Raw genomic sequence first — 57,671 nt, 5'->3', positions numbered from 1 at the left:
GTTTTCCACACGCCAATGCCCACCAGCAATAAACCCATCCTCTGGGGTAATTGAAAATGCCGCTTGTGAGAATAACTTACCTTGCTTAAGTTCGAGTCCAAGATCGGCAGGTATTAATGTTTGAAATGCTGTGACAGACTGTTCTGGCCAGCGTGCTTCCCCTCTTAAACGCTCACCATCCCAACGCCCAAAAATAACAATGGGCCCCACATCTTGCGTGCTTAAATCACCTTTTAATTGAAATTCAGCAGGTGACTTTCCTTTAATATCCGCGTTCACTGTTATTTTTGGTAAATAACTTTCGACACCGAACTGCATTCGATTACTGGTTAATTGTAAGGCTCCATTAAAGCTAGCTTTTGTCCCATCTCTTTGCCACTGCAATGGCTTTGTGAGTTTTAAGCGCGGAGCACTCATCGATAACAAACCATATTTAATTTGATCGAAGCCTGTTGTCAGGTTATTTAAGGTAATTAATGAATCTTGCCAACTACCATTGCCCTTAATATCCCAACGTGCTGCTAATGAAGGTAATTTGGCATTTCCCCAGTAATTCCAAAACCATTTACCATTATCAAGGGTAAATTTATTGGCTTTACCATCAAGGTGAATATCAAAGTCCCCCCAATATTGCTCTTGTACTTTTAATATTGCCTGCAGCCTTCCCGATATTCCTTCTTCGCTTAAAGATGTTCCAGCTAAAGGTAAACGGATCTCTTTTAACATGATCGTTGGCGAGGCTCGCCCATAGGCTCTTAATAATGAACCTGATAGTAAAGAGATTTTAGGCGAGGTTAATTGCCCTGAAATTTTCGCAGGCAGATTAATATCAAGAACCATATCATCATATTTAACTTGCCCATTTAGCTTAAAATCAACATCCGTATTTAATAAGTCGAGATGCGTTTCTGGTAGCGTTAATACAATATTCCCCTTACCTTTCTTCGCCTGCGTCAACATATTCAAGCGGCCAGAAAAAATCATATCGCCTAATGGTTTTTCCCAATTTTCAATTTGAAAGCTGACACCACCTTCTATGGGTATCCCTGCCTCTTCCCATTGCCATTTTCCTTGTGAAACGGTAACTATTGATGGCGATAACGCCCATGGAAGATTCAGTACCGTTTTTTGCATATCCGTGTCAGTGACAATTAACACTCCATTTTCATCTAGCCATGCTAATTTTGCTTGTAAATGTTTTTCAGGACTTAATAATTTAAAATTAGCCTCCAACATTCCTTTTTGTGGAAGTTGGCTTGCAATGAGTGGTAATTGAACATCACCTGTTAATGTTATTGTTTGCTGTTGTTCTGGTAAAAATGCCGAGAACTCACTGATCACCAACTGTTTGTCTTTAGTAATCAGCGAAGATAATCTTAAATTATCTCCTCTAAAATCAAACTGCAAAGGGATGTTTTTATCTGAACGGCGTAACCAAATACTTCCCTGGTAGTCACCCCATGGTTGGATATTGATATTATTTATGACTATAGAAAAAAGAGGAATTTCGTCAATCAGCTCAGCAATATTTAACGGTTCTCCAGATGCCACTTCATCCGATTCAAGTGCGCTAATACACTCCGTAGAAACGTTAACATTATCTATATTTAAATGAAGTGGAAAAAGAGAAAGACGAGCATTTTGCAAATCAACAAGTTGGCAATTCTTTGCTGTTAAACTGAGCTCAGCGATCTGTAATTGCCCCTGAGATATTCTAGGATCTGAAAATGATAATTGAAGTGGCTTTGGTAAGTAATAAGAAGCAACAACAGGAAGCCAGCGTGCGACTGTTATCCATAATATAGCTAAGAGAACAGCACTTCCTCCGAAAAACCAGAGTAAAATTTTGCCAGCTCTTTTAAATACCTGCATCAACTTCGTCCTTGTGAGATTAGCTCAGTACCATGATTGTTGAATTTTAATTCAATCTTTACATTAACTCGTTGTCTAAAAAGCATAAACCATATTCATATGTAAACAGATACCTATTTTCTTAATTTCTAGGTGATTTACAAACTTAATTGTCTTATTCTGAGTTTATCTTTTGTAGGTACACTATTTTATCTACTATTTTTATTGGTTCCTAAAAATTGGAGTCTCTTCGATGAAAATTGTTTCTTATAGTACCAAACAGTATGATCGCAAGCACATGGAGCAAGTTAATCAAGGCTCAGAATTTAATTTTAGTATTGAATACTTTGATTTTCCATTAACTGTTCAAACCGCCAAAAATGCCGTGGGGGCTGATGCAGTATGTATTTTTGTTAATGATGAAGCCAATCGTGCTGTTTTAGAAGAGCTTGCAGCGTTAAATATTCACATTTTAGCTTTACGCTGCGCTGGGTTTAATAATGTTGATCTTGAAGCTGCAAAAGAGCTTGGAATTCACGTTGTTCGTGTTCCAGCTTATTCGCCAGAAGCGGTTGCTGAACATGCGGTTGGAATGATGTTGTGCCTAAACCGACGAATCCACCGTGCTTACCAACGAACCCGTGATGCAAACTTTTCGCTCGAGGGTTTAACTGGCTTTAACATGCATAATCGTACCGCAGGGATCATCGGAACAGGCAAAATTGGGCAAGCAACTTTACGTATTTTAAAAGGTTTTGGCATGCGCTTACTTGCACACGACCCCTACCCTAACCAAGCAGTGTTAGACTTAGGTGCAGAGTATGTCGATTTAGATACTTTATATAAACAATCAGACGTTATCTCTCTTCATTGCCCCTTAACACCTGAAAATCATCATTTACTCGATGAAAGTGCTTTCAATAAGATGAAAAAAGGGGTCATGATCATCAACACAAGTCGAGGAGCCTTGGTTGACTCTGTCGCCGCAATTAACGCATTGAAATCACAAAAAATCGGTTCACTTGGCATGGATGTCTATGAAAATGAACGTGATTTATTTTTTGAAGATAAATCTAATGATGTGATTCAAGATGACGTTTTCCGCCGCCTTTCATCTTGTCACAACGTATTATTTACAGGCCATCAAGCATTTTTAACTGAAGAGGCTTTAACCAGTATTAGTCAAACAACGCTTAGCAATATTGATCAGGTTAGCCATGGCAAAGCCTGCCCGAATATTGTTAATGCTTAATTGGACGTTGGATTGATGAAACGTTTAATTCCACTGACCCTATTGGGTTTATTATTAGCGGCTTGCCAAACTCATCAAGTCGATGCGAAAAACGATGATAAATCGATTCGAGATGCTTTAATTCACCATCGTTATGTTTTAACTGAAGTTGACGGCAAACCCATTAAAGCAAAACAAACTGTTCCTTACATCGCTTTTGGTGAAAAGATGTTTGTTTCTGCCTCAATGTGTAATGACTTTAATGGATTAGGTTATATTAATAACGCCAATATCACCGTTAAAAACTTGACCAAGACGGAACTTGAATGTGTTGATGAAGATTTGTCTAAATGGGATACCATGTTAAAACGCATGCTTATAGAAGGTGCGACTATTAATTTAAAAAATAATCAACTCGTCTTAATTCAAGGACATTACAAATTAGTGTATTCCTTGCGTGATTACGTCAATTAGCCTCATATTCTAAATACAAAACCGTACTCATTAATGTGATTTCAAATGGGTACGGCTTTTATAGGCCTGTATCCATTCAAAACTACTTAGCCTTATCGAACAACAAGTCCACTTTCGTGATATGTGACATTTTATCCATATAATTACGGATATTGCTACTGAAAGCTAAGCCAGCAACAATACTTAAGCTACGTAACGTAGGAAAGATATAAAAATCATTTATATCAATAGTCTCACCGCGGTTTTCTAGCCAGACATCTAATAATGACATTTGAGGTGCGAGTTCGACGAGTAAAGTGTGTGTTTCTTTTCGAAATTCAGCCAAGTCACCATAGGATTTTGACGTTCTCTCTTTATATGCAGCTCTAGCTTCATTTGTGCTTATTTCAGGAAAATCCGTTTCGACAAAACGGGGAGTCACTAATTTAGAGACGACACCAGATACGGCTTTAGACCAAGTTTCTATTTGTGGTGATAAAACCCCCGTAGCGTATTTTTTTTCACCTATCTGGTCAATGTAATGCACGATGTCTAGGCTTTCTGGTAAATAGCTCCCGTCATCTTTTTCTAAGATCGGTAGCATTTTTTTACCGATCATTCGGATGGGGGTCTCATGGTCGTTATCCAACAGAACGATTTGCTCTACTGCAATATTTTTTAAGCCTAAAATCATTCTTGCTCTAACGCAAAATGGGCAGTGGTCATAGATATACAGTTTCATTTTTCACCTCACGGATAGTGATAAACGCCAGTAAAACCTTAATAATAGTATATGTTAATGCGCATATTTTGGGATTAATTTTTGTTTTTAGACACTTTAGTGTTTAGTGCACAAAATCCCAATCTAAAAAATAGCATTATGGCAGAATATCTGTTTTGAAAATAAGAAATCAATCCCCTATGCCTATAAACAATATTGCTATTATCCTGTTTGATCGATTTGAAACCCTTGATGTGATGGGGCCTGTGGAAGTATTTGGTCGGCTCGACCATTGCCAAATCGATTTTATTTCACCAACAGGAATGCCAATGACAAGCTCTCAAGGTGTAACTGTTAATACGCACATGATTTCAACTCCATCCTATCGGCATATATTGATCCCTGGAGGTCAAGGCTCTCGCCCTCTTTCTATGGATGAAGATTATATCCAGTGGGTAAAAACACAGTTTGAATTTGCAGACACCGCCATTTCGGTTTGTACAGGTTCTGCCATACTGGCAAAAACCTCACTGTTAAATGGAGTAAAAGCAACAACGAACAAACTTGCTTATGATTGGGTAACCAGTCTGAATCATCTTGTTAAATGGCAACCACTTGCACGTTGGGTCCATGACGGAAAGTTTTATACATCCTCTGGCATTAGTGCTGGTATTGATATGTCTCTACAAATCGTCAGTGATTTTTATGGTGTTGAAATAGCTAAAAGCATTGCATTAAGAATGGAATATATATGGAATCAAGATCCGAGTAACGACCCTTTTGCAAAAAACATCATATAAGATGTTTTTTAGTTTTTATCCTCTACCTTATCAAATATTTATTGTGTTATGTTATTTACCAATGAGTATAATCAATATTTAATTATCTAAATTAGATATTAATGATCAGAATATTAACAATGAATTATCCATGTATTAACTCATTTAAAAATTTGAATACTTACGTTTAATAAAGCCTTAATATATTGATTTTAATCAATGATTTAAAATTCACGCTGAATTAGATTGTTGAAATCATATTATAATGACAACTTGATAACACCAGTACTATTAATTTTATCGGTTATATTAACAATTAAAAATGAATTTTTTCTTTTAATATCGTCAATATCCCACACTAAAAACAATGACTTTAATTATTTTATTATAAACAGAGATTTTTATCATAATTATGAGCATTAAAACTTTTAAACCGCTTTAATTTTTAATATACTATTCCTGTAATAGTTGACTATAAATATCAAATAATAACCCTTCACAAAAATCGAGGATGTCATATGGACATTCATAGTATTATCGGTATAAAAATAAAAAACCGGAGAAAAGAGCTTGGTCTTTCTGGCGCTGATTTAGCTAATAAATTAAATTTAAGTCAGCAACAAATATCTCGATATGAGAATGGTATAAATAAAATACCTATTAACCATTTAGTTGATATCGCAGAAGTTTTGGATTGCCCAATCGAATGGTTTTTTCATGGTTATACAACTAGTTCAAAATCAAATAAAAACAAGCTATCTAATGAAACTAGCCAAGAATTAAAATATACAGCTGAAAGTGTCATTGCACCAACCAAAAACCGTCCCTAAAAAATTCCATTAAGATGGCCATTAATTATAAAAATAACATGAATGCATTAGCACCATGTTATTTTTATAGCTTGATCTAAATAAAATGCCAGTCGTTATAATAACAACTGGCATTTTATAATAATTTAAACTCAACAGATATTAATTAGTTTCTTGAATACTCCTCAAAAAACCTATTCAATTAATCATAAGTGATATTAAATACCATTTTTGAATTTACTTCACCCGCTGAAGTTGAACTGTCATATTGGTAATATCGGGCCTTATAATTTAAATCAAGATACTTAGTTTGTCGATCTGCCAAGACTCCAACTTTATACTTGTCATTAAATATAAGTGGTTTATTTGTATTACGTTCTAAAACCTGTACTCCGACGCCAGCAGCTCCATTTGATGACTTAATTTGATTAATCAAAACACCTTGTCGGTTATTCATCTTGTCTGGTACATCACCATTAAAAGTCATATTAACATTTGCAAAGCCAGAATAGCTAACACCACCACTACAGATCAATCTAATATCAAAGTTTTTCTCACCTGCTGTTGATCCTACACCACTTAATTGAGAACGTTTAATCGGGTCTAGGTAAACATTTTTTTCAGTGCCACCTTCAACTTGGCAAGAAGGAGAAACTATTGTAATTGCTTCAGCATCTAACTTCGTTACTAAAAATGGATTGTTATTTGGGATATATCCATAAGATGTATAGTAGCCACTGGCAATAACACCAGATCCTGTAACAGGAGCTGTTTTCACTAAGGTTAAAATAAACTTTGACCCAGCTAAGTAATAGTTACTTGATGTTGGTGCATAAAATGTATCTGGGTATGTCATCCTTATCGCACCTTCACGGTGAAATTTCATACCAATTCCAGGCACATTTGTCTGATAAATTTTATTCCCTACAGGAACAAGGCTCGACATAGTAACTAATGCTGAGATCGGTGTATTTCGAGTACAGTATGCATAAATAGCACTTGAGTTTTCTCTCATATCCCACGTTTGTTCAGCGATTGTATCCCCAACATTTAAATTAGGATCTACGACGACCCGCCCCATCTGCATATTAAGTTCATATGTACGGGTCGAAGTACGATTACAATATGCAGAAGCATAAGTTGCAGTAAGAAGCAATCCAATTCCGATATACAAACGATATTGTTTCGTTATTGACATAAACTTTCCTTGCTGTTTCCAGCTTCTAAAGAGAATGAACACTGGCCGTTGTCCCATTTAATGAATGCTTCTTTCGCGGTTTCACTGCTAATAAACACAGTTCCACCTTGCCCAACAATACCGATTGACTCGCCATTTTTATCAGTCACATTAGCGCCGAACGGTAATGATTTATTGCCAGGTCTTACGACATTAAATGCAATATTTTTTTCTACTTTAGTACCAAACTTAACTTTAACTACGCTACCTTCATAAGGTACAACTTGGCTTGATGTATTTTCGAAAACAATATCTTCTGGGCTGCCCTTAGGGTCTATTTCTACATTGTTAATACGATAAGCTCTTACATAAGGTGCGATAGCATAACCATTACTATCTACACGCGTTCCTGGCGCCCCCATAATGGACGCACCTTCAGCACCTTTTGCTTCAATTAACGCTAATGTTGTTGAACTATTAGGCGTCAATGTCACTCCCCCCGAGTGCACTATCATAGAACCATTAGCACCCAATCCAAATTGGCGGTATCCCTGGCCTTGGCTATAGTTAGCGTTGGTATTTACGAGTGAAGTACGGTATCCCGTATTCAAACCAATATTTTTCTCACCACCATTTGCAACCGAAGTGTTTACACCATAAGTCCAGTTATTCTCTTTATCAAATGCACCACTCGCACCAATTTGAGTTGAACCAAATTTTTCGTTATTGAATACTGTATTTGACGTCAATGTTGCACTTTGGCTTTCGCCAAAATACAGGGGATAACTCAGATTTAAACTTATACGGTCGTCTTTTTTATTATTATTAGTATTATCTGCATATACTCTCATCAGCGCTATACCATATGAGAGACGGTTATAATTATTGTTATAACTCAGTTGATATTGCTCTTCAGTTCCTGATTTATCCCAATAATTAGAGATACGGCCAGTAAAATAAACCCCACCGAACCCTTCTGGTAAGTTTTGATTTATTGTATAGCTAAAGCCATTCTTTTCGCGACCTAGTGTATTTTCTACACCACGCTTATCGTTATCTATTGCATACAATGCATTATTAATATTGTAATAATCTTTTGTTGAATATCGATAAGCAGCTAATACTAGATTAGTATCTGTCTGTGTGAATAAACGGCTAAATGTTAAACGATAACTTTGCCCATTCTCGGTCCTATATTTAAATGCCGTTCTTGATTGTGTTAAGTCAACTGCAACTGCACCAAATCCAGTATTGATACCTGTACCAACTAAATAAGCCTGGTAGTCATCAAATGCTGTCACACCGCCATAAAGTGTAAATGTATTATTCAAACCATGCTGAATAGTTCCCTGCATAATAAAGGGACGATTTCTTAATCCATCAGCATCTGCTTTACCGCTAGCAACTTGATATCGAGTGAAACCTGGGCGTAATAATTGCGCTAACGATGAATATGGCACACTGAAAGTTGTTTCATTACCATCAGCTTCTTTTACTGTTACAACCAAATCATTCCCATAACCTGATGGATAAACATCCGTTAAGCTAAAAGGACCTGGAGAGACGGTTGTTTGATAAATAATAGAGCCATTTTGCCTGACAGTTACCAAAGCATTACTTTGTGCTATACCTCTAATTTCAGGCGCATATGTTGACATCCCATCAGGGTACATGTTGTCATCTGTCGCCAACTTTGCACCACGTAAGCTGATACTATCGAACAGATCGCCATCTGTATAAAATTGCCCAGCAGTCGCTTTTGATTTTAATCCGGCAATAGGTTTTTGTAAGTAAGTTTGATTGCTATTCCAATTCGTACCATCATGGCGCTGCCAGTTAAGGTTGCCAATATGTTTGAACAACCAGCCATCAAAGCTCAATCCTGCATTTAATCCAAGGTAAGCGCTGGCGTTATCAGTTCCTTGAGAACCACTAGTATGATTATCATAATAGTTAGCCATATAGCTTACATTCAATGCAGGGATCCCTGTTTCCCAAAACTGAGGAGAAACATATCCACGGGAAATTCGCTGCTCATAGATTTGTGGAACAGAAATATCTAAACGTAATGTCGATGCGTGGAAAATATCCACGACATCTTTTTCATTATTCCAATCTTTTAATGGTAAGCAACTGTCACTATCTTCGTTAAGTGTTGGGTTCAATTTTTCAGTATTAATACCAAAATCAGAAAGCATTGCTGGCGTATAGCACACCGCTAATCGACCATCTTTCTGCTCTTCAAAATTGAGGTCATAACGCCCCTTCCAGTTGTTATTTGTGTAAACATCAACTGAATATTTTCCAGGGCTAATTCCTGAAGAATTGAAGCGTGCCAGATCAACTTCTTCTTTACTACCTATAATAAAACCACTATTAAACTCATAGGTTGTATCTTCTTCACTCCATGCATAAAATGTAGGTACCATGCATGCAGTGACAAAGCAGGTCACAGAGAGCGTATTGCTATATTTATTTATTAACTCTCGCTGTTTCATCATATATTCCTATTTAACGGTAGTTTTCACCGCAATATCTGATCCATAATCATTAATATTATTAATTACGATGTTACTTCCTGAACTTACGACTTTTTTTAATCCTACCGTTGTTTGACTTTTGGGCTCTAATAAAACAGTTTTTTCATTTAAGCCAGACTTACCATCTGTTGAGATCTTTGTAACCGTAATATAATAAGGCGTTGGATTATCGATAATAATATTCTTACCACTTGATTTGATAACCAGTTGCTCTGGCGCTAATTCACGACTACCTAGTCCTGTAGGGCGATAAAAAAATTTAAATCGAGAGCGGATCGCTAATTGCAATACATTCTGATTATCAGTTTCCTTACCTTTAGCCATCGGTGGAATGTCTAAAATATTTAACCACCATAAACTTTCTCTATCCTGAGGAATACTTCCTTTATCCATTAATTTGATTCGTAATGTTTGGCCACCTTTAGCCTCTACACGTGAAATTGGCGGTGTAATTTGAAAAGGTGTTTTTATCGTGTCTGGCGTCTCTGATGCGTCACCGGTATCAAGCCAAGCTTGTGCAATCGCAGGACGATCCGCTGTATTGTTTAATTGCACGGTAATTTCTTTTTCATTTCCAGGGTAAATAAACCGTGTGCCATTGACGATAATATTATTAGCAAATGAATGCATACTGAAAATGAAGCAGAATATAAATACTATTGCTTTCATTTAAACCTCAAAATAAAAGCGGCAGTATACCTACCGCTTATTAAAGTAATATTTACTTAATATTCAAATAATGTCATAGGAATAACACTAATAAATAATTAACTTACGAATCTCTTATTGATAAGTGATCTCATAAGTAGCATAGCTTTTAACTTCACCTGTAGTTACCGTTTTAGGTGTAGAAGTTGCATAACCAACGTAATATTGGAAACGAGCACCATTCTCAACTTTTGTCACATCACCAGTAACTTTTTTCTGTGTTGGGTTACCAGGGATAATTTTACCTGTTAAGTCAGCGCTATCATCAACAGATAATGCTAATTGGATATTAGAAGCGCCTGTGCTTTCAGTATTTGCTAAGTAACCTTCTGATTTACCAGATGCACCTTGCAGTAAGTTACCACCAGTCCAGTTGACATTTAATAATGTTTTATCAATTGCTGCATCATTCGCTTTATCTTGTACATCTGCAGCAACGCAATTAGTTACATCAATAACAAATGGTTTAGCTTTCAGTAAAACGTCTGCACCACCGTCACGAACTTCTGCTAATGAAACTGGCGCTAAATAAACGCTAGCATCGCTACCTTGGCCGTCAACAGAAACAGTACAAGAAACATCAGTCACTTTACCGTGAAAGTTAACTTGGCCGCCGCCAACGTTTGTACCAGCAGCGTTAGCTGTTGATAAACCGATAATTGTTGTTGCAACTGCAGTCAGTAGTACTTTCTTCATTTTCATTTCCTAATATGAGATTTTTATTCTTACGCTTACAAGAACTCATTAAGTTTTTGTTTTATTTAGTGGTAAAAATGAAAACAAAAATCCTATCGTACAATGAATATACGAATATTAAGGCTTATGTTTCATTTTGAAACCTTCTGCATTAATACAAATAAATATGTTTCTTAATTAGTCCTATTTTCAATTAATAATCATATGCTCTATATGATTTCGAAAAGAGGATACATAATAACTTAAATTTTATTAAATCGTTTTTATCATTACATATCAAATTATTTGATAGATGATACCTATTGAAAATGATCTATTGATTGAGTTATCTGATGTGTTGTTTTCGCTGATTTACACGTAAAAAGTTCAATTTTTAGATAAAAAAGTGATTTATAATAATTTTATGGAATTTAAGTGATTAAATTTAAATTTATATAGTTTTTTGTAAAACGTATTTTTTTGACTTATAGTGAAAAAAGTGACATTTGACTTACATTTAGATACTTTTCATCGCAAAATATCATTCAGATACATCATATTTAGAATAGTAAACAGAACATTAAATATAAATTATTTTAATGTATTTTTGTGGGGTTAAGGATTAAATTCTCAAAGATTAAAGAAATGATAATAGCGAATTGTTATGCTTAACCCCGAGAAAACACACAAAACGAGTATTTAGAGTTAATCATAGTAGTAATTAGCTTTATACAAAATAATAGTTAATATATATGTACTAAGGAATTATTTGAACCTGATTTAATCCAAATAGAAATATATAAATGGAAGGCTAAAAAAAAATAGATGGGAAAATAATAATAAAATCGCAATAAAATGCTTTATTCATTCAACAGCACAAACAAGTAATACATCTTAATGAGAGTATCAACAATAGAGACAATGTAAAAAAAAATTATCATTGTTTTTGATATAGAATAAAAAAAGCCATCAGTTAGTATAAAAAACAAACTGTTCCATATCAATTTTTGGATTTCATAACCATATGAAAACCATAATGATTTCTTAAAACGAACACCTCCTCAAAAAAAGATATTAACCTTCATTTTTAGCATTAAGAATATTCCTAATTTACGCATATGGTGTGTAAGAGTGTGATCAACCACCTTAAACACATCAAAAAAAGACCAGTAAATAAACAATATCCTAGCTTAAATTGCATCATATCGTTTTTATACATATTCGATTCGTGCAATAAGGCCTATTTTTACCTCTATTACATAACATAAAATAGCTAACTCTATTTTAGTATTGTTTTTTGAACATAATGAGACAATGCCCCATAAAAATATTTTACATCAACAATTTACGATAGTTCGATCATGTTCAACATTAAAAGCCATATGAAACGATAAAAATGTTGCCATCGGAGCACTTAAGGTGCTCTACAAAATTTATACTAGACTCATGATAACTATTGCATAGATAACGACACTACTGTTATCGGCCAATAACAGTAAAAGGTGAGTGAAAAATGATTTATTTTTGATTAAGGAAAAGCAAAAACCAAAACAGATTTTTGCTTTAGGAGAAAGGCTAGATAATTTATTGTTGATCTCTGCGGTATAAGGCCCACTCTTCTATCTTCTCACCTGAAGGTAATGTACAAACCCCCACTTGCCCTTCCCCAGTATCAGTAATTTCAGATGTTCCACCAATTTTTCCACAATAAACTGAAGCTGGATTAGCCATTCCAATAGGCTTTGTCATATTTGTTTCTTTTGCGGTACACCCCACAACTAAAACTAAGGCTGAAAAGACCAGATATTTTTTCATACACATCCCTATTTAGGTTAAGTTAATTCGTCTCGTGACGGAAAACAGTATCCCAATACTCCTGCAATGAGTCTTCTTAACATGCTCCATAAGAACATTACCAGGCTATATATTTACGGCTCTAGCCCAAGCGCTATAAACAACTTATGTTATGAATAAACTCCTAAACTAAATCATTTCTTCTTACGATTATCAAAAAGAACAATTACAATCCCTAAGCAAGCAACAACAAGACTTCCAATAATGTAATTTTGCCTATCAAAGGCGAGGCCTGCATCTTTTATATTCTCACCATAGACGATAGGTATACTTACATCCATATTATATGACAGAAAAGCAGTAATGAGCCCAATAATCGTTAAAACGACACCAAACGTTTTCATTCTGTTCCCCTTGGATTGCATTAATTTAGGATATGTTAACTAACTACCTAAATAAAAGCAAAGCTTATACTTATCATTACACCTTGTATTTTAACAAATAATGCGCAGCGTATTAGCAACACCACAAACTATTTTCAGCGCGATTTGATCATTAAAATTATATTCAAAAATTAGTCTAATTATTTAAAGGTAATCATGAGTGATTAGTTAAAAAGCATAATTAATCATTAATGCATAATGACTAAACTTTTCTAATAAAGGAGATGGTGATGTTGAAAAAAGGATATCCAATAATGTAATTAAATCAAGCTCAGGTAAGGATGCTTCCATTTTAATACCTATAATTAAAGAATAAAAAACTACGTCATGATATTAATATTATGGTGCCATTACTGGAATTTCATTCACACAACGTTGTTGCCAAATTTTTTGAAAATCAGCTTCAGGGATCATCTCACCTTCAAAATCAAATAAAGGAAAAGATAAAATATTCTTTCCATTTTTATCTTTTGCGACTTGAATAATAAATTTCTCATACTGGTAAGGTACTTCATCTTTAAAGGTGAATACTTCACCACACACATTCCCTATTATATTATGAGGGGAGCCTACAGCTGCTGCATACAGTTTCACATTTCTAAACTCTGTCGCTTGCGGTTGATACATAAAGTTTGCCACCATCAATTTAGCCTGAGCCGTTACATCCAATTGTGGATTAAGGTTAAATGAGACACCAAGCACAAACGCAAATAGTATCAATATTAAAAAACAGAGTATGCGAAAGAAGGTTGTAATCATAATGAAAAACCATTTGCGGTGAACATAATTAAAATTCACCTCCTATCAGAAACAATAAGAGCAATATAAGTTAGCTAGTTATAAGAAATCGCGGGTATCTAACAAAAAACCCACTAGTAACGTTCAAAAACACCGTAATCTGGTCTTTCTCCTCTCATAACGGCGCGTTGTTGTTCGTGAACTGCTTCTCTATCTATGCGCTTTTGCTCCGATGTACGCAAATCTTTATGCGGCTTTGGCCATGTCGACTTATTAGGTTCAAAAGTTGGATTTGAAGAACATCCAGAGATAATGCATAAACAAAGCAGTGCATATATAGATTTCATGTTATTACATCATTTCATTGAAAATAAGCAATAAATTTAGCAAATTCGGCGAATAATAACAATTAATTAAGTACTTTTGACTATATAAATTTTAATTTAAATGTAAATTGATACAACATTGTAATAGATGTAAAAATTTGTTAGCTTATTCACCTGTGCATTTAACTTTAAAAAAATTAAGTAGATACACTAATATAAAACAACAGGAGTAAACTCCATGATAACGAAATACACTTTATTTATCGGGTTTTGGTCAATTCTAGCACTGAGTGTTGGGATCCTTTATTCTCATATTTAATACACCAGCAAAAATAGGTTTATTTACCTAAACTTTCTAACAAACTGCGTGCTTGTTATACGATAGGAAAAGGCACGCAGCTCGCTTTCCGTCCCTATTTGTACAACAACTATAAAACCAACAGTGATAATTTAAAAACTAAGAAAAGTTCTATCGTCCCAACTGTAATAATAGTCCCCCAAAATAGTAACCACATTAGGCCTTCCATCTAGCCCAACTATCATCAAGTATATTTAAGAAAACCATAAAAAGATATTCATCAAAGATAATCCTATCTATAACTCTCTACATATTTAAATCCCTATCATTAAATTATAAAGCAAGAAACAGAGATTGCTATCATCTCGCCTAGGTTATGGTTTATACACATAAACTAAGGAGCATCATGATGTTATTAAAAAACAAAGTTGCAATTATTACGGGAGCATCTTCTGGCATAGGTAAATCGATAGCCCTTCTATTTGCTAAACATGGGGCATCTGTCTGTTTAACTGCAAGACGCGAAGAAAATCTCCGCAAGATTGTAAGTGAAATACAAGGGTATAGCGGTAAGGTCATTTATCACGTAGGGGATATCTGTGCAGAAGAAACGCATAGTGCCATCATCGATAAAACACTTAATGAATTTGGTAAGCTTGATATTGCAATAAATAATGCAGGCGCTGTTGGTACTTTAAAACCTTTAGCAGACTTTACGTTAGAAGAATGGTTTCAAGTACAAAATACAAATATTACCGCTGCATTTATGGGGGCGAAAAGTCAAATTCCTGCCATGATTAAAACAGGTGGTGGATCACTTGTCTTTACATCTAGCTTTGTTGGAACCAGCTCAGCTTTACCTTATATGACAGCCTATGGTGTAGCGAAAACGGCTTTAATTGCCTTGGCTAAAGGGATCACTGCGGATTATGCTACACAAAATATTCGAGCGAATGCTCTATTACCAGGAGGTGTAAATACAGATATGGCTGGCGATCAACAGCAAAGAGATTGGGCTGCTAATCTACATGCGATGAAAAGATTGGCTGAGCCTGAAGAAATCGCTTCAGCCACACTATTTTTAGCCAGTTCAATGTCAAGCTTTGTGACAGGAACTGCGCTGTTTGTAGATGGCGGAAATTCTGCCATCAAGTAAAAAGCAATACTAACTTTCAACGAAAAATCGGAGTCGTTAACCCCGGCCTTTTGGCCTATTCATGATGTGGTCTTCCCAATCAACCACATCAATTTCCCTAACGGCAATGTGCCGCACAGACACACCTTCATTATGCATTGCAGCTTTGGAACCTGTTTTTAACGGGTGCCAAGCAGGTAAGCTTTTTCCTTCAAGCAATAAACGATAAGCACAAGTCGTTGGTAGCCACTCAAAAGTTTCTAAATTATAACGGTTGAGCTTGATGCAATCCGCCTCGTACTCAAAGCGATTTTCATAATGTTTGCACTGGCAGGTTTTCAAATTTAATTGGTTGCAAGCCACATTGGTGAAATAGATTTCATCAGTATCTTCATCCATTAATTTATGTAAGCAACATTGCCCACATCCATCACACAAAGATTCCCATTCATCATCTGTCATTTCATCTAGTGTCTTAACCTGCCAGAACTGCGACATAATACTTATCAATCCTATACTTAAATAACTCGAGTTGTCAGCGAGTGGTCATTAATCGATAGCTTTAACATATCACCAGAGGCCAATGGACCGACACCTTCTGGGGTCCCCGTCAAAATGACATCCCCTGCACGTAATGTGAAGAAGCGGGACATATAGCTAATAAGAGGTAAAATCGGAGTGATCATATCACGCGTTGAGCCTTCTTGGCGAATTTCCCCATTAATTTCCAGTGATAACTGAACATTCTGCAATTCACTTGGATTATTGACTGGAATAAACCCTGAAATTGGGCAAGAACCATCGAACGCTTTACTTTTTTCCCATGGCTGACCCGCTTTCTTAAATTTTGCCTGTAAATCACGCAATGTTAAGTCCAGTGCAACGGCATAGCCTGCAATTGCACGAGAAACACGGTCTTCGTCCGCATTTTTTAATGGCATACCAATCAAGATTGCCATTTCGACTTCATGGTGAACTGCCCCCAAATCCTTTGGAATAACAATCGATTGAGTGATATCACAAAGTGCAGTTTCAGGTTTGATAAAGATAACAGGCTCCTCAGGTACAGCTGAGCCCATCTCTTTGATATGTTTGGCATAGTTACTACCTACACAAACAACTTTGTTTGCTGGAAAATCAAGTAAAGCACCTTGCCAGTCACGATGTTGATACATAAGGGTAACTCCTATTATCGTTATTGTATTTTTTGAGCGATGCCATCGGCCATCAAGCTAACACTCAATGCAAAATAGTATGAGCGATTCCAATGCATGATGGTGCGAAAGTTCTCTGTCACTAAAAATGTTCTACCTTCAGGATCATCCGGAACAACAACCCATGTTTTTACATCCGGCGATAGTTGTGCAAATGCAGGTAACTTAACCCCTAATTGCTGCCAGTCACTGACGGTTTTGCCTTGCTCTGCTTTAACACCTTCTAAAGCTCGGTCAAAGTCCGCTGGTAAACTGACTTGGTAACCCCATGGTAATTGGGATTGCCAACCTTCTGTTGATAAATAATTGGCGATTGAGGCGAAAACATCCGCTTTATTATTCCAAATATCCATCTTTCCATCGCCATCACCATCTGCCGCATAAGACAAATAGGATGTTGGCATAAACTGGCTCTGACCCATCGCACCGGCCCATGAGCCTTTTAATTGCTGGTCTTCAGGGATATACCCCTTATCCATTATCTCTAGTGCTGCCAGCAATTGCTTGCTAAAAAGCGCTTCACGGCGCCCCTCGAACGATAACGTTGCGAGTGCTGAAATGACGTCTTCTTTTCCTTGTGAGCGGCCAAAGCCACTTTCAAGTCCCCAAAGAGAAACAATAAATTGCGGTGGAACGCCATATTTCTGGCTAGTTGAATCAAGCAGCGCCTTGTTTTCAATGTACTTATCATATCCCGCATTGATACGTGATTGCGGAAGGACATTTTTCAGGTAGCTTGCTAATGTGACCGTTGCTCTTTTTTCTGGCTGCCCTTTATCCGCTTTTACCACGCGTTCGATAAAATGAATATTCGCAAAACCACGTTCAATCGTGGCGGGCTCGATCCCTTGTGCAATAGCATGTTCTTTCAATAATTCCACATAAGCAGGAAATTGCGAAGGTTCACGCTGCTCAATAGGAAACGCTTTATCTAGCGCAACAACTTCTTGGGTAATTGCGGCATTTTGTTCCGCAGTAATCGGTTGAGTTGTAACCGTTTCATGTTGTTTCGCTGAGCAACTTGCTAAAAGCAAACCAGCGACTAATGTATATAATAACGTTGGTTTCATTTGTATCCTCCAGAACACACAAAGCTTTTCAGGTTTTTCTTAAATTACTTTAAATATTAAGCTCTTTATGTTCTGAAAGCAGATCCTCCACTGGAGGCGGGAATTGTAAGTAATAACCAACTTCTTGTAAGTCAGCCTTAACTCGTGATAAATCAGCATTAGCAAGCTTTTCACGCTTGTCTAACGCAATCACCATAGCAAATTGAGGTGTTCCAAATTGGGCTAATAACTCTTCAGGAACGCGTGAAAAATCATCTTTCTTTTCAACATAAAGATAGGTTTGTTCACGCTTAGGGCTTCTATAAATTGCACAAATCATTATATTTAACTCTTTTTCTTAGTTCATTAGCTTGCTTGAAGAATACAGTAACTATAACATGCTATTGTTTTACAGAATATCTTCACCCGAGGATTGTTTCGGAAATTTTAATTTGCTGAGTCTAGATAGATGCCACAATCGCCAATAGAACTTAAAGGCAGCAGTTTTACTCTTTCAGTTATTCACTTATACAGTGAAGAGCCTAAACTCATCAAAAAAGCGCTGCAAGATAAAGTAAGCCAAGCCCCTGATTTCTTTAAAAATGCCCCAGTTGTCATCAATATTGCGGAATTAACTGCACAGGCAGATTTATACAGCATACATAAATCTGTGGTTTCTGCGGGGTTGCGTATTGTTGGAGTTAGTGGGTGTACAGACCCTTTATTGCGCCAAAAAGCCAATGAAGCAGGCTTACCAATATTAAGTGAAGGTAAAAGCCAGAAACCTGTTGAAATTCAGACTGAGGCAAGTGTTGCCGCGGTACAAAATGAGCCCGTTTATCGTAAGACTCGAATTATCAATACCCCTGTTCGTTCTGGGCAACGTATTTACGCACCAAATAGTGATCTTATCGTCACAAGTAATGTAAGTGCAGGTGCAGAACTGTTAGCAGATGGTAATATTCATATATATGGTGTGATGCGCGGTCGTGCCTTAGCGGGTGCTTCTGGTGATATTGAAAGTCAGATTTATTGTACGCATTTGCAAGCAGAGTTAGTGTCTATTGCAGGTGAATATTGGCTGAGCGATCAAATCCCTGCTGAATTTCTCGCCAAAGCAGCTAAACTTCGTTTAGTTGATAACAAACTTAACATCGAATATTTAAATTAGACCTTATTTACAAGGAATTATTCATGGCACGCATAATTGTAGTGACTTCTGGTAAAGGTGGTGTTGGTAAAACCACTTCAAGCGCGGCCATAGCAACTGGCCTAGCACAAAAAGGGAAAAAAACTGTCGTAATCGATTTCGATATCGGTCTACGTAACCTTGACCTCATCATGGGGTGTGAACGTCGGGTTGTCTATGACTTCGTCAACGTTATCCAAGGTGATGCAACGCTGAATCAAGCCTTAATTAAAGACAAACGTACCGAAAATCTGTTTATTTTACCAGCCTCACAAACGCGTGATAAAGACGCATTAACCCGTGAAGGCGTGGAAAAAATTCTTGATGAGCTCGGTGATAATCTTGGTTTTGATTTTATTGTCTGCGATTCACCTGCAGGTATTGAAAGTGGTGCATTGATGGCGCTGTATTTTGCTGACGAAGCCATTATTACAACCAACCCAGAAGTGTCTTCAGTTCGTGACTCAGACCGCATTTTAGGTATTTTAGCCTCTAAATCACGTCGTGCAGAAAAAGGCCTAGACCCGATAAAAGAACACCTTCTACTGACCCGTTATAACCCAGGGCGTGTGACCCGCGGTGATATGTTAAGTATGGAAGATGTGCTGGAAATCCTTTGCATTCCATTAATTGGGGTTATTCCAGAAGATCAATCTGTTTTGCGCTCATCTAACCAAGGTGAACCTGTTATTTTAGATAAAGAGTCTGAAGCAGGCCAAGCTTACGATGACTGTGTTGCGCGTATTTTAGGTGAAGATCGCCCTATCCGTTTCATTGAAGAAGAGAAAAAAGGCTTCTTAAAACGCCTATTTGGGGGGTAAATAATGGCTTTATTGGATTTCTTTCTGTCGAGAAAAAAGACGACAGCGAATATCGCAAAAGAGCGATTACAAATCATCGTTGCGGAACGCCGCCGTGGTGATAGCGAACCTGCATACCTTGCTGATATGAAACGTGATATTTTGCAAGTCATCTGTAAATATGTTCAAGTTGACCCTGAGATGCTCTCAGTGCAATTTGAACAAAAAGACGATGATATTTCTGTTCTTGAGTTAAACGTCACACTACCAGAAGGTGACGAAATTAAAACAACTACAACAGAAAAATAATTCGCAAAGAAGCCGCTATGTTGTATGGCGGCTTGCTTTTACGTTAAATATTCCTCCATTTTTTGGCTCCAAGCGCCAACGTTTTTCTATTGGTTTTATTTATCTAAATTAAAATGGATCACTAAACTCACTAGCGGAGATACCCCAGCAGGCCTTTCACCCACCGATTTATACTGTTTTGTCGCATCAAGTACCGCCTTTCCCAATATCTCACTGCGCTCAGATTTAACTATCGTGGCATTCACCAAATCACCTTGTTGCGTAATTTGAAAATGTACCACAACAGAGCCTTGAATTTGCATAGCGCGTGCTCGTCGTGGGTATTGTTTATGACGTTCCAATTCATTACGTACTTTGGCTAAATATGCGAGCCGAATATCAGTAATATTTTCCCCTGCAACCGCGTTTTTCTGTGCACCTCCTTCACCACTAGCAACAGATTCGGCTTGGTTTTCCCCTACTTTTGCCTGCTGCTCTATTTCATCACTTTTGTCTTTTTTTACTTTTTTCTCCGTTTCAATGCGTTTTTTAGGCTCTGTCTTTCGCGGTTTCTCTGGCTTTGTGGGTATGGTTGGCTTTTTAGACGATTGACCGTCTTTGGCTTTCTCGCTAGGCGCTTTTGCCACTTCAATAACGGCTTTATCGACCTCAATAGGCGAATAAATTGCCCCCCCACTGTCATCAACAATCTCATCCACCTTAGCGATGTGTTTCTCAATCATCGCTTGGGTCACCGCAATGGCGGTAACCGGTGCATTTATTGGCATCATTATTTTGCTCGAATCACTGTGATTCAGTAGATGGTAATACACCAGCCCACCATGCAGTGCTAAAGAGCCAATTATGGCAAATAGAAAACGTAAATTCGTCATTTTACATTCCAATAAAAAGCCCCTTATACCGAGGTACAAAGGGCTTGCAGTTAGAATTTGCTAGTTACACTAAAGCGGAAAGTCCGACCTGGTGCTGGCATCATGCTACGCGTCAGTGGGTCAATGTAATATTCATCCAGTAGATTTGTCGCAATAAACTCCAACGAGAGATTTTTATTCACATGAAAATTCGCGTAAGCATCCGTAGTAAACACCGCATTCCAACGCATTGGGCTGTTATTTAACGGCATAAATTGATAAGGGTATTTATCCATAAATTCCGCTTCATCTTCATTTTTTGCCGTGCTGTGATAACGCATACGGCTTCCAACTTCTAATGTTTCATCTAAGAAACGCAGACCAAAATTGGCATGAATGCTGTATTTCGGTTGTAATTGGGTACGCAAATAACCACCTGGGAAGCCAGCTGTTATGCATTCAGAACCCCCAAATTCATTTTTAGGATCCATCAACATAAAATTGACTTGGTCACACACCTCATTCTTTAAGCGGTAATCAAAACCAACATCGCCAAAAACACTACCGTTATCGTAACGGGCGAGTAACTCTACCCCTGCCGTATTATGTTTATCAACTTGGGTAAAGTTTAAGTCCATATCCCTATCAAAAGCATTCGCCACGACGGTATTATAATAATTGACTCGTAAATCAGCATGGTTTTGTGCATTCAAGAACTCTTGGAAATTACGAACATAACCCAGCTCTATGGTGTGGCTACGTTCGGGTAAAAATGTGGGGGCAATATAGTTATCCACTGAGCCACCAGAAAAACCGACCGTGCTTTCAAAAATGCTGGGCATTCTGACCGTTTCTAAATAACGTGCAAAAATACGGTCATTTTCAGTCACATAAATAGTAGCCCCTAATGCAGGTGCCCACGCAGCGTCTTCCTTTCTTTTTGGTGGTCTAAACCGTTCGTCACCTTCGAATTTAATTTCATCCCAGCGATTTGGCGCATCACTTGCCCTATATTTTAGGGCTGTGAGCTGCGTGACGGGGTCAACAACCGTTTCTTTTAAATCTATTTCACCGTTATAAAAAGGGTTGTTTTTGCGGACAAAGCGTTTGTTTTCATCCGCCTGCCATTTAACTATTCGGTTTGTTTCTAAAATTCGAAACTCCAAGTCTTTTTTATTTCCCCTTTTTCTCCAAAAATCTGCATACTCTAAAGAACGAGCTGGCATGCCTAATGCCTCTTCAACCAGCTTTACTCTATCAAATGTTCGGTCATCTCTTAGTTCTTCAAATGTCTGCCCTTTTCTATCAACGTAGCTTTGGATTTTCTGGTATTCTTCAACTGTAAGCACACGGGATAACTGGAAGTTTCTTGCCGTTTTTTCGCTATTTAAGGCAAACCGTTCATCTTTGGCTGCCACTCGCCTTTCTTTTAAGGTATCTTTCGACCAATAGCTGATATATTGTGCCCCTGCATTGAACTTTAACCAATCTGTGGGCTGCCAATCCACCCTAACTGCGCCGTTATATTCCCTGCGCTGGCCTTCCCGTGGAACGGCTCTAAACATGCCTGATTTCGGGGTGGTGCGAGAACTATAAACATCAACTCGGCTGCCTATATGCTCATCAATTAAATTGCCCATCAATGTTAGGCTAAAGTCTGGGGCAAGCTGAAATTTATTCGAAAGTGAAACACCGTGGCGGTTATTTAGCTGATTTAATTTAATACCATCGACTAATGTCCCATCAATATTAGGGTCTCTTGGTCTGTTATGACTCTTAAACTCATTCTGCCAATCTCTATCAAAGGGCTCTCTCGGCTGCCCCCCTGCCGTATTTGAATTTAAATCTGTTCGAGTTAACCAATAACTTAAACGAAAATCGACCCAATTATGTGCATCAGGCTTAAATGCGTAATTAGCGTAAAAAGTATTCAAGGTGAGGTTGGCTAATGGCCATTGGACTACTTTACCGTTCAAATCATGGTAACGGATTTTGGATGGCATTATCTCCCCATAATGACTGCCTGTTCGGTAATAACCAAAAGAGATATCTTGCCCATGTGGTAACATAAAATTTAGCTTAGCTAACCATGTTGACATTTCCGCTGAAGTATTGCTGACCTCTTTATTTGGGCCAAAAACTTTAGCCGCAAAAGGAATATAAGGGTCAATCTGTTTTTTGCCATAATTGCCGTTATAGGTAATCATCTCTTCATCATATTGCTCCGCACCACGGCTTCCTGCAAAATAATTACCTTGACGGCGAACACTGTATGCCATCGTAACATTAAATTTTTCTTGCCGTGTTCCGACGGCAATACGTGCTGCGTTATCTTGTAAATTAAAAAAATTGGCACTGCCCTTCGTGTGTGGGTTAACTAATACCTCTTGGTCTTGAAAATAAATACCACGAAATGTTTGATAATCTAAAGAGTCAATAAAACGTTTATCGTCGCGGTAATCAATACCGTGGTTTAATGTACCAAGCCTCGGCTTAGTGGTATTACTGCTGGTTTCTAATTTAATATCAAAGCCAAATTTGTCATCAGGGTTAACCACATCATCAATACCTATTGTGCTAATTGCAATGCCGCCCCCTGTTGATGTACGTACATCACGGTCTAATGTTGCGCTTTTCATTACCAAAATACTGCTAATCATATTAGGGTCGATATAATTACGGTTATTTGCCCCGTTATAGCCGCGCCAAACCGTGATCGCTTGCTCCGTGCCGTCAACGGTCACAGGCACCCGCCCTTGCCCTTGTATCCCACGGACATTCGGGTCTAATGCGCCACTGTTACGTGCATCACCACTGTAAACACCAACTGCATGGTTAATGGTATCCGCAGGGTTGCTGCCTTTATAACGTTCCACTTCCTCTTTACCAATATAGATGTTTGATTCATCTTTATCGTACTGTTCATCCGCCTTTTTTTTATCCCGCTGTTTAATTGTGTTCGCTTTATCATTAACCTGAATTGAACCAACATCTTCACGTAATTGTGCAGATAATACGCTTGGCATACAGCATAGGGATAACCCTGTCGCGATATTGATTGCTATCACTATCTTTACTTTCATTAATCCTTCCGGTGAAAATTAAAATCGCTTAATAAAATTGACACCGACTTCACTTTGCTTAAAAGAATAAATAACATCCGCTGTGCTTTTATTTAATTGATTATTAAAATAGATAGATGGAGTAAATTTAAATATAGTTTTATTCCTGAGTGATAACTGCGTATTTAAATACCAGTTATGATCTTCCCTTTTGACATTAATGCTTCTATCAAATGACTTAAACTGCGTATTCTTATAACCCGTACTTATTAATAGTTCGAATAGATCATAATAATTTAAAACATCAACTTTAACGCCCTGTTGTTGATAACTATCACTCGATAGTTTTTTATCCCTATTCACCCCATGAAAGCTTAATGATAGTACTGTGCTTGGGGTTATTATATGTCGCCCCATTAGAAAATAAGATACATCAAGGCCATCATTAAAATCATAATTAGCAATATGGTAATTTTTATCTACGGATAAATGACCCGATAATACTACTTGTTCATCTAACGAATAGCCTATTGCCGATTTAATACCGATACTTGCATGTCGAAATTGGTTATCACACCAGTGTGTTTTAAACACAGGGAATAATTCAATTATTTTAACGTCATTCTGAAACTGATAACCCATACCAATAAATAGGCTATTTTTCCGACTTGTTACGTCCTTCATGGGCTCAATACCCGAGCCACCCAATAACCACTTTCCTGCATGCTGCTGGTAAATAGGGTATCGCTTGGAAGCTTCAACGCTATACTGCAATTTCCCGCCCGCTATCGGTTTACTCCCACTGCCCATACAGATTCGATAAGCACAATGTTGTTTATTTTTATTTGAGGCCTCATTTAAATTCAAATTATAACTGGAGCCAAAGCTGATTACCCCTTGCCAACTATTTTTATTTTGTAAGTAGGCGATTTGCTGGTTAACAAAATTTTTTATTTTAATCGGTAATTTATTTTCATAACTAATTTGTATTCCTTGATATACAGATAAGGCCTCTTCGTCACGCTTAATGTCAAATAAAACCCGTGCTAGTTTTAATTCAACAGCGAGTGTATTCGGTTTATCCTCTAATATTTCATGATAAAATGAAATCGCCTTATCATAGTTTCGTTTTATTATTTCTTTTTCAGCAAGGATAAATTTAACCAAATTTCTATCATGTTGTTGATAACTTATGTATTCATTAATAATCGCATCAATTTTTTTGAGCTCTCTTTTACGCAGGAAATCATAAAGGAGAAAACCCATTTCGTCGATGTTTTTTTGATTATTTACGTCTAAATAATGAGGAGGTTGTTGATTGTGATTATTTGTTTTATTTAAAATACCAACAAAAGGTTCATGATTTTCAGGTTGGGAAAAAACCAAAAAAGACAAACATGATAATACAATAATGGTACAGACATTAATTCCAAATTTAATAATATTAAACATACATAAATTACCTTTCAAAAATAAAAAGTAGGCAACGTATTGTGCCTACTTTTTACTCTTTCATGTTTAAGAATGGTTATTTAGCAATAATTAGTCAGCTTTTTTGCCACCAAATGCGGTGTCTAGCTCGTGGTGCCCCTCATATTTGGTGATACCCGCGACATGCTCCGCATTATCCCCAAAGAATTGCCCCATGCTTTTCCCTGAAATAGAATCATGGGAAACGGCTTCGGCTATTCCCTTAAATTTACCATCTTCAAGAATGTCCCCCGCCATGGATTGCTTTAATTCATTCCCCTCCAGTAACCCCTCATACGACTTCTGACCAAAGTCGACATTAAAGGTACCCGTTAGCTTACTTTCACCATCAAATTGGTTAACCCCCTCGATGTTATATACGGCGCTTCCATCAGTGGGAACCTCGGTACTAGCATTGTTACCTGAAAAATAAGCGGTATGCGTACTATCGCCATTTACCCCAGTTTGCGACCAGTCCCCATAATAGATTTCGGCATCCGCAACTTGACTAAATTGGAATTTCCCCATACCGCCGTGTGGGCTTCCACCACTTTCTAGCAGATATACATTATCGGGCTTCTGTGTGACCAAATTCTTTAACCCTGAAAATGCAATTGTTTTACCATTATGCGTACCGCGATAACCGATACCCGGTGCACCAGCAACACCACCATGAGGCCCCCCCATTGCCTCAGTCTTATCGATACGAATATCGACAATCTTTTCACCCTCGGTATAACTTTGGCTTTGCTGTGATGTAGCCTCTGCAAATACATTGGTAGAAGCCCCTGATAATGACGCCATTAAAACAACAAACGTTAATTTTTTCATTTGTCTTTCCTTGTTTTGGATATAACGAAGTGTACCTTCATATTAATGACTAACTCTATTTAGTCATTCCGTTTAAAACGAGACTGAGTATATAAAAATGATTTTTATTTACAAATAGGCTAATTATAATTTGAATTTAAATAATTAATTCAAAGAGAATTTTGTTTTCTTTTCATTTCAATAAATTATTTTATAACCCATACATTAATAATGGTCATAAAATCAAACTCAACGATAATATTTTACTTAAGTTGATTTATTTTTAAGACTAAATTCAAATCAAAAGGTAAAGCTATCTTTATAATAATTAGATTTAATAGTTTATTAAATAAAAAATGGGCACATGCTATTTGCCCATTGAATAAAATTAATTTATCTATAAATTAATTTTTAACACCACCAAATGCTGTATCGTACTGGTGATTTTCTGGGAAACTAACCATGCCTGCGACCAGTGCTGCATCTTGCCCAAATAACTGCCCAGTGCTTATCCCTTCGGCTTCGTCATTGACAAGTGCAGCACCTGAAAATTTCCCGTTCTCACCAATTTCACCATGAAGTTCAATTTTAGCGAACTCCCCATCTAATGAGCCCTCATAAAGTTTCTTACCAAAGTCAACAAGGTAAACTCCAGGCATTTTCCCACCGCTTTCATATTGGTTCAGACCCATAATGGTATAACTGGCTTGGCCTTCTGTTGGGATTTCATTTGTTGGCTCTTTCCCCGAATAAAACGCGGTGTGTTTGGGATCAGTAACATCCCCTGTTTGAGACCAATCTCCATAATAGATTTCTGCATCAGCAACTTGTGAAAAGCTAAACTTACCTATACTACCGTGATGACCTTCGACTTTATCTATGACATAAACGCCATTAGCTACTTTAGAGGCTTTATCCTTTAGCCCTGACAATGAAATTGTGATGCCTTCTGTCACGAAACGATAACCTAAGCCAGGGTTACCCTCATTTGCCCCACCACCGCCTTCATACTGTGTTTTACCAACGTCGATGTCTGTCTCGCCTTGGTTATAATTTTGGCTTTGTTGAGATAAAACGCCTGCCATTCCCATTACAGGTAAAAATATAAATGAAACAACTGATATTACGGTTGATACTTTCTTCATATACACGTCCTTTTCTATACTCAGATTAATATTATTTCAGACTAACTTCTGTTAGCCTTTTTATTAAAGCTAATTGAGTATATTTATGCCATATCAAAATACAAATATGTCTTTTATTATTTCCTTTATAATAATTTAAAGAAGCCAATCAATAATCAATTGAAAACAAATAAGAATAAAAAATAAAAAAAGGAATAAAATTAATTATTCCTTTTTTAGCCGATTATTTTCAGACTAAATTTAAATTACAAATTTTCTAATAACTTTGTGAGTGGCTCAGCCAGTAATTTACCACGCCAGCCTACCAATAATTCAGGTGGTGTGGTGGAAGATTTAATTCCCCAATGAATAGATAACAACTGATTTATTTGGCGTCTTGATGCTAATAATTCTGTATTAAACCTTTCATTCTCAGCAATATCTTTAACCAGCGCTTTAATTTCTTTAAAGACATTTTTATATTGGCTTTGTTCGGTAATATTCGCCACTGGTGCTGGGTATTGGCTTGCATCAAGCTTCTTAGCTTGTTCAACAATACTCAATAAGCGTTTACCATGACAACGAATTTCTTGCCCTGTCAACCCTAAGCTATCTAGTTCGCTGAGAGAGGTTGGTAGAAAGCGCGCAACTTTCCACAAATGTTCTTCTTTCACGACAAAGTTAATCGCCATATCCCGTGCTTTAGCTTGGTTCAAACGCCAATCAGCAAGTAATTGCAAGCATGCTAGCTGCTCATCACGTAACTGGCATGCATTGTGAATGTTTAAGTAGGCTCTTTCGGGTTTCAGCAGTTTTTGGCGACGGGCCACCACACGCTGACATTCATCTTTAGCATCTTCTAAATACCCTGACTCCGTGACCTTCTGCATAAGAATTTCAGCTAGTGGCAGTAAATACAGCACATCCGCGGTTGCATAGTCACATTGTTTCTCACTTAGCGGCCGCGCTAACCAATCTGTCCGTGATTCACTTTTGTCCAGCTCAATACCAAGATGCTCCGCGACCAATGAAGCAAACCCACATGAAATTGGATAACCCAGAAAAGCTGCAACCACTTGGGTATCAATCATCGGTTCGGGTACGCAGTCAAAATCATGCATAAATACTTCAAGGTCTTCACTCCCTGCGTGCAAGAATTTAAGCTGATTTGGGTTCGTTAACAGCGCTTTAAAAGGGCTGAAATCAGATATTGAGAGTGGGTCAATCAATGAAACTTGCTTTCCATCATACAGCTGTAGCAAACCTAATTGAGGATAATATGTTCTTGTACGAACAAACTCGGTATCCAATGCAAGCCAGGGTGCATCACTGGCGTCTTGGCATATTTGGGCTAGTTCGCTATCTGTGGTCACTAAACGATAATTCAAAACAAGTTTCTCTTTTTCTATTTTCATTACAGAGACGCCGGTATAAACCGGCGTCATCTATTCGTTATGTTTATACATTCTAAATCACTTTTAAGCAGGTGACTTATTTCTTTTCAATTTTTCTTCATCGCGCAAATCTTTACGGAGAATTTTCCCAACGTTTGATTTAGGCAATTCATCACGAAACTCAAATATTTTAGGGACTTTATACGCCGTTAATGAACGACGGCAAAATGTTTTTAGTTCATCCCCCGTCAGATTCGCATTTGTCGTGACAACGAAAACTTTCACTGCTTCCCCAGTACTTTCACTTGGTACGCCAATCGCCGCACATTCAATGACATCAGGGTGAGTTGCAATAACATCTTCAATTTCATTTGGATAAACATTAAAACCCGACACGATGATCATATCTTTTTTACGATCAACAATGCGGATATAACCTTCACTATCCATTTCTGCGATGTCGCCCGTGGCTATCCAACCATCAATTATCGCCTCAGCGGTAGAGTCTGGACGGTTCCAATAACCTTTCATCACCTGAGGGCCTTTTACCCACATTTCGCCAGGCTCACCCAGCGGAACCTCTTGACCTTCATCATTAAGAAATTTCACATCCGTGGATGGAACGGGTAAGCCAATACTACCACTATATGCCGTGAGATTATATGGATTCCCCGTAACTAGCGGAGAACATTCTGTTAAGCCATAACCTTCAAGAAGATGTTTACCTGTCAGCTTTTGCCATTTTTCAGCCACTGCCTTTTGCACTGGCATCCCGCCGCCGACCGATAATCTTAAGCGCGAGAAGTCCAGCTTTTGGAATTCTTCATTATGGATCCAAGCATTAAAGAGTGTATTAACCCCTGTAATTGAGGTGATGGGATAACGACCAAGCTGTTTGACTGTATCAGGTACGTCCCGCGGGTTGGTGATTAATAAATTAACTCCCCCCACATTGATGAAAAGCAAGCAATTTACTGTGAGAGCAAAAACATGGTATAGCGGCAATGCAGTCACCACGAACTCTGCACCAAATTTCAATACAGGGCCATAGGCTGCTCTTGCTTGTTCTAGATTTGCTAACATATTGCGATGAGTTAGCATCGCCCCTTTAGCCACCCCTGTAGTCCCCCCAGTATATTGCAAGAAGGCTAAATCGCTGCCTGCAATATTGGGTTTAATATATTGCATCCGATAACCGTAATGCATAGCACGACGGAACGAGATGGCATCGGGTAAATTGTATTTTGGTACTAATCGTTTTACGTATTTAACGACAAAATCAACAATCGTCGCTTTCGGCCGTGAAAGTTGATCGCCCATCCGGGTTAAAATAACGTGTTTAACTTTGGTGTTATAAACAATCTTTTCAAGTGTCGATGCAAAATTAGAAACAATGACTATCGCGGTAGTGCCGCTATCATTAAGCTGGTGTTCTAACTCCCTTGGGGTATAGAGGGGGTTAACATTCACAACAACCATTCCCGCACGCAATATTCCAAATAAAGCAATTGGGTATTGTAATAAGTTAGGCATCATTAAGGCAACGCGATCACCCTTTTTAAGACCAAGCCCATTCTGTAAGTAGGCAGCAAAAGCGCGGCTTCTTTCTTCTAATTTCCGATACGTCATCACTGCCCCCATATTAATGAATGCAGGCTGATCGGCATATTGGGAAACTGCGTTTTCCAGTAACTCTGCTAAAGAAGCGAAGCGATCAGGATTGATTTCTTCCGGCACATCAGCAGGGTAGTTTTTTAGCCAGATTTTTTCCAAAATGTTGCTCCTAAATTTAGTGAAGTTATTGTACCCAACATCTCTTTTAACAAATTATTAACTCATTGTACCAGTTTGAAAAACAGACAATGTCAAGGTTGAGAGGTCTATCACTAAATAAATTTTGTTCCTTCAAGAAAAAACAAGGCGACATACGCCGCCCTGCTTTCTTAAATTTCGTTAACCAGATGTAAATCTGTATAAGTTATGCCTAATTATACACTGATCTTGGCTAATTTTGGAGATGTGTTCAGAAAATTCTGCAATCAATTCAGCTTGTAAGCGCAGATTCATAGGTGAATGAGGAATAAAATATTATTTAAATCACTTTTTACGTATTTATATCTAATGCTAATCGATAGATAACACCCAACAAATAATAAACGAAAGGGATCATGCATTCTTTTTCTTACGATTGGGTAATTTCTTCGCTTCTTCTTGATAAAAATCACTCAGCCGGTCTGAACCCACTTGTTGGCCTATATGGCTTTCCCCCATAAAGGTCAAAAAGAACTCAATGGGGCCGTATGTTTTCTGACTTGTTAATCGTCTAGCAAGTATAATCGTGGCTTTTCGTATCCAATCAGGCAAATATTTGATTTTAATCTCTCTGTTTAGTGCCTGAGCCGCTATTTGGCTTATTTCATTCAATGAGAGGATTTCTGGCCCTCCAACAGAGAGCGTATTTTGTGGTTGTGATAGTCCACTGACAATAAATTCGGCCAAATCCCTACCAGATATCGGGTTAATTTTAACCTTACCATCACCAAACAAGTATATGCGCCCTGATGCTGCCATGTTAAGAAAATCGCGCATATCACTGAAGTAACCATTTGGTCGAATAACCGTCGACGCGATTGTTGAACGTTTTAGCTCATTAACAAATCGCTCTTTTGCTTGGAAGATTTTTAAATCCTGATGTTTGTCACCATCAATGGCAGACACATAAACGAAATGTTGAACTGCGGAACGCTCCGCTTCTCGTAACAGATTTGAATTACCTTGGTAGTCCACATCCATGTAGGTCATACCATCTTTTTGCCTTGTTATGCCCACAGTGCTGATCACAATATCCATCCCGTCAGCCACATTCATCAATGTTGTCGGCTCGGTCACTTGTCCTACAACGATATCATCCGCCGCCGTCACTAAATTTACCTGAGCTGTATTTCTCACTAATGCTCTAACCCAATACCCTTGGCGCTTCAATTCACAAACAAGGTACTGGCCTAAATACCCTGTTGCACCAGCAACGAAGACTTTCTGCATTTTTTCTCCCACAGATACACAGATCTTTACCCCCCACAGATAAAGAGCATTATTAAAGAGAAAACCTGAAATGCCAACAATAACAACTATATTTATCACATTGTTATTATTATTTTTCCGAAAGAGGTGAATTAAGCTGGCATATTGTACCTCTATGCCAGCTTTGGGAATACCCTTGGTTATTCAGTGAGATAAGTATGGACTTGTGCGGGGCCACCTGGGTAGCCGTAACCATAACCCCATGGGTGGTTATAGTAGTATGGATCGCCATAATAGCCATAACCCCATGGGCCTGATGGCGGGATCATCACACTTTGCGCGACATTCCAGCGTTGAAAACCGGTAACATCAAGCGTCACATATTTATAAGGAACTTGCCCAACTTTCCCCTGCTGTTCTCCCGTCACTTTCCCAACAACAGTCACATAGCGGTTCGTAAAGTCACTTGGCTCACGAAAACCGTTAATATAGGCATAGATACGCCCAACTGACGGCGCATTGAGTTCTGGTGCCGCATCGTATTTGCTCAGTGCCATCACCGCGATTTCTAAACGTGTCCGTGTAGGCTCATTCGCTACTGCGAGGACTTTACCGCCAAAACGTGCTTCCTGACCAATATACATTTCAGGGGCATTTTGAATGGATGTTAAGCTATCAGCGGGATTTTGAACTGACCCTTGGATTGATGCAGGTATAGAAACGCACCCAGTTAATGTTAATACGCTGGCAACAAACAGGCTTTTCAGTACATTACGGCAGTTCAATTCAATGTTCATAGACTACCTCCGATTAGCAACAGTATAAATTCAGGTCATACGGTTTAAAATAGTCTGTAGCAAAGAAGACACGATATGTTAAATCGGTTAGATATAAATAGGATACTTATTAATCATATCCTATCTTTATGAATGATTCGATGTGTTTTTTATGCATTAAAAAAGGCTATCTGTTAAAAAATAGCCTATTATTTTGGTCGTGTCGTCGTTAGACTCATTCACGACCTGGAAGTTTTTTCCACGTCACTTCATTACGTAAATAGGTCGGTTCCACATTCTCAACGGCAACTGTTTTACCTTGAAGCCATAATTGTGCTGCAATCGGTAACATGTCTTGAGCATCAGGCAATGTTATTTGGCTGTCCTTAATGGGCTCATCACCACTGAGTAAGGATGGGTATGCTTCCCAGCCAGTGCCTGCATAACTCCATTGCCCTGAAATACCTGCAAATCTAGTTTTAAAATCATCAGGTAATAAGACAGCTTCAGTCTCTTCGCCTTGCCAAACACCTTCAGCAGTACGTGAATATTGCGCGCAATAAATTTCAGACATACGGGCATCTATCGCCACCAGCACGTTTGATTGACAGGTTGTGCGGAATACACCTTGCGCCAACGCCATCAATGATGACACGCCAATCATTGGTAAATCTGCCCCTAATGCTAAGCCTTGAGCGATACCTACCCCAATACGTACCCCAGTAAAACTTCCTGGTCCGCGGCCAAAAGCTAACGCATCCAGTTGATTTAGCGTGACCCCCGCTTCAGTTAACACTTCCTCTACCATTGGTAAAACTTTTTGCGTGTGTTCACGAGGTGAAATAGCAAAACGTGAGATAATGTCGTCACCACATAATAGTGCGACAGAACAGGCTTCAGTTGCTGTATCGACAGCAAGAATACGACTCGACATGCCTAAACTCCGGCAAATTAACAGATTTCAATTGAAAGATGCGGCTTATAGTAGCATAAACCGCCGATAGGATTGCAGAAAAACACACAGTTATTTCTCGGCTGCTAGCGCGCTTTTTTCTGCTAGAAAATTTATCGCTTTGGTTAGACTGCGTGTTCGTGGCGAAGGCGGCAAGCTACGCAAAAACACTTCACCATAAGGGCGCGTTACTAAGCGATTATCACAAATCACGATTACACCGTAGTCACTGGTATCACGAATCAAACGCCCCACTCCTTGTTTCAACGTGATCACCGCATCTGGCAACTGCACATCCGCAAACGGATCACCGCCTCTTAGCTCACAATCCTCAATACGTGCTCTTAAAAGCGGGTCATCTGGCGCAGTAAAAGGCAGTTTATCGATAATCACACAGGTTAACTCATCGCCGCGCACATCGACACCTTCCCAGAAGCTACTCGTTGCGACTAAGACTGCATTGCCTGCCGCAATAAACTGTGCAAGTAGTTTGTTTTTACTGCTTTCCCCTTGCACCATAACGGGCAAAGTCAACGAGGCTTTAAATTCCTCAGCCAGCTCTCGCATCATTAAGTGAGACGTACAGAGGAAAAAACAGCGTCCCTGATTTTTCTCGATGAGTGGCCGCAACATTGTTGCTAGTTTCTGTGCAATTCCCCGTTGATTTGGTTCAGGTAAAAAACGCGGGACACACAACATCGTTTGGCTTTCGTAGTCAAAGGGGCTAGCTAACAACAACGTTTTCGCTTTAGTGAGCCCTAAACGGTCAGTAAAGTGGCTCAATTTTTCATTCACAGACAGCGTTGCAGAGGTAAATACCCAGCTCGCTGGCGTACTCGCTATCATTTCGCTGAATTTATCTGCAACGGTAAGTGGCGTTAACGCCAATAAAAAGTGACGCCCATAACTTTCAAACCAATAACTGTAACCTGGAATTGTGACATCTTTTAATCGATTCAAACGATTACGATAAACGGTAACACGTTCAAAGATAGAATCTAAACTTTGGGAACGCCCTAACGAGGTTTTGATGACTTCATAGCAAAGTTCCAAAGAATCATCGAGTAGTGTTAGAGCTCGCTGGACTTCATTTAGCTTTAACAAATCACGCAGATTTCCACGGAAGCTGTTTTCCCCCAGATTCAAACGGAAATCTAAAGTACTCTGTGTTAGCCTATCGGCACTTTTTTGCAGTTGGACCTGGTCTTTTAGTTCCGTGCGATAGGCCATTATCATATCGCGAGCAAGGTCGAGTAGTTGGCGGCTACTCAGCTGCTGGCCAAAATATTGACTAGCAATATCAGGAATTTGGTGGGCTTCGTCAAAAATCATGACTTCAGCTTCTGGGATCAACTCGCCAAAACCGGTGTCTTTAACGACGCGATCAGCCATAAACAGGTGATGGTTAACAACCACAACATCCGCTTCCAAGGCTTTACGGCGCGCTTTTAACACAAAGCATTCTTGATAACGAGGGCAGTCACTGCCAAGGCAGTTATCATTGGTGCTCGTCACTAAAGGCCATACGGGGCTGTCTTCTGCAATATCATGGCAAGTACTGGTATCACCTAGCTCTGATTCGATAGACCAACTGCGTAATCGTACAACGGCTGATAAAATTTCAGGTTCTAAACTCCCACCACCTAATGATTGCTGGTCTAATCGTTCTAAACACAAGTAGTTCGAGCGCCCTTTAAGTAACGCCGTGCGCCCAGTATAATTCATGGCATTAATAATGGTTGGCAGGTCACGATGATAAAGTTGGTCTTGCAGTGCTTTTGAGCCCGTAGAAACAATCACTTTTTTGCCACTTCTTAGCGCAGGCACTAAATACGCGTAAGTTTTCCCTGTTCCAGTCCCTGCTTCTGCAACTAAAACCTGTTTTTGTTCAATAGCTTCAGTGACTGCATTAGACATTGTCACCTGTGCAGCGCGAGGTTGAAAACCTGAAATTGTTTTAGCCAAAAAGCCGTCAGAGGAAAAGTCGTCGCGCACTACAGAAACCTATTCATTAGTAAAGATAAGACGCTCACTTTACCATGAGTTATGGCTCTGTGCTGTTCTAATTGTAGTTTCAGTGATCAAGCGATTTTCATCCCACTCGCAAGCTGTTATCCTTGAACAGAATAAATAATAAGGAATAATTATGACTATTAAACGTATTGACCCCGATAATCGTTGGTCTGAAGCAGTTATTCACAATAATGTGATTTATTACACCAGTGTTCCCGAAAATTTGGATGCTGATATTGTCGCTCAAACCGCTAACACACTTGCCGCGATTGATGTGATGTTAGAGCGTGTCGGTTCTGATAAAAGTAAAATTCTAGATGCCACTATTTTTCTAGCGGATAAAGCCGATTTTGCGGGTATGAACCAAGCATGGGACGCGTGGGTTGTTGCAGGTAGCGCCCCCGTTCGCTGCACTGTTCAAGCTCTGTTGATGAAACCTGAATATAAGGTTGAAATCAAAGTTGTTGCGGCAATTGACTGATCAAAAAAGGCAACTTAACCGTTGCCTTTTTACTATATTAAGTATGCTGTAATTTATTCGTTAATTAATTTTTTATTATCTATCACTTGAACATGTTTTTTAACAGGCTCATCAAGGAAATTGGTAATTAACGCCCCAACAAAATACAAACCTGCCACCAACCAAGTCACGCCGCTTGGCCCGATTAGGTGAATAAATAAACCAACTATTGCAGGCCCTATAACCACAGAAAGCCCTGTACCTAAATTCAATACGGACATGATTGCGCCTTTATCTTTTTCCACCATATTAGCTGACATAGCATCTAATGGAATATAACCCGCAACCCCTGCTCCCCAAACCATCGATAACATAAGAACAACCACGTAGTTTGCGCCAACAAATTGCGGTGCATAGAATAGAAGCAGCATACTCACTCCTGTTAATACACCACCACACCAGATGATGGTTCTTTTATGTCCGAACTTATCACCTGTGATCCCCCAAACAAGGTTAAAAATAATGTTACTGGTAAATGCAGCGCCCCAAATACTCAACCATTCCGTTGTGGTGAAGCCTTGCTCAATCATATAAATCGGTAGATAAACAGGGAATGCGTATTGTGATAATGAGTTTATGATTCGCAATATACAGGCGATAAACAATTTAGGATGTTGCTTAACGATGGTTAACCCTTTTAATACTTCTTGGACTTTTTCCGATGTTGTTCTTTGGCTTTCGGGTTTAATGTCATCTTTATTTAAACTTAACGCAAAGAATGCACCGACAATAATAAAGGCCAACGTTGTCCAAAGCGTATTAATATTTCCTAATTCTGTTACTGCCCATGTTGCATAGAATGTCGCTAATACCTGCATGCCGCCGGAAAACATAAAATAGAACCAACCATAGGCAGTACTGAGTTTATTTCTTGGGCTGCGATATGCTATCCACACCGAAAATGCATAAGCAAATAACGGATAGCCAAACCCTTTAATTGCCTGCATTAACAATAAGATAGAATATGACATTTCTTTTAGGCCAAGGGCAATAAAGCCTGTAATACCCACGAGACAAGCCAATGTGCCAATAAACATGGTGCGTTTTGCACCGAAGGTTTCGAAAAATACCCCCGCAAACCACGATGACAATGCAACGGTCACACCATAGATGGCAAACAGCGTAGAGACTTGCTGAATTGTCAAGCCGTTATCAATTAAATAAGGGCTTAACCAGCCAATTTCGACTCCATTACCAATCATAAAGATTAATACACCTAAATACCCCCATGAGAGTGAGCTGGGAATGCCTATTTTGTCGAGAACGTTGTGCTTATTATTCTGATTCATTTCAAACCTCATTGAATTATTCTTTTAAATATTTTGGTTTGTACTTCATGTTCGGATTAAAGGCTCAATTAACAATAAAATTGTCTATTCATGGGGTTTTAGGCAAAAGCATCCCGATATAACCCCATTAGATTATGTTTTTTATTGGAATATTAATATTGATAAGTGTTTATCTTAGAAGCAGGTATATGCCCCATCGACACGGAAATCTGCACCTGTGGTATAGGAGCTCATATCCCCCGCCAAATACACTGCAAGTGCTTCTAACTCTTCAGGTTTACCCATACGATGTACAGGGATAAGCTGTTCCCATTCTTTAATTAATGGTGCTAAATTGGGATCATTTAATGTCATTTCGGTTGCCATATAACCTGGACTAATGGTATTCACTCGAACATTTCTATCTGCCCATTCAACCGCCATATTGCGCGACATCGCAATGACACCCGCCTTAGATGCGGCATAAGAGCATTCTTTTTGCGGAATATTGGTAATGTGTGCTGACATAGACGCAGTATTAATAATGGAACCACCACCTTGTTTTAACATCACTTTTGCCGCCGCTTGTGCAGTTAAAAATGTCCCATTTAAATTCACATTAATCACACGATGCCAATCCTCAAGTGTATCTTCTTCAACAGGGACGGTGTGACCAATACCTGCATTACAAAAAGCCACATCAATACGGCCAAATTCACGTAAAATAGTTTCAATCATTTCATTGACGTCAGCAGGCTGAGTAATATCAGTGCGAATCGCGATAGTTTTATTATTATTGGCTTTTGCAATTTCTAATGCCGTTTTTTGTGCTTCCGCTAAATCAACATCAACGATAGCCACATCAGCTCCCGCCTCAGATAACGCAATCGCCAAGCGCTTGCCTATGCCGCGAGCGCCTCCAGTAACAAAAATTTTTTTGCCATCTAAACGCATTTTCTCTAAAATACCCATAGTGTATTCCTTCTTATTTGTTCTATCTAATCGTTATTCGCCAATAATCTGCACTCGTACAATACGACTACGCTCACGAGTTTGATCCATATCTGAAAAGTAAATCCGACCAAACTCCCCAAGTGTCATCGCCCCATCCAGCAATGGAATTGTTTCCGAACGCCCTAGTAGCACGGAGCGCAGGTGCCCATCCGTGTTTAGCAACCATTCAGGTTTTTCATCACGCAACTTCTGCGCATTTTCCATATGAATAGGCCCTGGATGCAGATACTGGGTTTCATATTGGCAAGTTGGGATCACTTTTTCGAAAACATTCAACATATCCTGTAGAATCAATGGGGTATTCCAATAAGTTGTATCCTCAGAGTCTTCCTGAATAAATACACTACAACTGGTATGTTGAGAGAAGACATTGACCATACCATTTTGAATACCCGATTCTTTGACCAACTTTTGAACACTCTCCGTAATGTCGTCAAAACTGACTCTTCGTGTTGTTTCAATTGGAATTATTTTATGAAAAACAGCCATACTTATTCTCCATTCGCTTGATTTCTTAACTGCCACGCGTCATTCACCGCAGCTATCATTTTTTCCAGCATCAGAATGGGATCATCCGCTTTTATAATCCCGCTTGTTGAACCTGTTGCATCTGCACCTGCTTGAATGATTGCGTACACATCTTTTTCATTACTGATCCCCGCGCCATGCAAGACTAAAATAGTTGGGTTAATAGCATGAATGGATTGGTTAATTCTCTGAATTTCCGCCATATCTTGCTCAGTTCGAATACCTTTACCTATCAACGCGGGTGATTCCGCTAAGATAATGTTGGGGGTTAAATGCGCGATCATCATCGCCTCTTCGCAACTTCCCGCACAGACTAGCGTTGCTAAGCCAACCAGCTTTGCTCGTACAATTGTTTTTGCTAGCACATCGAGGGATAGCGGTTTTTCTGCATGATTAAGTAGTACCCCAACAGCTCCAGCCTGTTTAATCGCTTCGGGTAATACTGCTCCAACTCCCCGGCCAGGCTCGTTACAGTCCATGTGCTGTGCAAATACTTTGATAAATCGTGTGTTTTTCGCAATATTTTCAATATCTGTGTATTGCGCAGTAAAGATAATATCTACACTATATTTTTCACATAAGCTGTCTGCTGCTTGTGCCAGCTCAAGTGCTGCTTCACCATAAAGGTAGGTTTTAGGGCCAATCTCAAAAAAAGGCGTATTCAGGTTTAGCATTGTCTTCATGCAGCCCTACCCAATTAATTTTTTTAAGAATTTTGCTGTTTCGGGCAGCGTTTTTGCTGAAATGCCACAAGTGCTACATTCAAGACAAACAAACCCATCAAACCCAACTTCTCTCAATACATTAAACCCTGCCATCCAATCAATTGAGCCATACCCTGGTAATAAGCGGTTGTTGTCCCCTAAGTGCACATGTCGAATATCTTTTCCTGCATAGCGAATGCTATCTGTGATATTGCTTTCTTCGATAGACATATGGAAAAAATCGGCAAGTACACCTGTGTTCGCTAAAGCAAGCTCATCAATAATGTCTTTACATTGTTTGATACTATTTAAATAAGGGCTTTCATAACGATTAATGCCCTCCAATAACATATAACCCTGCGTCCCAGCCAATGGTGCGGTCAACTCACGATACATGTCTAAAAAGCCTGCATGCAGCTCGGCATTCATTGACTGATAGGGATTAAACAATGGCAGTGGGTCTTGAACGCCGTAAGCAAATTCAAGTTCAGTAACGGCACCTAGTTCACCCGCAATTTTCGCAGCAAGCTTATACATTGCGCGGCTTTTTTCTCGCAATACCAAATCATCACTCATCAAATGACCATATAAATCATCACTAAAAGCAAATTCACACGGTTTGACTCCTGTGTTTTTTTCTAAATCAAGGACTTCTTGATAAAGTTCATCCGTCCATTCGCTATACTTTATAAATAACGCAATCCCATCAAATCCCCATTTTTCAAGTTGTTGTGCTTTTTCTGTTATTGTTTTCCCTGACACCATTAGGTTGGCGGCTGCTATTTTCATCATGACCTCATTTTTAATTGTGATATTTCTCTTGTTACCTTCGCTAGAATTACAACGTTGTAATTATTGGGTAAAAATTTTTTGCATTAAGCTTCGTATAACGTCTTCCTATCTTTTGCTTAAAACCTCTACCTACAAGTTTTTTTAACGTTTAAATCAGTGTTATAATTACAACGTTGTAATTTATTTTTTACTTAATGTCGCTAAATCGCAATTTAAAGTCAATAGATGTATTTACAGAAAAATAACAACAAATCCATTTTGTGATGGATATCTTAATTTTATTTCCTTTTAAACCCGAAAGCCCAAAAGATAACAAATACTGTTTAATATCAACTAAATAAATCAGAAACAATTAATTATTGAAACTAAACCGAAAAACAGTAGGTAATTAATAATTCATATAAATGTGAAATTTCTTCTGGCCATATCAAAAAATAATTTACCTATTTCAAAATCGCTATAACACTCATTGACAACGTTGTAATTGTTATTTACTCTGAAGTTAGTTAACCATTTTATCTATAATTTTGAATTCGAATAAGGCCGATACGATGGCATCAACCAATAAACCTGTTACGATAAAATCGATAGCCAAAGAGCTGAATATTTCATTTTCAACTGTCTCAAAAGCGCTCAATCATAACCCTGCGATTAAAGAAGAAACGCGTAAGCTTGTGCTGCATAAAGCCAATGAAATGGGGTATACCCCAAATTCATTGGCGAAAGGTTTACGTGGTGATTCAACAAAAACAATTGCCATTATTTTTAATGATATTGAAAATCCAGTTTTAACCTACATTTTTCGTGATATTGCCATTACGATGGCAAAGCATGGCTATACCACCATGATTTTTGACTCACAATTTAGTGAAAAAATTGAACGAGCTAATATCCAAGCAGTGTTATCTCGTTTACCTGACTTTATTATTCTTGAACCAACGTCAATGAACCCTGCTAATTTGCAGCTTTTATCTGAATTCTCAAATAAATTAATTGTGCAAGGTGCCCACTATGACAATATTAGCAGCCACCATGTTCATGTTGATTATGAACAAGGTGGTTATTTAGCAGCCTCTCATTTATTGAGTCAGGGCCATAAAGATTGTTTAGTGATCACAGAAACACTGAATTTTCCAACCAGCCGTAACTATGTATTAGGAATCAAAAAAGCCTTTGCTGAATATGGAGTACCGTTTGATGATGAACGCGTAAAAATTGCCAGCTCCTCAATAATGAATGGTTTTCAGGTCATTCAATCCCTCTGGGATACGAAAAAGCATGCATTCAACCTACCTTTAACTGCCGTAATGACATTTGACGATAATCTGGCATACGGGGTGTATAAGGCCGCAATGCAGTATCAGTTTTCAATTCCTGAAGATATCAGTGTTATTGGCTTCGATAACAATCCATTATCTATTTTTTCCACGCCTCCACTAACAACGATACAACTACCGAAAGAAAAAATAGCGGAAAGCCATATTAGTATTTTACGTGCGTGTTTATTAAAAGGTCGATCTGAAACCTGCTTTTTCTCGTCTGAACCAACGCTAATTAACCGTGGTTCAGTAAAAAATCTATTACAAAAATAACGAGGATCACTCCATGAACATTATTGCCATTGACCTGGGAACTACCAATATTAAAGTCTCCATCTATGATTCAAAATTAACGTTATTATCGTTATTATCTGAAACAGTTACCTACCAGCAAACAGATGATAGGGTTGAATTTGACCCAAATGACTATTTTAACCGTATTCAATCCATGGTTAAGCAATCTGCCCTATTAGGCAAAAATCACAACCAACATAATGTTGTGCAGATTGTCCTAACGGGGCAAGCAGAGTCCTTGGTTTTATTAGCTGAATCACAACAACCTTGTTACCCTGCTATTTCATGGTTGGATATGCGGTCTAAAAAAGAATGTGATGAATTGTCTCACGCTTTTGATGAAACACTGTGTTATCACACAACAGGTCAACCCAAACTTATTCCGACATGGCCCATCACCAAAATGTTATGGTTGAAGCGCCACCAACCCGAGATATTCTCTCGTACTGCGCATTATTTATTATTAAAAGATTATATTGTTTTTAGGCTTAGCGGTCGGATGTTAGGCGACTATTCTATTTACAGTTTTTCCCATTACTTTGATATTACCAAAAAACAATATTGGACTGATATTTTAGACTACTGCGGGGTTAAATTATCCCAATTACCTGAGGTTCACCCCTCTGGGAGTATTGCAGGAAACCTTATAGAACAATGGGTTTGCGAGGATTATGGGCTAACCCAAGAAACGAAAATTAATATCGGTACTTTAGACCATTTCGCTGGGATGATAGGAACGGGGAATATTCAAGAAGGCGTTATTAGCGAATCGGCGGGCACCGTGTTGTCTATTGCAACACTGGTTAACCAACCGATTTTTGATGGCAGTAAAATCCCACTCAATTGTGGCCCTTTCCCTAATTCATATGTGCTATTGCCTGTTTGTGAAAGCGGTGGTTATAGTTTGGAGTGGTTTAAGAATCAATTTTGCGAAACTCTGTCTTTTAATGAAATAACTCAGCAAATTAAAAATAAGCATCGTCAATTACCGCCGCCCATATTTTTGCCTTATTTAACTGGAGTGAATGCACCCGATTTTAATGAACATGCCACAGGTGCTTTTTTTGCTGTCAATGCACACCATGATAAATATGATTTTGCTTTATCGGTGATGCAAGGCGTCGCATGTCTTTTGAAGAAGAATTTACAACATATGCAAGATGCAGGTGTTGAAGTGATAAAAATTGTTTCTGTCGGTGGTGGCGCAAAATCAGCCTTTTGGACACAGCTAAAATCTAATTTTGCCAATCAGCCGATTGAAATACCTGAGAATGAGGAAGCATCAAGCTTAGGCGCCGCTATTATTGCTGCTGTTGATGAGGGATATTTTGCCTCTTTCAAAGACGCTATCTCACAATGTGTGAAGATTAAAACTCGCTATTTACCGAAAAGCAATGCTGAATATAGTGATACTTACCGTGTTTTTGATGCGTTATACACTGCATTACAACCTGTTTATCAACTCGATAATCAATTAAGAAAATCAGTGCATTAAATAGCATAAAAACCTAATTCATCTACATAAGTAGACTGCTTGAGTTAGCAAGTGCGCCAACAACACGACAGCTCGATATGCACATTCATGCGCAAAATAGTTTGTGGTGTCGCTAGGTGGCAATCGCGCTAATCCCAAGGAGCATACAGTAGTATGTGACTTGGGTTAGCAAGTGCAGCCAACAACGCGACAGCTCAAAATACACATTCATGCGCTAAATAGTTTGTGGTGTCGCTAGGCGGCAATCGCGCTAATCCCAAGGAGCATACATGAGTATGTGACTTGGGTTAGCAAGTGCAGCCAACAACGCGACAGCTCAAAATACACATTCATGCGCTAAATAGTTTGTGGTGTCGCTAGGCGGCAATTGACTAAGTCAATTTCTTCATAGAAAAAAGGGCTACCATTTTTGGTTAGCCCTTTTTTGTTAGATCCGCGGTGCGAACAGCGATACATTTACACACATTCACGCGCAAAATATAATAATGTATTCATGCGCTAAATAGTTTGTGGTGTCGCTAGGCGGCAATCGCGCTAATCCCAAGGAGCATACAGTAGTATGTGACTTGGGTTAGCAAGTGCAGCCAACAACGCGACAACGCAAAATATAACGCGCATTAAGACATCTTAATCAACACCATTCCCAGCAACAGTAACACTATTCCACCCCAGCCTTTATAATTCAGCCGTTGATTAAACAGTATCCACCCTGCTGCCACTGTCGCGATGATCCCGAAAGCTCCCCAGAGCGCATATGCGATGGATAGCTCGATACCTTTTACTGCTTGTGCAAGAGAGCTAAATGCCCCAAGTACGGCCAACAGCGAGAGTATCCCTAGCCAATATCGTTTAAAGCCATTCGACATTTTTAACAAGATATTCGCTATAATTTCCAATACCACCGCTAAGATCAAAAACGCTGCATGCCACCATTCAAAATGACTGGCCATATTACGCCTCCGACTTAGCTTCGCGTCCAACTAAAGCACTTGATTTAGCTGCATTGACCGCATGCTGAGTGGCCTGTTTTACTTTTTGAGCCGATCCGCGAACTGTCGCTTTTTTGGTTCCTGATTTAATCAGGCCGATACCAGTGATCAATAATACCAATCCACCTATTTTCATCGGTGATAAGGTTTCACCAAACCACATGACACTAAAAGTGGTAATGAACAAAATGCCGATACCTTCCCAAAGTGCGTAGGCAACACCTAATGCAACTTTTTTCACTGCGATGGCGAGAAGAATGTATGATGTGGCTATCATCACGTACATGACCACCATGCCAGTGAAATCGCCACTCACACTGGCGTGTTTCATTGATAAGGTACCAATAACTTCAGTTACGATAGCTAATACTAAAAATATCCAATAAATCATTATAATATCTCTCTATATACAGCTGCGTCATAGCCTGTTTTTTGTACAGAGCATGCAAACAAAAAGCGTTAACGCAGTTGTTGAAAATTCAAATAAAAACAATGCGATGCTGAATTTATTCAGCGAAATGAATAATCGAGAGAGACGCTATAATGCACCACACCAGTAGTGTTCACTGGAAAGGATAGCTGAAAGGAAAAGCCTGTGTGTCGTTCTTTTTTGGGACTTGCTGATCTTGCCGCTAGTTGAGCTAAGCATGATATCTTATTCTTTTCATCAGGCGGACATCCACCCAATTTACTCCGAACCCTCATGTTGATAGTTGATTACACACTATTTTTAGCATGCCTTTTTTATTAAGTCAATGAATACAAACGCCTTTTATATTGCATAAAAATATGCATACTTATTCATTAATATGCTAACTAACCCTAGTGCCATCAAGCTTCGACCGAATAGTCAACCGTAATTTTGGCATTTTCCTTTAGCATTTTTAAATAAAAAAATTTATTTATACCACTTTTTTGACTTTGCTAGCCCAATGCGTGCGCTGTTTGATCTTTCACATTGACAAGCTAAAGGAACAAGCTTCTTATAGTAGCCATATGATTGAGTTACACCAAAGAGAGAGACATGAACACCTTCAGCCTAACCTCCAACAGCTTTCAAAATGCCGCAGACGCAACGCCACTCCCTTATGATGTCGTATCCATTCAATCTCAGGTAATTTATGGCAGTGTGGGAAACAGCATCGCAGTTCCTGCAATGACTAAGCAAGGCTTACGTGTTGCCGCAATTCCAACCGTAGTATTAAGCAATACGCCTCACTATCCAACCTGTTATGGTGGTGAGTTACCCGGTGAATGGTTCCGCGGCTATTTAAACGGTTTTGTAGAACGCGGTAGCTTAGACTCCGTCAGGTCAATTTTAACGGGTTATTTAGGCTCCCCAGACAAAGCTCGGGATTTAGCCTGTTGGCTGGAAAAAGTGCGTGAACAGCGCCCTACATTACCTGTTATTGTCGACCCCGTCATGGGGGATGAAGATAGTGGCTTTTATATTCCACCTGAGATTGCTGATGTCTACCGTGATAAAGTTATCCCATTAGCAACAGGTATTATCCCGAATAAATTTGAATTAATGACGTTAAGTGGGCAGCAGGTTAATAACTTAAACGAAGCAATTATTGCCGCTCGCAGCTTATTAAAAGGTCATACGCAATGGGTAATTATTACTAGTGCCTTCCAACCTGATGACGATAATATTGAAGTGGTCTGCGTGACGAAAAACGATGTCGCCGTGATCCGTCATAAACGTTACCCTGTCACACCAAAAGGGACAGGCGACTTATTTGGGGCAGAACTGACAGCACAGCTACTTGCGGGTCTTTCCGTTCCCGATGCGGCAAAAATGGCGTGCTTACGCATCGAACAAGGGATTATCCATATGGTTGCAACAGGGCGCAGTGAATTAGTGCTCTAATTCGTTCCGATATCATAAAAAAGCCAAACTCGTGGGTTTGGCTTTTATCATTAAAATTGCGTTTAGCTATCGATTATTCAAACTCATTCCAAGAACGGCCATCGCGAGCAATCATTGCAACAGAAGCAATTGGCCCCCATGTTCCCGCTTGATATGGTTTTGGAGCTTCGTTATCCATTGCCCATGCATCCATGATGGAATCAACAAATTTCCATGCTTCTTCAACTTCATCACGTCGTACGAATAACGCTTGGATACCGCGCATTGCTTCAAGCAGTAGACGCTCATAGGCATCGGCTAGATGAGTTTGATTAAAGGTTTCAGAGAAACTTAAGTCCAGTTTAGTGGTTTGCAAACGGTGTTTATGATCAAGGCCTGGAGCCTTATTCATAATTTCGATATCAATCCCTTCATCTGGCTGCAAACGGATAGTCAGTTTGTTTTGTGGTAAATCTTGATAGCTTTCAGAGAAAATATTCAGTGCAGGCTTTTTAAAGTACACAACCACTTCTGAACATTTTGCTGGTAGGCGCTTACCTGTACGTAAATAGAAAGGCACACCCGCCCAACGCCAATCGTCAATATCCACACGTAGTGCAACGAATGACTCCGTCATACTCTGCTTGTTAGCCCCCTCTTCCTCGAGATAGCCAGGGACTTTTTTACCTTGAACAAAACCAGAGGTGTATTGCCCACGCACTGCTTTTTCACGCACATTGGTATGGTCAATACGGCGTAATGAACGCAATACTTTAACTTTCTCGTCACGAATACGGTCAGTGGTTAAATCAGCAGGTGGCGACATTGCAATCATCGTCAGAATTTGCAGTAAGTGGTTTTGAATCATATCGCGCATTTGACCTGCTTGGTCAAAATAGCCCCAACGGCCTTCAATCCCAACTTCTTCTGCAACAGTAATTTGCACATGATCAATCGTACGATTATCCCAGTTGTTGATAAACAACGAGTTTGCAAAGCGCAGCGCTAACAGGTTTAAAACTGTTTCTTTACCTAAATAGTGGTCAATACGATAAACTTGGCTTTCGTCAAAGTATTTCGCCACTTCATTATTGATTTCTTGAGAAGATTCTAAATCAGTGCCTAATGGTTTTTCCATCACGACACGGTTTGGTTTTTTGTTTAATTTTGCGTGACCAAGGCCTTGGCACATTGCGCCGAATGTACTTGGTGGCATGGCAAAGTAATGGATAGCTGGGTGTGAATCTTGCTTTAACATGTCAGCTAAACGCACAAAACTGTCTGTTTCGTTAACGTCTAAATTACAGAAATCTAAGCGGGCGCTGAGTTTTTCCCACAATGCTGAATCGAGTTCTTCTTTTAAGAATTTGTCTAACGCTTCTTTAACGAATTCGACATAATCAGCTTGTGTCCAATCTGCACGGCCTACGCCGATAATTCGGGTGTCAGGGTGGATATAACCCGCTTTTTCCAACTGATATAAAGAAGGAAGCAGCTTACGACGCGCGAGATCTCCCTTGGTACCGAAAATAATTAAGTCACAAGCTTGAGCAGCATTATGTACCGCCATATTGGTTCTCCTCAATTTGCGGAATCTAAGGCCTAACTAGGATAGGCCTTATTGTAATTTTGTTAAAATTAGCCCTAATTCCGCTAATGTACCCTGTTGCTAGTGTTCAGTAAATCTTCATGATACTGATCACAGTTTTTATGCTGAAAAAAGCAGCATATCATTGTTCTTGACTGTCATTATACACTTTATGTCATCCTACCCGTAAAACTAACTCGAAAACTGAAAGGAGCCAGCTTCCGTAATAAAATGACAAAAAACGTGGTCAACTTACTGAGGTGAAAATTAGATACGCTTCAAAGTTTACAAAAAAGCTGCCATTTATCACCTGCATTCAGATAGCCTACTTACCTCACATAGTATATTTTCACTCTAAGTGATTGCCTCACGACAGCCAGCTTATAATGAAACATAACATAGCGTGATGGCAGAAAAATTTCTCCTTTTGATGAAATAGGCGCTTTTGCTATTATGAATATTTTAGAACAAATGAAAACCAGCCTCGATTTTTTAAGTAAATCGGAGAAAAAAGTGGCTGAAGTGATTTTAGGGATGCCACAGCGCGCTATTCATCTGAGTATCGCTGCCCTTGCTCAATTAGCTGATGTCAGTGAGCCTACAGTTAACCGATTTTGCCGGAAGATGGATACCAAAGGGTTCCCCGATTTCAAGCTTCGCCTCGCCCAAAACTTGGCTAATGGCACCCCCTACGTTAATCGGCATGTAGAAGAAACGGATACAGTAAACACCTATACCCACAAAATTTTCGAATCCGCGATGGCGGGTCTTGATCATGTGAAACATACGCTTGACATCGGCGCAATTAATCGAGCTGTTGACTTACTCACCCAAGCACGAAAAATTAGTTTTTTTGGCTTCGGTGCATCTGCTGCCGTCGCTCACGATGCAATGAATAAGTTTTTTCGCTTTAATATTCCTGTCATGTATTTTGACGATATTGTCATGCAACGCATGAGCTGTATGAATAGTACTGAAGGGGATGTCATTGTGTTAATTTCCCACACAGGAAGAACCAAAGCCCTTGTTGAGATGGCCCAATTGGCCCGACAAAATGATGCAACGGTCATCGCTATCACTTCAGAAAATGCCCCTCTAGCACGAGCCGCTTCGTTATCTATCATTATTGATGTTCCTGAAGATACTGACATATACATGCCGATGGTTTCTCGAATGGCGCAACTTGCTGTTGTTGATGTATTAACAACTGGGTTTACGTTAAGAAGAGGTGAAAAATTTAGAGATAACTTGAAGCGTGTCAAAGAAGCCTTACGCGATTCGCGGTTTGATAACGTCTAAAGCTAAAACTGACAGGATAAAATGTCTTTCTATGCTCATCGGACTTTAATAGTTTTACAGACCTGATAGCATTAAGAAATTCGCAGTATATAATAGCTGTGCTCGTGTCAGCATCCCTATTTGCAGTAAACAGGTTTCGAAATGGGGTGAAATGGTTTCACCCTTTTATCAACGCCATTACAGGTCAACGGAGTCATACATGTCTAGACGGCTTAGAAGAACTAAAATTGTTACAACCCTTGGTCCAGCTACCGATCGTGATAATAACCTCGAAAAAATTATCAATGCAGGTGCCAACGTTGTTCGCCTTAACTTCTCCCACGGAACTCCAGAAGACCATCAGCTACGTGCTAACAAAGTGCGTGAAATTGCCGCTCGTTTAGGTCGCCATGTTGCGATCCTCGGCGATTTACAAGGTCCTAAAATTCGTGTTTCTACGTTTAAAGACGGTAAAGTATTCTTAAATATCGGTGATAAATTCATTCTTGATGCTAACTTAGGCAAAGGTGAAGGTGACCAGCAAAAAGTTGGCATCGACTATAAAGGGTTACCTGCTGATGTCGTTCCTGGTGATATCCTGCTTCTTGATGATGGCCGAGTTCAATTAAAAGTCCGTGAAGTACAAGGCTTGCAAGTCTTTACTGAAGTAACCGTTGGCGGCCAACTATCAAATAATAAAGGTATCAATAAATTAGGTGGTGGCCTTTCTGCTGAAGCGTTAACAGACAAAGATAAAGAAGACATCAAAACTGCCGCTAAAATTGATGTCGACTACTTAGCCGTTTCTTTCCCGCGCTCAGGGGAAGATTTAGATTATGCGCGTCGTTTAGCGCGTGATGCAGGTTGTGAATGCCAAATCGTAGCAAAAGTTGAGCGTGCAGAAGCTGTTGCAAACGACCAAGTTATGGATGAAGTTATCCTTGCCTCTGACGTTGTTATGGTCGCTCGTGGTGACTTAGGCGTGGAAATTGGTGATCCTGAACTCGTTGCTGTCCAGAAAAAGCTGATCCGCCGTTCACGTCAATTAAACCGTGTCGTTATCACTGCAACCCAAATGATGGAGTCAATGATAACAAACCCAATGCCAACACGTGCAGAAGTCATGGATGTGGCGAATGCAGTGTTAGATGGCACGGATGCGGTGATGTTATCCGCAGAAACCGCCGCAGGTCAGTACCCAGCAGAAACCGTTGCCGCCATGGCACAAGTTTGTTTTGGCGCAGAAAAAATGCCTGGTTTGAATGTGTCTAAACACCGTCTAGATGCTGAATTTAGCAGCCCTGAAGAAGCCATCGCGATGTCAACGATGTACGCAGCTAACCATCTGAAAGGGGTAAAAGCAATTATTGCGATGACTGAATCAGGCCGTACCGCGCGTATGATGTCCCGCATCAGTTCTGGCTTACCTATTTTCGCTATGTCACGTCACGAAAAAACACTGAACCAATGTTCATTGTATCGCGGCGTTACCCCTGTTTTCTGTAGCACACACACTGATGGTATTGAAGCTGCAGCTGAAGCTGTCACTCGCTTACGTGATAACGGCTACTTAATGAGTGGGGATATCGTCCTCGTGACTCAAGGTGACCTGATGGGTACAGTAGGAAGCACTAACACTTGCCGTATCTTAGAAGTCGAATAATCTTCAACTGAACGGAATTAGGTTATCAAATAAAAGGCAGCAGTTATTCGCTGCCTTTATCATATCCGTATCTTCAAGCTTTTGCCTGTTTCCATTTGGCAAACGCATCGCTAATTATTGCGGCAATTTTATCGTAATTTTCCCAACTATTTTCAACATGATAAGTGGACGGTAAATCACTTTGTAAAACACGTTCATAATCATCGAAGTATCCACCTTCTTCCGCTGCGTAATAAAACTCAGTGAATGCATTACCTTCATCGTTTAAATCTTCACTGATAAATTTTTCATCACACATAGAAATTAAGAATTCGCGGCCATCCATTTTTCGCGCTTTAACTAACGCAATTTCATCTTCCGATTCTTCAAGGTGAAACTCACCCACTAAACCATGTTGAATGATCCACGTCAGGTAAAAACCGATGTGTGTTCCACCATTTTCAGTAGGAAGCCCTTCAGGGTAATCACCGCCATAGTGCCAATCCATACGATCAATTGCCATTGTCTTTCACACCTTCATTATTATTTATCAACGATAATGACTATACAGGGTTAAATTCATTTAATAGATAGGAAGTTTGGAGGGAAAATAACGTGTTTCTGTATTTAGCCATTGCTAGACACAGAAACCGTCATCGTTAGTGATATTGTAGATTAAACTGTAATGTGCCGTTCGCTTTGCCCGTTTTCGTTGCAGATTGTGTTTGTATATAGACTGCTTCTAAAGGAATATTATATAACCCTGCACTGCTATTTTTTTCGACTAAAGTCATCAACTGATTCAACTTAATTGGCTCACCTTTATATTTTACTTGAATAGCGTAACCTTGCGCTGTGTTGATGTCACTTAAGTCATTCAATGCAATAGCCCCTGGTGTTTGGCTCGCATCTGGTGTTCCGATAAACGTTACCCTAATTGCCGAAACAGGGTCACAATCGAGTTGTATTTGAAGATTTTTCTGACTCTCTGGGCTCGTTGAGCCCACGCCTGAAAAAGTTGCTTTGCTAACACTTCCAAAAGGAACATCAATATTTTTATTTTTTACTTCGCATCCGCTTGAAACCACTTTTACAGGCCCCATTGTGACCCGAGGTTCCGTTTTCCCATATGTATCAGAAGTGATAAAACCATTGTTGTACAAAATAAGCATTGCAGCCGTCACGCTAGGTAGTGTTTGTGTTTTAACATTTTCCCCCACTTTATAAAAATCGGCTCTTAACTGTACGGAATAGGATGCTGAAGATGAAGTAACGCCACAAATTATTCTATTGCTAATATTTCCATCTTTAGTATTTACGCCGTCAACATATGCATTTCCTGCACAAGGGCTTGTCACCGTGCCATGAAGCGCATAGCCTACACCTGAGCTGTTGATTTCTCTTACATAACCAACACCAGGGATTTTCATTGATGGAGATGAAAGCCCTGTGAGATAAATACCCACTTCTGTTCGACCTGTTGCATTCCACCAAACCCACGGTGTGTAACTGCCCAAATCAACTGAATCAATAAAACTGCCTACAGGTAAAGTTCGAGGCACATAAAGTGTTTTTGCAACATCTTTTGTTCTTGTTGTGAATTCAGCTCTATATTCTGCAAAACCAAATTGTGAATATAAAAGCGTTGGAATACAGAATATTAAACCTAATTTTTTCATGATAACTCCTATTCACACACGCGTTCTATAAACTGAATTTTGTCACTCTCTAGTGATAATAAAAGCGGCACCGTGCATTGCTGAGTCTGGTTATTACCCCACTTCACTTTGATAACACTTTGCTCTGGTACACCACTTAAATACACTTCTCCATCATTGGCAACAATACCACTAGTCACTTGGTTATCTTTTTCAAATACAAATACTTGAGTACCAAAAGCAATTGGCTTACCTTTATTCATTAACCTTAATAAAATTCTTGCCCCACGCTTTGCTTGGAAATTCGCTAATACAATTGCACCTTGTGTCGGAACAACAGTCGTCGTATTGATTGCAACATCATTATTTCCTGTCAATGTGGCGGTATCCACACTTACCTTATTACGTTCATAGCGTGTCACGGTTGGAATAACCGCATAACCCGAGGCATCCGTATATAAAGCTTGGGCGTTATTCACTTTAAGATTATCGATATCTTCCGCTTTAACTAATACCGCTGAATCATAAATTGTTCGGGATGCCGTTATTCCGCCAGAATGCAGTAACAGCGCACCCGTTGCACCTAAATCTACAGAGTTATATTTAGGATCATAGTTATATCCAGCACTGTATTCTCCTGCAGAAATAATATAGTTAGCACTGACCGAATTACTGTATTCATTTCTGCTATGGTTATAACGTTGAGTAATGTCGTATTGAAGGTTATTATCTTCTAAACGTGTCCCATTAAAGCTAAGCGAACTTGTTGAATCCCCTTTGCGGCTAGTATTATAACTATAATTAACCCAATTATTTTTCTGACCAATATCAAATGGGATACTCAAATTCACCGAAAGCATTTGATCATTTGTATTAGAGTAGTCTTGCTTCATATATGAATAAGCAACACTGTAGTTCATCGCGTTGTAATTTGAGCTGAAACTCATTGTCAAATTTTTATCTGAACCGCCCTTATCCCAGTAATACTGTTGATAGCCATTAATGGAAAAATAGCCAATCCCATCCAATGACTGTGAAATGGACGCTTGGAATTGTTGCTTTTTCCTGCCTATATCGTAAAAATAATTATTTGATGAAGAAAAATCATAATAGTTTTTGGTTGAATAACGATATGAAGCTAACGAAAATGATGTTCCTGTACCTGGCAGGTATTTTGAATATTGAACACGATATGATTGCCCATCCGCTTTTGTTTTATCAATTAATGTTGTCGAGGCTTGCGTAATATCCGTTGATATCGCCCCAATATTCCCCAAATTGACGCCAGTTCCCATTGTATAAGCTTGGTAATCAGCGGAAACTAAAAAACCACCATATATCGACATGTTATAAGGTAAACCATAAATTGCAGAAGCTTGTGCAAAATTAGGTTTTCTTCGCGCATTATCAACATTATATTTACCGATATCGAGACTGTATTTAAGCGCTCCAGCCCTTTGCATCATTGGTACAGCTGAAAATGGTTGAATAAAAGAACGTGTCGTACCATTTGTTTCTTCAATAGTAACGTCTAAATCACCACTATAAGATGTCGGGTAAAGATCATTAATCGAAAACTCACCTGGTGGTACCGTCGTCTGGTAAATGACATTACCATTTTGCCTTACCGTCACAATGGCATTGGTCTGTGCAATTCCCGTTACAACAGGCGCAAAGCCCCTCTGGCTTTGTGGTAACATGCTCTCATCTGACGCTAACCTAACCCCACGAAACGGGTTGCTTTCCATTACACCATTATCAGAAGATGTTTCGCCAATCGTTAAACGGCTTTTTAATGTCCGAATATCCCGTTCTAAATAAGTTTGTAGGTTATTCCAATGGCTTTCATCCATAGTTTTACTGTATGTACTATGATTTCTTAGCCGCCATGCATTTAAATTAATGCCACTTCTCAAACCTAGAAATGAGTTATTATTGTTATCTCTGTCTTTATACCAATACTTGTTATATCTTGCTGTATAATTAACAAACGCGGCATTAATTCCGTCGTCCCATTCGCTTGGTTCAACGTAACCGCGGCTCGTATTCTCTAACCCAATTTGAGGAATACTTAATTGCAATTGATTAACTTCAAAATGATAGCCCAGCTTCGCACTCGGAATAAGTGTCTCAATATTTTTCACATATTCGTTTTCACTCATATCTGAAAATTCTTGGCTTACTGAATTTTTCACCCCCCATTCTAATAACATTTTTTTTGTCACTTCAGGGATCAGTTTTTTTATTTTATCATCATAAACAAAGGTTATACTCTTGTTCACAACTAAATTATTGTTTATATAAATATCGACATAGTAAGTACCTGGCAATTGTCCACCGACTTGCGAAAGGTAGCCTAAACTATTAACGTCCGCCACTTGGCTTTCAATGCCTGTGTTAATTGCATTAATATCAAATATATCTTCAGAAATAGCACTATTTGTATAAATCACCATGCTGATAGGTATAAATATTTTAGAATAGGCTAGCTTATTTTTCGCGCATACAACTGACATTTTCATATACTCTTACTTGTTTTTTTCTCAATAATGGCGCCATAATCATTAATAAATTGCACCACTATAGAATTATCATTGTTCGTATTTTTCTTAAGAATATAATCGTTTTTAAACGGGTAAATTAGGTTTTTGCCAGCCACCACATTGCCATTCACTAATATATTTTTTATCGACAAATGGTAAGGTGTTTGATTATCAATCATAATTCCATCTGTTTTTTTTACTAAAAAAACCTTTTCGAAGTCAAATGGCTCAATATCTTTTGAACGCAAAAATAATTTAAACTGTGAGTTGATAATTATCTGTAATTCGTTTTCTATTCCACTATCCTTTGGCGGTATAGATTTGATATTCAATAAATACAGTTTTTCCTGATTAGCCCCTATTGGCTCACCTATATATGAAATACGTGCAGAACCATTTGTGTCAGGTTCAATCCTAAATAAAGGTGGCGTCGCTATAAATGGCGTTTTTCCTTCACCTTCATAGGGTGATACCCAACTTTGTATTAAAAATGGTTTTTCTTTATCACTATTATAAATTGGAATATCAATTTCACGTTTATTCTCTTCATAAACAAATCGTGTTCCCCCAACGCTAATACCTGCTGCGTAAGAAAAATTGGACATAGTGAACGCAAATAAAAATACTGAAAGTAATATTCTTTTCATAAACACAGCCTGGATTTAAAAAGAGATAGAGAGTGGCGAATACCACCCTCTAATAGTATTAATGGTATTGAATACTATAAACTGCACTGCTGTTTGCAGGACCTGCGGTTGCAGCGCCTGTTGCTTTATAACGAGCAACATAGTCTAAATCAACTGTTGCACCATCAAATTCAACTTCTTTTGAATCTTCAAACAGTTTAATTTGTGTAGTTGCATCTTTTTCAAATAAGGCAATACCCACATTTTTAGCAACGCCCGCAGCTTGGTTGATCGCTAGAATGTCACGGTCAGCCGTATCACGTGTGCCGCCAAAACGTACTGTCACTTTAGAGTTAGCTGGGCAATCAACAAGCTTAATTGTAAAATCCTTTAGTCCAGCAACTTCACCTTGTGCAGCTAAGCTTTTTGATGAAACTTTCCCAAGGTCAACATTTAAATTTTTAGAGTTGCTATCTACTGTACAAGCGATATCTGTTATTTCTCCAGTAAAATTAATTGTACCTGAAGCTAAAACGGTTGACGCAGATGTTACAGCTAAAGCCACCCCTATTACTGTTAGGGATTTTTTTAGAATACTCATAATAGTTCCTATAATATAGATCTTTAATTATTAATTATTACTTAATGAATAATTACATTACTCATATTGGGAGTGCGGACGGAATATACCATTTACCTTTAGTTAAGTTAACAAATTGATACATTGAATTTTTTTAAATTACATCTAAAATTTTTATGTTTATTTTTATCATTCAAAAAAAGATGTATTTATTTATTTTTATCATTATCGATAAGGTAATATTTTAAAATATCACTCACCATTGAATTTTTATTCAAATACATATAAAAGCGATATTCATTGCTTTTATTTGCAATTCTCAGCTCTTTTAGTGAATTATTATTCAGCTTATCCTGTATTAGATTTTTAGGCAACCATGAGTATCCAACTGAATTTTCAGTTAATTTTACCGCTATCTCAACGTTAGCTACATTAATTGTCTGAATGCTTTTCTCAACTTCACCAAAAGCAGGAAGCAGAACAATATGTGTTGTTTTTTCTAATAAATTCAGTACATTAGATTCATTACATGATTGTAATTTATGGTCTGGGCTTGTCACTAAAATAGCATCAACTTGCTCTAAATAAATTGGGTTTAAAGACTCAATTTTATGATGAGTAATGAGCAAATCATAATTTTTCAGTGATAGCACATCAGCCCTATTTAATGAAACTCTTTTAAAATCAATGTCATAATCCTTTCTTAGACGTGTGAATTGTCCTATTTTTTCAAGTATTTCATCACTTTGATATAAAGAGTCCATTACAATGTTAATTTTCCCATTACCATCATAATTCAATGACTTAGCCAACTCCTCTAATGAAATTGCTTTATTTGTAACCTCCCTAGATAATGCTAAAAGTTGTTCGCCCTGTTTAGTGAGTACTGCACGGCGTCTCTCTAAAGAAAATATCTCAAGTTCCAATGTTTGCTCTAATTTGCTAATCGTATAACTAATTGATGATTGTGTTCTATGCAAAATTTCAGCTGCTTGAGCAAAGCCACCATAATCAACGACAGCTTGTAAAGTAATCCATTGATCTAATGTCGTTCGGGTTTTTTCCATAATCTCTCCAAGTATTAGCCTGAAGTTATTTTTATAATTCCATTAAAATATAGCAACATATTTTAAATGCGTTAATAAGTACTTATACATACAGGTTAATTAACAAACATTTGTTTAGCTTTTTTTAAGTTGATTTTCTTAAAATTTAAAACATTAGTTTTTAAATGGTCAATTATTTCTTATCTGTCTCTTATACACATCT

53 protein-coding genes (1 of these 53 running past the window's edge) are annotated in these 57,671 nt (G+C 38.6%); 14 read left to right on the top strand and 39 right to left on the bottom strand.

Translation table 11 applies throughout. The features are described 5' to 3' along the window. Positions 1–1,872, bottom strand: the 5' portion of a protein-coding gene (locus KDJ85_RS08540; protein ID WP_225819286.1) for a YdbH family protein. It extends 729 nt beyond the left edge of the window; 1,872 of the gene's 2,601 nt are visible here — the first part of the coding sequence; the start codon lies at positions 1,870–1,872; its stop codon lies beyond the left edge, outside the window. Positions 1,873–2,104: 232 nt separating this feature from the next. Between KDJ85_RS08540 and KDJ85_RS08535 the strand changes: the two genes are divergently transcribed. Together KDJ85_RS08535 and KDJ85_RS08530 are read left to right on the top strand one after the other, a co-directional pair. Then, positions 2,105–3,103 (top strand): 2-hydroxyacid dehydrogenase, encoded by a 999-nt coding sequence (locus KDJ85_RS08535; protein ID WP_225819285.1) that lies wholly within the window; start codon positions 2,105–2,107, stop codon positions 3,101–3,103. A 15-nt stretch (positions 3,104–3,118) separates the two neighbouring features. After that, entirely contained in the window at positions 3,119–3,556 is a 438-nt protein-coding gene (locus tag KDJ85_RS08530) for an META domain-containing protein (RefSeq protein ID WP_225819284.1), read from the top strand. 82 nt (positions 3,557–3,638) lie between these two features. Here KDJ85_RS08530 and grxB read toward each other — a convergent pair whose 3' ends face one another. Further along, positions 3,639–4,277: a glutaredoxin 2 gene (gene grxB, locus KDJ85_RS08525; RefSeq protein WP_225819283.1), complete on the bottom strand. Its 639-nt coding sequence runs from the start codon at positions 4,275–4,277 to the stop codon at positions 3,639–3,641. Positions 4,278–4,456: 179 nt separating this feature from the next. Here grxB and KDJ85_RS08520 point away from each other — a divergent pair, with 179 nt between their 5' ends. Together KDJ85_RS08520 and KDJ85_RS08515 are read left to right on the top strand one after the other, a co-directional pair. After that, positions 4,457–5,056 (top strand): DJ-1/PfpI family protein, encoded by a 600-nt coding sequence (locus tag KDJ85_RS08520; RefSeq protein ID WP_225819282.1) that lies wholly within the window; start codon positions 4,457–4,459, stop codon positions 5,054–5,056. Between the two features lie 497 nt (positions 5,057–5,553). Continuing rightward, positions 5,554–5,865: a helix-turn-helix domain-containing protein gene (locus tag KDJ85_RS08515; RefSeq protein ID WP_225819281.1), complete on the top strand. Its 312-nt coding sequence runs from the start codon at positions 5,554–5,556 to the stop codon at positions 5,863–5,865. 181 nt (positions 5,866–6,046) lie between these two features. On the opposite strand, the gene KDJ85_RS08510 is transcribed toward KDJ85_RS08515, so the two are convergent. The 8 genes from KDJ85_RS08510 to KDJ85_RS08480 form a co-directional block, all read right to left on the bottom strand. Further along, positions 6,047–7,042: a fimbrial protein gene (locus KDJ85_RS08510; protein ID WP_225819280.1), complete on the bottom strand. Its 996-nt coding sequence runs from the start codon at positions 7,040–7,042 to the stop codon at positions 6,047–6,049. Continuing rightward, positions 7,033–9,519 (bottom strand): fimbria/pilus outer membrane usher protein, encoded by a 2,487-nt coding sequence (locus KDJ85_RS08505; RefSeq protein ID WP_377210601.1) that lies wholly within the window; start codon positions 9,517–9,519, stop codon positions 7,033–7,035. Before KDJ85_RS08505 ends, KDJ85_RS08510 begins: the two co-directional genes overlap by 10 nt. A 9-nt stretch (positions 9,520–9,528) precedes the next feature. Next, positions 9,529–10,230 (bottom strand): fimbrial biogenesis chaperone, encoded by a 702-nt coding sequence (locus KDJ85_RS08500; protein ID WP_225819278.1) that lies wholly within the window; start codon positions 10,228–10,230, stop codon positions 9,529–9,531. A 114-nt stretch (positions 10,231–10,344) separates the two neighbouring features. Beyond that, positions 10,345–10,965, bottom strand: coding sequence for a fimbrial protein (locus KDJ85_RS08495; RefSeq protein WP_206084215.1), 621 nt, complete (start codon positions 10,963–10,965; stop codon positions 10,345–10,347). Between the two features lie 1,563 nt (positions 10,966–12,528). Beyond that, the gene (locus KDJ85_RS08490) at positions 12,529–12,759 is read right to left on the bottom strand and encodes a putative hemolysin (RefSeq protein ID WP_225819277.1); all 231 of its coding nucleotides are present in this window, start codon (positions 12,757–12,759) and stop codon (positions 12,529–12,531) included. 173 nt (positions 12,760–12,932) lie between these two features. After that, a complete protein-coding gene (locus tag KDJ85_RS08485; protein WP_225819276.1) occupies positions 12,933–13,142 on the bottom strand; it encodes a hypothetical protein in 210 nt (69 codons plus the stop codon). Between the two features lie 207 nt (positions 13,143–13,349). Beyond that, on the bottom strand, positions 13,350–13,472 hold the full coding sequence (locus KDJ85_RS19230) for a hypothetical protein (protein ID WP_263974617.1): 123 nt from the start codon (positions 13,470–13,472) through the stop codon (positions 13,350–13,352). A 48-nt stretch (positions 13,473–13,520) separates the two neighbouring features. Further along, the gene (locus KDJ85_RS08480) at positions 13,521–13,940 is read right to left on the bottom strand and encodes a hypothetical protein (protein WP_225819275.1); all 420 of its coding nucleotides are present in this window, start codon (positions 13,938–13,940) and stop codon (positions 13,521–13,523) included. 1,009 nt (positions 13,941–14,949) lie between these two features. Here KDJ85_RS08480 and KDJ85_RS08475 point away from each other — a divergent pair. Then, positions 14,950–15,699, top strand: coding sequence for an SDR family oxidoreductase (locus KDJ85_RS08475; RefSeq protein WP_225819274.1), 750 nt, complete (start codon positions 14,950–14,952; stop codon positions 15,697–15,699). A 36-nt stretch (positions 15,700–15,735) separates the two neighbouring features. On the opposite strand, the gene KDJ85_RS08470 is transcribed toward KDJ85_RS08475, so the two are convergent. The 4 genes from KDJ85_RS08470 to KDJ85_RS08455 are packed head-to-tail and all read right to left on the bottom strand — an operon-like array spanning position 15,736 to position 18,281. Beyond that, positions 15,736–16,176, bottom strand: a complete 441-nt coding sequence (locus tag KDJ85_RS08470; protein WP_206084209.1) for a YcgN family cysteine cluster protein — start codon at positions 16,174–16,176, stop codon at positions 15,736–15,738. A 20-nt stretch (positions 16,177–16,196) separates the two neighbouring features. Continuing rightward, positions 16,197–16,853: a fumarylacetoacetate hydrolase family protein gene (locus KDJ85_RS08465; RefSeq protein ID WP_206084208.1), complete on the bottom strand. Its 657-nt coding sequence runs from the start codon at positions 16,851–16,853 to the stop codon at positions 16,197–16,199. A gap of 20 nt (positions 16,854–16,873) precedes the next feature. After that, positions 16,874–17,962: a lytic murein transglycosylase gene (locus KDJ85_RS08460; RefSeq protein ID WP_225819273.1), complete on the bottom strand. Its 1,089-nt coding sequence runs from the start codon at positions 17,960–17,962 to the stop codon at positions 16,874–16,876. Between the two features lie 49 nt (positions 17,963–18,011). Continuing rightward, on the bottom strand, positions 18,012–18,281 hold the full coding sequence (locus KDJ85_RS08455) for a YcgL domain-containing protein (RefSeq protein WP_206084206.1): 270 nt from the start codon (positions 18,279–18,281) through the stop codon (positions 18,012–18,014). Positions 18,282–18,410: 129 nt separating this feature from the next. On the opposite strand from KDJ85_RS08455, the gene minC reads away from it, so the two are divergent. The 3 genes from minC to minE are packed head-to-tail and all read left to right on the top strand — an operon-like array spanning position 18,411 to position 20,239. After that, positions 18,411–19,112, top strand: a complete 702-nt coding sequence (minC, locus tag KDJ85_RS08450; protein ID WP_225819272.1) for a septum site-determining protein MinC — start codon at positions 18,411–18,413, stop codon at positions 19,110–19,112. A 23-nt stretch (positions 19,113–19,135) separates the two neighbouring features. Next, positions 19,136–19,951: a septum site-determining protein MinD gene (gene minD / locus KDJ85_RS08445; protein WP_225819271.1), complete on the top strand. Its 816-nt coding sequence runs from the start codon at positions 19,136–19,138 to the stop codon at positions 19,949–19,951. Positions 19,952–19,954: 3 nt separating this feature from the next. Next, positions 19,955–20,239 (top strand): cell division topological specificity factor MinE, encoded by a 285-nt coding sequence (gene minE, locus KDJ85_RS08440; protein ID WP_206084203.1) that lies wholly within the window; start codon positions 19,955–19,957, stop codon positions 20,237–20,239. A gap of 95 nt (positions 20,240–20,334) precedes the next feature. On the opposite strand, the gene KDJ85_RS08435 is transcribed toward minE, so the two are convergent. The 11 genes from KDJ85_RS08435 to KDJ85_RS08385 form a co-directional block, all read right to left on the bottom strand. Continuing rightward, on the bottom strand, positions 20,335–21,111 hold the full coding sequence (locus KDJ85_RS08435; protein ID WP_225819270.1) for an energy transducer TonB: 777 nt from the start codon (positions 21,109–21,111) through the stop codon (positions 20,335–20,337). A 50-nt stretch (positions 21,112–21,161) separates the two neighbouring features. Continuing rightward, a complete protein-coding gene (locus KDJ85_RS08430) occupies positions 21,162–24,173 on the bottom strand; it encodes a TonB-dependent receptor plug domain-containing protein (protein ID WP_225819269.1) in 3,012 nt (1,003 codons plus the stop codon). An 18-nt stretch (positions 24,174–24,191) separates the two neighbouring features. Continuing rightward, entirely contained in the window at positions 24,192–25,604 is a 1,413-nt protein-coding gene (locus tag KDJ85_RS08425; protein ID WP_225819268.1) for a surface lipoprotein assembly modifier, read from the bottom strand. 90 nt (positions 25,605–25,694) lie between these two features. After that, a complete protein-coding gene (locus KDJ85_RS08420; RefSeq protein ID WP_225819267.1) occupies positions 25,695–26,453 on the bottom strand; it encodes a Slam-dependent surface lipoprotein in 759 nt (252 codons plus the stop codon). A gap of 383 nt (positions 26,454–26,836) precedes the next feature. Further along, a complete protein-coding gene (locus KDJ85_RS08415; protein ID WP_225819266.1) occupies positions 26,837–27,577 on the bottom strand; it encodes a Slam-dependent surface lipoprotein in 741 nt (246 codons plus the stop codon). Between the two features lie 245 nt (positions 27,578–27,822). Further along, positions 27,823–28,944 carry a ribonuclease D gene (gene rnd, locus KDJ85_RS08410; RefSeq protein ID WP_225819496.1) on the bottom strand — a complete coding sequence of 374 codons (1,122 nt, stop codon included), beginning with the start codon at positions 28,942–28,944 and terminating at the stop codon, positions 27,823–27,825. Between the two features lie 90 nt (positions 28,945–29,034). After that, a complete protein-coding gene (fadD, locus tag KDJ85_RS08405; protein ID WP_225819265.1) occupies positions 29,035–30,723 on the bottom strand; it encodes a long-chain-fatty-acid--CoA ligase FadD in 1,689 nt (562 codons plus the stop codon). A 393-nt stretch (positions 30,724–31,116) separates the two neighbouring features. Then, positions 31,117–31,992: an SDR family oxidoreductase gene (locus KDJ85_RS08400; protein ID WP_225819264.1), complete on the bottom strand. Its 876-nt coding sequence runs from the start codon at positions 31,990–31,992 to the stop codon at positions 31,117–31,119. Between the two features lie 179 nt (positions 31,993–32,171). After that, positions 32,172–32,768 (bottom strand): Slp family lipoprotein, encoded by a 597-nt coding sequence (locus KDJ85_RS08395; protein WP_225819263.1) that lies wholly within the window; start codon positions 32,766–32,768, stop codon positions 32,172–32,174. Positions 32,769–32,982: 214 nt separating this feature from the next. Continuing rightward, positions 32,983–33,681 (bottom strand): tRNA (adenosine(37)-N6)-threonylcarbamoyltransferase complex dimerization subunit type 1 TsaB, encoded by a 699-nt coding sequence (gene tsaB / locus KDJ85_RS08390; protein WP_225819262.1) that lies wholly within the window; start codon positions 33,679–33,681, stop codon positions 32,983–32,985. 90 nt (positions 33,682–33,771) lie between these two features. Next, positions 33,772–35,694: a DNA repair helicase YoaA gene (locus KDJ85_RS08385; RefSeq protein ID WP_225819261.1), complete on the bottom strand. Its 1,923-nt coding sequence runs from the start codon at positions 35,692–35,694 to the stop codon at positions 33,772–33,774. Between the two features lie 151 nt (positions 35,695–35,845). On the opposite strand from KDJ85_RS08385, the gene KDJ85_RS08380 reads away from it, so the two are divergent. After that, positions 35,846–36,193 carry a RidA family protein gene (locus tag KDJ85_RS08380; RefSeq protein ID WP_110591678.1) on the top strand — a complete coding sequence of 116 codons (348 nt, stop codon included), beginning with the start codon at positions 35,846–35,848 and terminating at the stop codon, positions 36,191–36,193. 53 nt (positions 36,194–36,246) lie between these two features. On the opposite strand, the gene KDJ85_RS08375 is transcribed toward KDJ85_RS08380, so the two are convergent. From KDJ85_RS08375 to KDJ85_RS08355, 5 genes are all read right to left on the bottom strand, one after another. After that, entirely contained in the window at positions 36,247–37,521 is a 1,275-nt protein-coding gene (locus KDJ85_RS08375; RefSeq protein ID WP_225819260.1) for an MFS transporter, read from the bottom strand. Between the two features lie 174 nt (positions 37,522–37,695). Then, a complete protein-coding gene (locus KDJ85_RS08370; RefSeq protein ID WP_225819259.1) occupies positions 37,696–38,472 on the bottom strand; it encodes an SDR family oxidoreductase in 777 nt (258 codons plus the stop codon). Between the two features lie 33 nt (positions 38,473–38,505). Further along, positions 38,506–39,003 (bottom strand): secondary thiamine-phosphate synthase enzyme YjbQ, encoded by a 498-nt coding sequence (locus KDJ85_RS08365; RefSeq protein WP_225819258.1) that lies wholly within the window; start codon positions 39,001–39,003, stop codon positions 38,506–38,508. Between the two features lie 2 nt (positions 39,004–39,005). Continuing rightward, a complete protein-coding gene (locus KDJ85_RS08360) occupies positions 39,006–39,725 on the bottom strand; it encodes a triose-phosphate isomerase (protein ID WP_225819257.1) in 720 nt (239 codons plus the stop codon). 6 nt (positions 39,726–39,731) lie between these two features. After that, positions 39,732–40,538, bottom strand: a complete 807-nt coding sequence (locus KDJ85_RS08355) for a TIM barrel protein (RefSeq protein WP_225819256.1) — start codon at positions 40,536–40,538, stop codon at positions 39,732–39,734. Between the two features lie 551 nt (positions 40,539–41,089). Here KDJ85_RS08355 and KDJ85_RS08350 point away from each other — a divergent pair. Both KDJ85_RS08350 and KDJ85_RS08345 read left to right on the top strand, forming a co-directional pair. Beyond that, positions 41,090–42,130 carry a LacI family DNA-binding transcriptional regulator gene (locus KDJ85_RS08350; RefSeq protein WP_225819255.1) on the top strand — a complete coding sequence of 347 codons (1,041 nt, stop codon included), beginning with the start codon at positions 41,090–41,092 and terminating at the stop codon, positions 42,128–42,130. 13 nt (positions 42,131–42,143) lie between these two features. Further along, positions 42,144–43,646, top strand: a complete 1,503-nt coding sequence (locus tag KDJ85_RS08345; RefSeq protein WP_225819254.1) for an FGGY-family carbohydrate kinase — start codon at positions 42,144–42,146, stop codon at positions 43,644–43,646. Positions 43,647–44,263: 617 nt separating this feature from the next. Here KDJ85_RS08345 and mdtI read toward each other — a convergent pair. Both mdtI and mdtJ read right to left on the bottom strand, forming a co-directional pair. Continuing rightward, a complete protein-coding gene (gene mdtI, locus KDJ85_RS08340) occupies positions 44,264–44,596 on the bottom strand; it encodes a multidrug/spermidine efflux SMR transporter subunit MdtI (protein ID WP_225819253.1) in 333 nt (110 codons plus the stop codon). 1 nt (position 44,597) lies between these two features. Then, a complete protein-coding gene (gene mdtJ, locus KDJ85_RS08335; protein ID WP_047757207.1) occupies positions 44,598–45,026 on the bottom strand; it encodes a multidrug/spermidine efflux SMR transporter subunit MdtJ in 429 nt (142 codons plus the stop codon). Positions 45,027–45,659: 633 nt separating this feature from the next. Between mdtJ and pdxK the strand changes: the two genes are divergently transcribed. Further along, the gene (gene pdxK / locus KDJ85_RS08330) at positions 45,660–46,508 is read left to right on the top strand and encodes a pyridoxine/pyridoxal/pyridoxamine kinase (RefSeq protein ID WP_225819252.1); all 849 of its coding nucleotides are present in this window, start codon (positions 45,660–45,662) and stop codon (positions 46,506–46,508) included. Between the two features lie 73 nt (positions 46,509–46,581). Here pdxK and zwf read toward each other — a convergent pair whose 3' ends face one another. Continuing rightward, the gene (zwf, locus tag KDJ85_RS08325) at positions 46,582–48,057 is read right to left on the bottom strand and encodes a glucose-6-phosphate dehydrogenase (RefSeq protein WP_206084185.1); all 1,476 of its coding nucleotides are present in this window, start codon (positions 48,055–48,057) and stop codon (positions 46,582–46,584) included. A 471-nt stretch (positions 48,058–48,528) separates the two neighbouring features. Between zwf and KDJ85_RS08320 the strand changes: the two genes are divergently transcribed. Both KDJ85_RS08320 and pyk read left to right on the top strand, forming a co-directional pair. Then, complete coding sequence (locus tag KDJ85_RS08320) at positions 48,529–49,374, top strand: MurR/RpiR family transcriptional regulator (protein WP_225819251.1); 846 nt, start codon at positions 48,529–48,531, stop codon at positions 49,372–49,374. Between the two features lie 199 nt (positions 49,375–49,573). Continuing rightward, the gene (gene pyk / locus KDJ85_RS08315) at positions 49,574–51,016 is read left to right on the top strand and encodes a pyruvate kinase (protein ID WP_225819250.1); all 1,443 of its coding nucleotides are present in this window, start codon (positions 49,574–49,576) and stop codon (positions 51,014–51,016) included. Between the two features lie 73 nt (positions 51,017–51,089). On the opposite strand, the gene KDJ85_RS08310 is transcribed toward pyk, so the two are convergent. The 6 genes from KDJ85_RS08310 to KDJ85_RS08285 all read right to left on the bottom strand — a co-directional run bounded on the left by KDJ85_RS08310 (position 51,090) and on the right by KDJ85_RS08285 (position 57,469). Next, positions 51,090–51,518, bottom strand: a complete 429-nt coding sequence (locus KDJ85_RS08310; RefSeq protein WP_225819249.1) for a DUF7832 domain-containing protein — start codon at positions 51,516–51,518, stop codon at positions 51,090–51,092. Between the two features lie 136 nt (positions 51,519–51,654). Beyond that, positions 51,655–52,674, bottom strand: coding sequence for a fimbrial protein (locus KDJ85_RS08305; RefSeq protein ID WP_225819248.1), 1,020 nt, complete (start codon positions 52,672–52,674; stop codon positions 51,655–51,657). 8 nt (positions 52,675–52,682) lie between these two features. Further along, positions 52,683–55,169, bottom strand: coding sequence for a fimbria/pilus outer membrane usher protein (locus tag KDJ85_RS08300; protein WP_225819247.1), 2,487 nt, complete (start codon positions 55,167–55,169; stop codon positions 52,683–52,685). A 2-nt stretch (positions 55,170–55,171) separates the two neighbouring features. Next, a complete protein-coding gene (locus KDJ85_RS08295; RefSeq protein ID WP_225819246.1) occupies positions 55,172–55,843 on the bottom strand; it encodes a fimbrial biogenesis chaperone in 672 nt (223 codons plus the stop codon). Between the two features lie 58 nt (positions 55,844–55,901). Next, entirely contained in the window at positions 55,902–56,423 is a 522-nt protein-coding gene (locus KDJ85_RS08290) for a fimbrial protein (RefSeq protein WP_206084178.1), read from the bottom strand. A 188-nt stretch (positions 56,424–56,611) separates the two neighbouring features. Beyond that, a complete protein-coding gene (locus KDJ85_RS08285) occupies positions 56,612–57,469 on the bottom strand; it encodes a LysR family transcriptional regulator (protein WP_225819245.1) in 858 nt (285 codons plus the stop codon). Between the last annotated feature and the right edge of the window lie 202 nt (positions 57,470–57,671).

The sequence above is a fragment of the Providencia vermicola genome, assembly GCF_020381325.1.
Lineage (GTDB): Bacteria > Pseudomonadota > Gammaproteobacteria > Enterobacterales > Enterobacteriaceae > Providencia > Providencia vermicola.
This window is presented reverse-complemented; position numbering and strand designations above follow the sequence as displayed.

Coding starts and splice junctions, on each gene's coding strand:
- grxB (WP_225819283.1), bottom strand. CDS start 4,277: ATGAAACTGTATATCTATGACCACTGCCCATTTTGCGTTAGAGCAAGA.
- KDJ85_RS08475 (WP_225819274.1), top strand. CDS start 14,950: ATGATGTTATTAAAAAACAAAGTTGCAATTATTACGGGAGCATCTTCT.
- KDJ85_RS08430 (WP_225819269.1), bottom strand. CDS start 24,173: ATGAAAGTAAAGATAGTGATAGCAATCAATATCGCGACAGGGTTATCC.
- KDJ85_RS08300 (WP_225819247.1), bottom strand. CDS start 55,169: ATGTCAGTTGTATGCGCGAAAAATAAGCTAGCCTATTCTAAAATATTT.
- KDJ85_RS08355 (WP_225819256.1), bottom strand. CDS start 40,538: ATGATGAAAATAGCAGCCGCCAACCTAATGGTGTCAGGGAAAACAATA.
- KDJ85_RS08435 (WP_225819270.1), bottom strand. CDS start 21,111: ATGACGAATTTACGTTTTCTATTTGCCATAATTGGCTCTTTAGCACTG.
- KDJ85_RS08455 (WP_206084206.1), bottom strand. CDS start 18,281: ATGATTTGTGCAATTTATAGAAGCCCTAAGCGTGAACAAACCTATCTT.
- KDJ85_RS08395 (WP_225819263.1), bottom strand. CDS start 32,768: ATGAACATTGAATTGAACTGCCGTAATGTACTGAAAAGCCTGTTTGTT.
- KDJ85_RS08500 (WP_225819278.1), bottom strand. CDS start 10,230: ATGAAAGCAATAGTATTTATATTCTGCTTCATTTTCAGTATGCATTCA.
- KDJ85_RS08520 (WP_225819282.1), top strand. CDS start 4,457: ATGCCTATAAACAATATTGCTATTATCCTGTTTGATCGATTTGAAACC.
- KDJ85_RS08375 (WP_225819260.1), bottom strand. CDS start 37,521: ATGAATCAGAATAATAAGCACAACGTTCTCGACAAAATAGGCATTCCC.
- KDJ85_RS08470 (WP_206084209.1), bottom strand. CDS start 16,176: ATGTCGCAGTTCTGGCAGGTTAAGACACTAGATGAAATGACAGATGAT.
- KDJ85_RS08305 (WP_225819248.1), bottom strand. CDS start 52,674: ATGAAAAAATTAGGTTTAATATTCTGTATTCCAACGCTTTTATATTCA.
- minE (WP_206084203.1), top strand. CDS start 19,955: ATGGCTTTATTGGATTTCTTTCTGTCGAGAAAAAAGACGACAGCGAAT.
- KDJ85_RS08400 (WP_225819264.1), bottom strand. CDS start 31,992: ATGCAGAAAGTCTTCGTTGCTGGTGCAACAGGGTATTTAGGCCAGTAC.
- KDJ85_RS08310 (WP_225819249.1), bottom strand. CDS start 51,518: ATGGCAATTGATCGTATGGATTGGCACTATGGCGGTGATTACCCTGAA.
- KDJ85_RS08290 (WP_206084178.1), bottom strand. CDS start 56,423: ATGAGTATTCTAAAAAAATCCCTAACAGTAATAGGGGTGGCTTTAGCT.
- KDJ85_RS08535 (WP_225819285.1), top strand. CDS start 2,105: ATGAAAATTGTTTCTTATAGTACCAAACAGTATGATCGCAAGCACATG.
- KDJ85_RS08485 (WP_225819276.1), bottom strand. CDS start 13,142: ATGAAAACGTTTGGTGTCGTTTTAACGATTATTGGGCTCATTACTGCT.
- KDJ85_RS08530 (WP_225819284.1), top strand. CDS start 3,119: ATGAAACGTTTAATTCCACTGACCCTATTGGGTTTATTATTAGCGGCT.
- KDJ85_RS08465 (WP_206084208.1), bottom strand. CDS start 16,853: ATGTATCAACATCGTGACTGGCAAGGTGCTTTACTTGATTTTCCAGCA.
- KDJ85_RS08415 (WP_225819266.1), bottom strand. CDS start 27,577: ATGAAGAAAGTATCAACCGTAATATCAGTTGTTTCATTTATATTTTTA.
- mdtJ (WP_047757207.1), bottom strand. CDS start 45,026: ATGATTTATTGGATATTTTTAGTATTAGCTATCGTAACTGAAGTTATT.
- KDJ85_RS08495 (WP_206084215.1), bottom strand. CDS start 10,965: ATGAAGAAAGTACTACTGACTGCAGTTGCAACAACAATTATCGGTTTA.
- KDJ85_RS08420 (WP_225819267.1), bottom strand. CDS start 26,453: ATGAAAAAATTAACGTTTGTTGTTTTAATGGCGTCATTATCAGGGGCT.
- pdxK (WP_225819252.1), top strand. CDS start 45,660: ATGAACACCTTCAGCCTAACCTCCAACAGCTTTCAAAATGCCGCAGAC.
- mdtI (WP_225819253.1), bottom strand. CDS start 44,596: ATGGCCAGTCATTTTGAATGGTGGCATGCAGCGTTTTTGATCTTAGCG.
- minC (WP_225819272.1), top strand. CDS start 18,411: ATGCCACAATCGCCAATAGAACTTAAAGGCAGCAGTTTTACTCTTTCA.
- KDJ85_RS08515 (WP_225819281.1), top strand. CDS start 5,554: ATGGACATTCATAGTATTATCGGTATAAAAATAAAAAACCGGAGAAAA.
- KDJ85_RS08425 (WP_225819268.1), bottom strand. CDS start 25,604: ATGTTTAATATTATTAAATTTGGAATTAATGTCTGTACCATTATTGTA.
- KDJ85_RS08320 (WP_225819251.1), top strand. CDS start 48,529: ATGAATATTTTAGAACAAATGAAAACCAGCCTCGATTTTTTAAGTAAA.
- KDJ85_RS08460 (WP_225819273.1), bottom strand. CDS start 17,962: ATGAAACCAACGTTATTATATACATTAGTCGCTGGTTTGCTTTTAGCA.
- KDJ85_RS08365 (WP_225819258.1), bottom strand. CDS start 39,003: ATGGCTGTTTTTCATAAAATAATTCCAATTGAAACAACACGAAGAGTC.
- KDJ85_RS08285 (WP_225819245.1), bottom strand. CDS start 57,469: ATGGAAAAAACCCGAACGACATTAGATCAATGGATTACTTTACAAGCT.
- KDJ85_RS08350 (WP_225819255.1), top strand. CDS start 41,090: ATGGCATCAACCAATAAACCTGTTACGATAAAATCGATAGCCAAAGAG.
- KDJ85_RS08505 (WP_377210601.1), bottom strand. CDS start 9,519: ATGAAACAGCGAGAGTTAATAAATAAATATAGCAATACGCTCTCTGTG.
- KDJ85_RS08370 (WP_225819259.1), bottom strand. CDS start 38,472: ATGGGTATTTTAGAGAAAATGCGTTTAGATGGCAAAAAAATTTTTGTT.
- KDJ85_RS08380 (WP_110591678.1), top strand. CDS start 35,846: ATGACTATTAAACGTATTGACCCCGATAATCGTTGGTCTGAAGCAGTT.
- KDJ85_RS19230 (WP_263974617.1), bottom strand. CDS start 13,472: ATGGAAGCATCCTTACCTGAGCTTGATTTAATTACATTATTGGATATC.
- KDJ85_RS08490 (WP_225819277.1), bottom strand. CDS start 12,759: ATGAAAAAATATCTGGTCTTTTCAGCCTTAGTTTTAGTTGTGGGGTGT.
- KDJ85_RS08345 (WP_225819254.1), top strand. CDS start 42,144: ATGAACATTATTGCCATTGACCTGGGAACTACCAATATTAAAGTCTCC.
- tsaB (WP_225819262.1), bottom strand. CDS start 33,681: ATGTCGAGTCGTATTCTTGCTGTCGATACAGCAACTGAAGCCTGTTCT.
- zwf (WP_206084185.1), bottom strand. CDS start 48,057: ATGGCGGTACATAATGCTGCTCAAGCTTGTGACTTAATTATTTTCGGT.
- pyk (WP_225819250.1), top strand. CDS start 49,574: ATGTCTAGACGGCTTAGAAGAACTAAAATTGTTACAACCCTTGGTCCA.
- KDJ85_RS08510 (WP_225819280.1), bottom strand. CDS start 7,042: ATGTCAATAACGAAACAATATCGTTTGTATATCGGAATTGGATTGCTT.
- KDJ85_RS08480 (WP_225819275.1), bottom strand. CDS start 13,940: ATGATTACAACCTTCTTTCGCATACTCTGTTTTTTAATATTGATACTA.
- KDJ85_RS08295 (WP_225819246.1), bottom strand. CDS start 55,843: ATGAAAAGAATATTACTTTCAGTATTTTTATTTGCGTTCACTATGTCC.
- minD (WP_225819271.1), top strand. CDS start 19,136: ATGGCACGCATAATTGTAGTGACTTCTGGTAAAGGTGGTGTTGGTAAA.
- KDJ85_RS08360 (WP_225819257.1), bottom strand. CDS start 39,725: ATGAAGACAATGCTAAACCTGAATACGCCTTTTTTTGAGATTGGCCCT.